This window comes from Pseudomonas simiae (assembly GCF_900111895.1).
In the GTDB taxonomy this organism is placed as follows: domain Bacteria; phylum Pseudomonadota; class Gammaproteobacteria; order Pseudomonadales; family Pseudomonadaceae; genus Aquipseudomonas; species Aquipseudomonas simiae.
In genome coordinates this window covers 1-56,322 of record NZ_FOKB01000010.1, presented here as the reverse complement: position 1 = coordinate 56,322, position 56,322 = coordinate 1, and the positions used below count along the sequence as shown (strand labels likewise).

Annotated in this window: 50 protein-coding genes (1 of these 50 only partly in view); 23 read left to right on the top strand and 27 right to left on the bottom strand. The window is 60.5% G+C overall.

Going from position 1 to position 56,322, the window contains the following annotated elements; all coding sequences use genetic code 11:
• Together BMZ57_RS24900 and BMZ57_RS24895 are read right to left on the bottom strand one after the other, a co-directional pair.
• Positions 1-725, bottom strand: partial view of an AAA family ATPase gene (locus BMZ57_RS24900; RefSeq protein ID WP_010210043.1) — the 5' portion only. It extends 235 nt beyond the left edge of the window; 725 of the gene's 960 nt are visible here — the first part of the coding sequence; it begins with the start codon at positions 723-725; its stop codon lies beyond the left edge, outside the window.
• Between the two features lie 146 nt (positions 726-871).
• On the bottom strand, positions 872-1,225 hold the full coding sequence (locus BMZ57_RS24895) for a hypothetical protein (protein ID WP_021491557.1): 354 nt from the start codon (positions 1,223-1,225) through the stop codon (positions 872-874).
• A 483-nt stretch (positions 1,226-1,708) separates the two neighbouring features.
• Between BMZ57_RS24895 and BMZ57_RS24890 the strand changes: the two genes are divergently transcribed.
• Positions 1,709-6,577 carry an NAD-glutamate dehydrogenase gene (locus BMZ57_RS24890; RefSeq protein WP_069673402.1) on the top strand — a complete coding sequence of 1,623 codons (4,869 nt, stop codon included), beginning with the start codon at positions 1,709-1,711 and terminating at the stop codon, positions 6,575-6,577.
• A 54-nt stretch (positions 6,578-6,631) separates the two neighbouring features.
• Here BMZ57_RS24890 and BMZ57_RS24885 read toward each other — a convergent pair whose 3' ends face one another.
• The 4 genes from BMZ57_RS24885 to BMZ57_RS24870 all read right to left on the bottom strand — a co-directional run bounded on the left by BMZ57_RS24885 (position 6,632) and on the right by BMZ57_RS24870 (position 10,282).
• Positions 6,632-7,252, bottom strand: a complete 621-nt coding sequence (locus tag BMZ57_RS24885; RefSeq protein WP_042572243.1) for a hypothetical protein — start codon at positions 7,250-7,252, stop codon at positions 6,632-6,634.
• 120 nt (positions 7,253-7,372) lie between these two features.
• Positions 7,373-8,065 carry a GntR family transcriptional regulator gene (locus BMZ57_RS24880; RefSeq protein ID WP_010210047.1) on the bottom strand — a complete coding sequence of 231 codons (693 nt, stop codon included), beginning with the start codon at positions 8,063-8,065 and terminating at the stop codon, positions 7,373-7,375.
• Between the two features lie 17 nt (positions 8,066-8,082).
• Positions 8,083-8,784, bottom strand: coding sequence for a FadR/GntR family transcriptional regulator (locus BMZ57_RS24875; RefSeq protein ID WP_010210048.1), 702 nt, complete (start codon positions 8,782-8,784; stop codon positions 8,083-8,085).
• 172 nt (positions 8,785-8,956) lie between these two features.
• The gene (locus BMZ57_RS24870; protein ID WP_175439684.1) at positions 8,957-10,282 is read right to left on the bottom strand and encodes a C4-dicarboxylate transporter DctA; all 1,326 of its coding nucleotides are present in this window, start codon (positions 10,280-10,282) and stop codon (positions 8,957-8,959) included.
• A gap of 217 nt (positions 10,283-10,499) precedes the next feature.
• On the opposite strand from BMZ57_RS24870, the gene BMZ57_RS24865 reads away from it, so the two are divergent.
• Positions 10,500-11,129: a DNA-3-methyladenine glycosylase I gene (locus BMZ57_RS24865; protein ID WP_010210050.1), complete on the top strand. Its 630-nt coding sequence runs from the start codon at positions 10,500-10,502 to the stop codon at positions 11,127-11,129.
• A 3-nt stretch (positions 11,130-11,132) separates the two neighbouring features.
• On the opposite strand, the gene BMZ57_RS24860 is transcribed toward BMZ57_RS24865, so the two are convergent.
• Both BMZ57_RS24860 and pdxR read right to left on the bottom strand, forming a co-directional pair.
• Positions 11,133-11,534: a cupin domain-containing protein gene (locus BMZ57_RS24860; protein WP_042572245.1), complete on the bottom strand. Its 402-nt coding sequence runs from the start codon at positions 11,532-11,534 to the stop codon at positions 11,133-11,135.
• Between the two features lie 84 nt (positions 11,535-11,618).
• Positions 11,619-13,052 carry a MocR-like pyridoxine biosynthesis transcription factor PdxR gene (gene pdxR, locus BMZ57_RS24855; protein WP_010210053.1) on the bottom strand — a complete coding sequence of 478 codons (1,434 nt, stop codon included), beginning with the start codon at positions 13,050-13,052 and terminating at the stop codon, positions 11,619-11,621.
• 154 nt (positions 13,053-13,206) lie between these two features.
• Between pdxR and BMZ57_RS24850 the strand changes: the two genes are divergently transcribed.
• Positions 13,207-13,650 (top strand): carboxymuconolactone decarboxylase family protein, encoded by a 444-nt coding sequence (locus tag BMZ57_RS24850; protein ID WP_010210054.1) that lies wholly within the window; start codon positions 13,207-13,209, stop codon positions 13,648-13,650.
• On the opposite strand, the gene BMZ57_RS24845 is transcribed toward BMZ57_RS24850, so the two are convergent.
• The 7 genes from BMZ57_RS24845 to BMZ57_RS24815 all read right to left on the bottom strand — a co-directional run bounded on the left by BMZ57_RS24845 (position 13,651) and on the right by BMZ57_RS24815 (position 19,029).
• Positions 13,651-14,418 (bottom strand): SDR family oxidoreductase, encoded by a 768-nt coding sequence (locus BMZ57_RS24845; protein ID WP_010210056.1) that lies wholly within the window; start codon positions 14,416-14,418, stop codon positions 13,651-13,653.
• A gap of 9 nt (positions 14,419-14,427) precedes the next feature.
• Entirely contained in the window at positions 14,428-15,495 is a 1,068-nt protein-coding gene (locus tag BMZ57_RS24840) for a phosphotransferase family protein (RefSeq protein ID WP_021491554.1), read from the bottom strand.
• Positions 15,496-15,624: 129 nt separating this feature from the next.
• Positions 15,625-16,578: a 2-hydroxyacid dehydrogenase gene (locus BMZ57_RS24835; RefSeq protein ID WP_010210060.1), complete on the bottom strand. Its 954-nt coding sequence runs from the start codon at positions 16,576-16,578 to the stop codon at positions 15,625-15,627.
• A gap of 53 nt (positions 16,579-16,631) precedes the next feature.
• On the bottom strand, positions 16,632-17,156 hold the full coding sequence (locus BMZ57_RS24830) for a cysteine hydrolase family protein (RefSeq protein ID WP_010210061.1): 525 nt from the start codon (positions 17,154-17,156) through the stop codon (positions 16,632-16,634).
• A 184-nt stretch (positions 17,157-17,340) separates the two neighbouring features.
• Positions 17,341-17,934, bottom strand: a complete 594-nt coding sequence (locus tag BMZ57_RS24825) for a TetR/AcrR family transcriptional regulator (RefSeq protein ID WP_042572249.1) — start codon at positions 17,932-17,934, stop codon at positions 17,341-17,343.
• Between the two features lie 151 nt (positions 17,935-18,085).
• The gene (locus tag BMZ57_RS24820) at positions 18,086-18,529 is read right to left on the bottom strand and encodes a hypothetical protein (protein ID WP_047541697.1); all 444 of its coding nucleotides are present in this window, start codon (positions 18,527-18,529) and stop codon (positions 18,086-18,088) included.
• 44 nt (positions 18,530-18,573) lie between these two features.
• Complete coding sequence (locus tag BMZ57_RS24815) at positions 18,574-19,029, bottom strand: DUF4822 domain-containing protein (protein ID WP_021491551.1); 456 nt, start codon at positions 19,027-19,029, stop codon at positions 18,574-18,576.
• A gap of 492 nt (positions 19,030-19,521) precedes the next feature.
• On the opposite strand from BMZ57_RS24815, the gene BMZ57_RS24810 reads away from it, so the two are divergent.
• Positions 19,522-20,799 carry an HAAAP family serine/threonine permease gene (locus tag BMZ57_RS24810; protein ID WP_069673403.1) on the top strand — a complete coding sequence of 426 codons (1,278 nt, stop codon included), beginning with the start codon at positions 19,522-19,524 and terminating at the stop codon, positions 20,797-20,799.
• Positions 20,800-21,009: 210 nt separating this feature from the next.
• Here the strand turns inward: BMZ57_RS24810 and acnB are convergent, their stop codons facing one another.
• Positions 21,010-23,619 (bottom strand): bifunctional aconitate hydratase 2/2-methylisocitrate dehydratase, encoded by a 2,610-nt coding sequence (acnB, locus tag BMZ57_RS24805; protein ID WP_010210070.1) that lies wholly within the window; start codon positions 23,617-23,619, stop codon positions 21,010-21,012.
• A 397-nt stretch (positions 23,620-24,016) separates the two neighbouring features.
• Here acnB and BMZ57_RS24800 point away from each other — a divergent pair, with 397 nt between their 5' ends.
• Positions 24,017-24,490: a DUF1289 domain-containing protein gene (locus tag BMZ57_RS24800; protein WP_010210072.1), complete on the top strand. Its 474-nt coding sequence runs from the start codon at positions 24,017-24,019 to the stop codon at positions 24,488-24,490.
• 131 nt (positions 24,491-24,621) lie between these two features.
• Here BMZ57_RS24800 and BMZ57_RS24795 read toward each other — a convergent pair whose 3' ends face one another.
• On the bottom strand, positions 24,622-25,485 hold the full coding sequence (locus tag BMZ57_RS24795; protein WP_010210073.1) for a universal stress protein: 864 nt from the start codon (positions 25,483-25,485) through the stop codon (positions 24,622-24,624).
• A 151-nt stretch (positions 25,486-25,636) separates the two neighbouring features.
• On the opposite strand from BMZ57_RS24795, the gene BMZ57_RS24790 reads away from it, so the two are divergent.
• On the top strand, positions 25,637-26,239 hold the full coding sequence (locus tag BMZ57_RS24790; protein WP_010210074.1) for a MiaE family protein: 603 nt from the start codon (positions 25,637-25,639) through the stop codon (positions 26,237-26,239).
• Here the strand turns inward: BMZ57_RS24790 and BMZ57_RS24785 are convergent.
• Complete coding sequence (locus BMZ57_RS24785; RefSeq protein ID WP_069673404.1) at positions 26,195-27,394, bottom strand: MFS transporter; 1,200 nt, start codon at positions 27,392-27,394, stop codon at positions 26,195-26,197. The two genes, BMZ57_RS24790 and BMZ57_RS24785, sit on opposite strands and share 45 nt — an antisense overlap.
• Positions 27,395-27,550: 156 nt before the next feature.
• On the opposite strand from BMZ57_RS24785, the gene BMZ57_RS24780 reads away from it, so the two are divergent.
• Both BMZ57_RS24780 and BMZ57_RS24775 read left to right on the top strand, forming a co-directional pair.
• Positions 27,551-28,258, top strand: a complete 708-nt coding sequence (locus tag BMZ57_RS24780; RefSeq protein ID WP_010210077.1) for a winged helix-turn-helix domain-containing protein — start codon at positions 27,551-27,553, stop codon at positions 28,256-28,258.
• The gene (locus BMZ57_RS24775; RefSeq protein WP_010210078.1) at positions 28,259-29,539 is read left to right on the top strand and encodes an ATP-binding protein; all 1,281 of its coding nucleotides are present in this window, start codon (positions 28,259-28,261) and stop codon (positions 29,537-29,539) included.
• Positions 29,540-29,541: 2 nt separating this feature from the next.
• Here the strand turns inward: BMZ57_RS24775 and BMZ57_RS24770 are convergent, their stop codons facing one another.
• From BMZ57_RS24770 to BMZ57_RS24755, 4 genes are all read right to left on the bottom strand, one after another.
• Positions 29,542-33,093 carry a hypothetical protein gene (locus BMZ57_RS24770; protein WP_139136489.1) on the bottom strand — a complete coding sequence of 1,184 codons (3,552 nt, stop codon included), beginning with the start codon at positions 33,091-33,093 and terminating at the stop codon, positions 29,542-29,544.
• Between the two features lie 659 nt (positions 33,094-33,752).
• Positions 33,753-34,544 (bottom strand): MipA/OmpV family protein, encoded by a 792-nt coding sequence (locus BMZ57_RS24765; protein ID WP_082054469.1) that lies wholly within the window; start codon positions 34,542-34,544, stop codon positions 33,753-33,755.
• A 17-nt stretch (positions 34,545-34,561) separates the two neighbouring features.
• On the bottom strand, positions 34,562-36,376 hold the full coding sequence (locus BMZ57_RS24760) for a serine hydrolase domain-containing protein (RefSeq protein WP_069673406.1): 1,815 nt from the start codon (positions 36,374-36,376) through the stop codon (positions 34,562-34,564).
• Positions 36,377-36,492: 116 nt separating this feature from the next.
• Complete coding sequence (locus tag BMZ57_RS24755) at positions 36,493-37,383, bottom strand: LysR family transcriptional regulator (protein ID WP_069673407.1); 891 nt, start codon at positions 37,381-37,383, stop codon at positions 36,493-36,495.
• Between the two features lie 131 nt (positions 37,384-37,514).
• Here BMZ57_RS24755 and BMZ57_RS24750 point away from each other — a divergent pair, with 131 nt between their 5' ends.
• From BMZ57_RS24750 to dctM, 8 genes are all read left to right on the top strand, one after another.
• Positions 37,515-38,333 carry an HTD2 family dehydratase gene (locus BMZ57_RS24750; protein WP_069673408.1) on the top strand — a complete coding sequence of 273 codons (819 nt, stop codon included), beginning with the start codon at positions 37,515-37,517 and terminating at the stop codon, positions 38,331-38,333.
• Between the two features lie 28 nt (positions 38,334-38,361).
• Positions 38,362-39,525 (top strand): acyl-CoA dehydrogenase family protein, encoded by a 1,164-nt coding sequence (locus BMZ57_RS24745; RefSeq protein ID WP_069673409.1) that lies wholly within the window; start codon positions 38,362-38,364, stop codon positions 39,523-39,525.
• Positions 39,526-39,535: 10 nt separating this feature from the next.
• Positions 39,536-40,885: an MmgE/PrpD family protein gene (locus BMZ57_RS24740; protein ID WP_021491544.1), complete on the top strand. Its 1,350-nt coding sequence runs from the start codon at positions 39,536-39,538 to the stop codon at positions 40,883-40,885.
• 9 nt (positions 40,886-40,894) lie between these two features.
• Positions 40,895-42,088 carry a CaiB/BaiF CoA transferase family protein gene (locus tag BMZ57_RS24735; RefSeq protein WP_047541723.1) on the top strand — a complete coding sequence of 398 codons (1,194 nt, stop codon included), beginning with the start codon at positions 40,895-40,897 and terminating at the stop codon, positions 42,086-42,088.
• 18 nt (positions 42,089-42,106) lie between these two features.
• Positions 42,107-42,922 (top strand): HpcH/HpaI aldolase/citrate lyase family protein, encoded by an 816-nt coding sequence (locus tag BMZ57_RS24730; protein WP_042572257.1) that lies wholly within the window; start codon positions 42,107-42,109, stop codon positions 42,920-42,922.
• Positions 42,923-43,024: 102 nt separating this feature from the next.
• A complete protein-coding gene (locus BMZ57_RS24725) occupies positions 43,025-44,008 on the top strand; it encodes a TRAP transporter substrate-binding protein (RefSeq protein WP_010210096.1) in 984 nt (327 codons plus the stop codon).
• 148 nt (positions 44,009-44,156) lie between these two features.
• Positions 44,157-44,789 carry a TRAP transporter small permease gene (locus tag BMZ57_RS24720; protein WP_021491541.1) on the top strand — a complete coding sequence of 211 codons (633 nt, stop codon included), beginning with the start codon at positions 44,157-44,159 and terminating at the stop codon, positions 44,787-44,789.
• A complete protein-coding gene (dctM, locus tag BMZ57_RS24715) occupies positions 44,789-46,069 on the top strand; it encodes a C4-dicarboxylate TRAP transporter large permease protein DctM (RefSeq protein ID WP_010210099.1) in 1,281 nt (426 codons plus the stop codon). Before BMZ57_RS24720 ends, dctM begins: the two co-directional genes overlap by 1 nt.
• A 132-nt stretch (positions 46,070-46,201) precedes the next feature.
• Here the strand turns inward: dctM and ampC are convergent, their stop codons facing one another.
• Positions 46,202-47,356 (bottom strand): class C beta-lactamase, encoded by a 1,155-nt coding sequence (ampC, locus tag BMZ57_RS24710; RefSeq protein ID WP_069673410.1) that lies wholly within the window; start codon positions 47,354-47,356, stop codon positions 46,202-46,204.
• Positions 47,357-47,484: 128 nt separating this feature from the next.
• Here ampC and BMZ57_RS24705 point away from each other — a divergent pair, with 128 nt between their 5' ends.
• Positions 47,485-48,360: a LysR family transcriptional regulator gene (locus tag BMZ57_RS24705; RefSeq protein ID WP_010210101.1), complete on the top strand. Its 876-nt coding sequence runs from the start codon at positions 47,485-47,487 to the stop codon at positions 48,358-48,360.
• Here BMZ57_RS24705 and yghX read toward each other — a convergent pair.
• Together yghX and BMZ57_RS24695 are read right to left on the bottom strand one after the other, a co-directional pair.
• Positions 48,357-49,244, bottom strand: coding sequence for a YghX family hydrolase (gene yghX, locus BMZ57_RS24700; protein ID WP_069673411.1), 888 nt, complete (start codon positions 49,242-49,244; stop codon positions 48,357-48,359). The genes BMZ57_RS24705 and yghX overlap by 4 nt on opposite strands.
• Positions 49,245-49,287: 43 nt before the next feature.
• Positions 49,288-49,782, bottom strand: a complete 495-nt coding sequence (locus BMZ57_RS24695) for a PaaI family thioesterase (RefSeq protein WP_010210103.1) — start codon at positions 49,780-49,782, stop codon at positions 49,288-49,290.
• Positions 49,783-49,915: 133 nt separating this feature from the next.
• Here BMZ57_RS24695 and BMZ57_RS24690 point away from each other — a divergent pair, with 133 nt between their 5' ends.
• A complete protein-coding gene (locus tag BMZ57_RS24690; protein WP_069673412.1) occupies positions 49,916-50,470 on the top strand; it encodes a YceI family protein in 555 nt (184 codons plus the stop codon).
• On the opposite strand, the gene BMZ57_RS24685 is transcribed toward BMZ57_RS24690, so the two are convergent.
• The gene (locus BMZ57_RS24685; protein WP_010210107.1) at positions 50,467-51,357 is read right to left on the bottom strand and encodes a DMT family transporter; all 891 of its coding nucleotides are present in this window, start codon (positions 51,355-51,357) and stop codon (positions 50,467-50,469) included. The two genes, BMZ57_RS24690 and BMZ57_RS24685, sit on opposite strands and share 4 nt — an antisense overlap.
• A gap of 90 nt (positions 51,358-51,447) precedes the next feature.
• On the opposite strand from BMZ57_RS24685, the gene BMZ57_RS24680 reads away from it, so the two are divergent.
• A complete protein-coding gene (locus BMZ57_RS24680) occupies positions 51,448-52,773 on the top strand; it encodes an aminotransferase-like domain-containing protein (RefSeq protein ID WP_044287273.1) in 1,326 nt (441 codons plus the stop codon).
• A gap of 28 nt (positions 52,774-52,801) precedes the next feature.
• On the opposite strand, the gene BMZ57_RS24675 is transcribed toward BMZ57_RS24680, so the two are convergent.
• A complete protein-coding gene (locus BMZ57_RS24675; RefSeq protein ID WP_010210109.1) occupies positions 52,802-53,233 on the bottom strand; it encodes a nuclear transport factor 2 family protein in 432 nt (143 codons plus the stop codon).
• A 218-nt stretch (positions 53,234-53,451) separates the two neighbouring features.
• Here BMZ57_RS24675 and BMZ57_RS24670 point away from each other — a divergent pair, with 218 nt between their 5' ends.
• From BMZ57_RS24670 to BMZ57_RS24655, 4 genes are all read left to right on the top strand, one after another.
• Positions 53,452-54,549: an SMP-30/gluconolactonase/LRE family protein gene (locus BMZ57_RS24670; RefSeq protein ID WP_045792038.1), complete on the top strand. Its 1,098-nt coding sequence runs from the start codon at positions 53,452-53,454 to the stop codon at positions 54,547-54,549.
• A 95-nt stretch (positions 54,550-54,644) separates the two neighbouring features.
• On the top strand, positions 54,645-54,863 hold the full coding sequence (locus BMZ57_RS24665) for a DUF6434 domain-containing protein (protein ID WP_021491535.1): 219 nt from the start codon (positions 54,645-54,647) through the stop codon (positions 54,861-54,863).
• Positions 54,860-55,330: a RidA family protein gene (locus BMZ57_RS24660; protein ID WP_010210112.1), complete on the top strand. Its 471-nt coding sequence runs from the start codon at positions 54,860-54,862 to the stop codon at positions 55,328-55,330. The genes BMZ57_RS24665 and BMZ57_RS24660 overlap by 4 nt, the downstream gene beginning before the upstream one ends.
• Before the next feature lie 7 nt (positions 55,331-55,337).
• Entirely contained in the window at positions 55,338-56,075 is a 738-nt protein-coding gene (locus BMZ57_RS24655) for a CPBP family intramembrane glutamic endopeptidase (RefSeq protein ID WP_069673413.1), read from the top strand.
• Positions 56,076-56,322 lie beyond the last annotated feature (247 nt).

Below are 56,322 nucleotides of genomic sequence, written 5' to 3'. Positions count from 1 at the left end.
TCCAGGTCGAACTTGGCGGGGGTGCGGGTGGCCATCACCAGTTGCACCAGGTATTCCTCTACGGCATCAGCCATGTACAGGCCGAGGATTTCCTTGCGCGCGGCGAAGATCGCCTGCTGGCTGACACGGCGCTCAGGCTTGGTTTCGCCGTTGAGGGCTTCGCCGCGGGCCTGTTGCAGGATACGTCGCTCGACGGCGGCGTCCGGGAAGCCGATTTTCACATGCATCAAGAAGCGGTCGAGTTGGGCCTCGGGCAACGGGTAGGTGCCTTCCTGCTCGATGGGGTTTTGCGTGGCCATCACCAGGAACAGCGGCGACAAGTCATACGTGCTGCGCCCGACGCTGACCTGGCGCTCGGCCATGGCCTCCAGCAGGGCCGACTGCACCTTGGCCGGCGCGCGGTTGATTTCGTCCGCCAGCACCAGGTTGTGGAAGATCGGCCCTTGCTGGAACACGAAGCTGCCGGTTTCCGGACGATAGATCTCGGTGCCGGTGATGTCGGCGGGCAACAGGTCGGGGGTGAACTGGATTCGATGGAACTGCGCTTCGATGCCTTCCGCCAACTCTTTGATGGCCTTGGTCTTGGCCAGGCCCGGCGCGCCTTCCACCAGCATATGGCCGTCGGCGAGCAACGCGATCAACAGGCGATCGATGAGTTTTTCCTGGCCGAGAATCTGCGTAGAAAGAAAGGTTCGCAGCGCAAGCAGCGCTTCACGATGTTCCATCGATGACGGTTCCTGGAGAGATGAGCCCGGCGGTCGAGCAAAAACGCCGGGCTTGGGAGGCTTACTTTAATGCATCGAGGGGGGTGGCGACTAACGGCGTAACGGGTATTTTTGGCAAAACTTGTAGGATTTTTGTGTGGGAGGCATCACGCGCGGGCGTAGGTGCCAGTGCCTTTGAGGATGTTTTGCAGGGTTTCTTCGACTTCGGCCAGATCCGACGCGGCTGTGGCGTGGGTGATCTCAAGGTGATCCTTGCCGCCCAGTGCATCGGCGTCACCCGCCGCCAGCTCGACCCGTAGCGTGGTGTCACTCAGCGTGATCTTCAGCCCATCCAGGGTCGATGGCTCGTAGTCCCAGGTCAGCTCCACTTCGTCTTCATCCGGGTAGCGGGTCAGCATGAACATTTCGCCGTTCTTGCCGTGACAGCAGAGCATCGCCATGTTGTCCTCTTCGTCATCGCACGGGGTGACCATCAGGGCGTCGGTTTTCAGCTGCAGCATGGGGAATCCTGGTAGGGGGTAGGGCGTAATAGGGGCAATTGTGCCATTGCGGCGAATTTTGTGCTGCATCCTGTGTCAGACCCAGTGCATGACCTGACGGGCAATATCAGTCATTTCTGGTACTCGCACGCCTTGAAATAGCCGGTTTTTTTGCCGGATGTTGCGGGTTGCCCAAGTCGCAACCCTACGCCTGCTTACCGATGACCGAATATGTCGCAGCGTCGCAAGCAGCTGGCTTCCCACACTCGTTAAGCTGCGCAACGGATGTGCCCTGTGCCGGGAGTCTGACCTGCCCGTCGTACCGTCGCCTGGCAAGGCGCATGTCCAATGGAAGTTGTATGTGACCTGACTGTCTTGTCCAGCTTCACTCACCTGTCACGCTGAATTCGCTATGGTTAACCTGCGAACAGCGCTGACGGTCTCCCCGCAAGGGGATAACACGCGACGCTTCCATCAATAACAAGCCCAAGCGGAGTACCACAGATGGCGTTCTTCACCGCAGCCAGCAAGGCCGACTTCCAGCATCAACTGCAAGCGGCACTGGCGCAGCACATCAGTGAACAGGCACTGCCACAAGTGGCGCTGTTTGCTGAACAATTCTTCGGCATCATTTCCCTGGACGAACTGACCCAGCGTCGCCTTTCCGACCTGGCCGGTTGCACCCTCTCTGCGTGGCGCCTGCTTGAGCGCTTTGACCATACCCAACCGCAAGTGCGGGTCTACAACCCCGATTACGAACGTCATGGCTGGCAGTCGACCCATACCGCGGTTGAAGTGCTGCACCATGACCTGCCATTCCTGGTGGACTCGGTCCGTACCGAGCTGAACCGCCGCGGCTACAGCATCCACACCTTGCAGACCACCGTGCTCAGCGTACGCCGTGGCGCCAAGGGCGAGTTGCTGGAAATCCTGCCTAAAGGCACCCAGGGCGAAGGCATCCAGCAAGAATCGCTGATGTACCTGGAAATCGACCGCTGCGCCAACGCCGCCGAACTGAACGTGCTGAGCAAAGAGCTTGAGCAGGTGCTGGGCGAAGTGCGCGTGGCCGTGGCCGATTTCGAGCCGATGAAAGCCAAGGTCCAGGACCTGCTGGCCGGTATCGACGCCAGCCAGTTCAGCATCGACGGCGAAGAAAAAGCCGAGATCAAGAACTTCCTGGAATGGCTGGTGGGCAACCACTTTACCTTCCTCGGCTATGAAGAATTCGTGGTACGTGACGAGGCGGATGGCGGTCATATCGAATATGACGCCGATTCCTTCCTCGGCCTGACCAAGCTGCTGCGCGCCGGCCTCACCGCCGACGACCTGCGCATCGAAGACTACGCCGTGGCCTACCTGCGTGAGCCGACCGTGCTGTCGTTCGCCAAGGCCGCGCACCCGAGCCGTGTACACCGTCCGGCGTACCCGGACTACGTGTCGATCCGTGAGATCAGCGCCGACGGCAAAGTGATCAAGGAACACCGCTTCATGGGCCTGTACACCTCCTCGGTGTATGGCGAAAGCGTGCGGGTTATTCCGTACATCCGTCGCAAGGTCGCGGAAATCGAACGCCGCTCCGGCTTCCAGCCCAAGGCTCACCTGGGCAAGGAGCTGGCTCAAGTCGTTGAAGTGCTGCCACGCGACGACCTGTTCCAGACCCCGGTCGACGAATTGTTCAGCACTGTGATGTCCATCGTGCAGATCCAGGAACGCAACAAGATCCGCGTGTTCCTGCGCAAGGACCCGTACGGTCGTTTCTGCTACTGCCTGGCCTACGTGCCGCGCGACATCTATTCCACCGAAGTGCGCCAGAAGATCCAGCAAGTGCTGATGGATCGCCTGAAGGCCTCGGACTGCGAATTCTGGACCTTCTTCTCCGAATCCGTGCTGGCCCGTGTGCAGCTGATTCTGCGGGTTGACCCGAAGAACCGTCTGGACATCGACCCGCTGCAACTGGAAAAAGAAGTGGTGCAGGCCTGCCGCAGCTGGCAGGACGACTACTCCAGCCTTGTCGTCGAAAGCTTCGGCGAAGCCCACGGCACCAACGTGCTGGCTGACTTCCCGAAAGGCTTCCCGGCCGGCTACCGCGAGCGTTTCGCCGCGCATTCCGCCGTGGTCGACATGCAGCACCTGCTGAGCCTGACCGAAGCCAACCCGCTGGTGATGAGCTTCTACCAGCCGCTGGGCCAGGTTTCCGGCCAGCGCGAGCTGCATTGCAAGCTCTACCACGCCGACACCCCGCTGGCGCTGTCCGACGTGTTGCCGATCCTGGAAAACCTCGGCCTGCGCGTGCTGGGCGAGTTCCCGTACCGTCTACGCCATGCCAATGGCCGTGAGTTCTGGATCCATGACTTCGCGTTCATCGCCGCCGAAGGCGTGAACCTGGACATCCAGCAACTGAACGACACCCTGCAGGATGCGTTCGTGCACATCGTGCATGGCGACGCCGAGAACGATGCGTTCAACCGCCTGGTACTGACCGCGGGCCTGCCTTGGCGCGATGTGGCGCTGCTGCGTGCCTATGCCCGTTACCTGAAGCAGATCCGCCTGGGCTTCGACCTGGGTTACATCGCCAGCACCCTGAACAACCACACCGACATCGCCCGCGAGTTGACCCGGTTGTTCAAGACCCGCTTCTACCTGGCGCGCAAGCTGACCGCCGACGACCTGGAAGATAAGCAGCAACGCCTGGAACAAGCGATTCTCAGCGCCCTGGACGATGTTCAGGTGCTCAACGAAGACCGCATCCTGCGTCGCTACCTGGACCTGATCAAGGCCACGCTGCGCACCAACTTCTACCAGACTGACGCCAACGGCCAGAACAAGTCGTACTTCAGCTTCAAGTTCGACCCACGCGCCATTCCTGAACTGCCGAAGCCCGTGCCGAAGTTTGAAATCTTCGTGTACTCGCCACGCGTGGAAGGCGTGCATCTGCGTTTCGGCAACGTCGCTCGCGGCGGCCTGCGCTGGTCCGACCGTGAAGAAGACTTCCGGACCGAAGTGCTCGGCCTGGTAAAAGCCCAGCAAGTGAAGAACTCGGTCATCGTGCCAGTGGGTGCGAAGGGCGGCTTCCTGCCGCGTCGCCTGCCATTGGGCGGCAGCCGCGACGAGATCGCGGGCGAGGGCATCGCCTGCTACCGCATCTTCATTTCGGGCCTGTTGGACATCACCGACAACCTGAAGGATGGCGCCCTGGTGCCGCCGGCCAACGTCGTGCGCCATGACGACGATGACCCGTACCTGGTCGTCGCAGCGGACAAGGGCACCGCGACCTTCTCCGACATCGCCAACGGTATCGCCATCGACTACGGCTTCTGGCTGGGTGACGCGTTCGCGTCCGGTGGTTCCGCCGGTTACGACCACAAGAAAATGGGCATCACCGCCAAAGGCGCGTGGGTTGGCGTGCAGCGTCACTTCCGTGAGCGCGGCATCAATGTGCAGGAAGACAGCATCACCGTGGTCGGCGTCGGTGACATGGCCGGTGACGTATTCGGTAACGGCCTGTTGATGTCCGACAAGCTGCAACTGGTCGCGGCGTTCAACCACCTGCATATCTTCATCGATCCAAACCCGAACCCGGCCACCAGCTTCGTCGAGCGTCAGCGCATGTTCGAGCTGCCGCGTTCGGCCTGGACCGACTACGACACCAGCATCATGTCCGAAGGCGGCGGTATCTTCTCGCGCAGCGCGAAGAGCATTGCCATCTCGCCACAGATGAAAGAACGCTTCGACATTTCCGCCGACAAGCTGACCCCGACCGAACTGCTGAACGCCTTGCTCAAGGCGCCGGTGGACCTGTTGTGGAACGGCGGTATCGGGACCTACGTCAAGGCCAGCACCGAAAGCCATGCCGATGTAGGCGACAAGGCCAACGACGCGCTGCGCGTCAACGGCAACGAGTTGCGCTGCAAGGTCGTGGGCGAGGGCGGTAACCTCGGCATGACCCAACTGGGTCGTGTGGAATTCGGCCTCAATGGCGGCGGTTCCAACACCGACTTCATTGACAACGCCGGTGGCGTGGACTGCTCCGACCACGAAGTGAACATCAAGATCCTGCTCAACGAAGTGGTGCAGGCAGGTGACATGACCGACAAGCAACGCAACCAGTTGCTGGCGAGCATGACGGACGAAGTCGGCAACCTGGTGTTGGGCAACAACTACAAGCAGACCCAGGCCCTGTCCCTGGCTGCGCGCCGTGCCTATGAGCGTGCCGCCGAGTACAAACGCCTGATGAGCGACTTGGAAGGCCGTGGCAAGCTGGACCGTGCCATCGAGTACCTGCCGACCGAGGAGCAGCTCACCGAGCGCGCCGCGACTGGCAAGGGCCTGACCCGTCCGGAACTGTCGGTGCTGATCTCGTACAGCAAGATCGACCTCAAGGAAGCGCTGCTCAAGTCCCTGGTGCCGGATGACGAGTACCTGACCCGTGACATGGAAACCGCGTTCCCTCCGAGCCTGGTCGCCAAGTTCTCCGAGGCCATGCGTCGCCACCGTCTGAAGCGTGAGATCGTCAGCACCCAGATCGCCAACGACCTGGTCAACCACATGGGCATCACCTTCGTTCAGCGGCTCAAAGAGTCCACCGGCATGAGCCCGGCGAACGTGGCCGGCGCCTATGTGATCGTGCGTGACATCTTCCACCTCCCGCACTGGTTCCGCCAGATCGAAGCCCTGGACCACCAGGTTTCCGCTGATGTGCAACTGGAGCTGATGGATGAGCTGATGCGCCTGGGCCGCCGCGCTACGCGCTGGTTCCTGCGCAGTCGTCGCAACGAGCAGGACGCTGGCCGCGACACCGCGCATTTCGGTCCGCACCTGGCGGCGTTGGGCCTCAAGCTCGACGAACTGCTGGAAGGCCCGACCCGTGAAGGCTGGCAGAACCGCTACGGCAAATACACCGAAGCCGGTGTGCCGGAGTTGTTGGCGCGTATGGTTGCCGGTACAACGCACCTGTACACCTTGCTGCCAATCATCGAAGCGGCTGACGTGACCGGGCATGATGCCGCCGAAGTGGCCAAGGCCTACTTCGCCGTCGGCAGCGCCCTGGACCTGCCATGGTACCTGCAGCAGATCAGTGATCTGCCGGTGGCCAACAACTGGCAAGCCCAGGCCCGCGAGGCCTTCCGCGACGACGTGGACTGGCAGCAGCGCGCGATCACTATCTCCGTCCTGCAAATGGCCGATGCGCCGCAAGACATGGAAGCCCGCGTGGCCCTGTGGCTTGAGCAGCACAAGGACATGGCCGATCGTTGGGTGGCGATGATGGTTGAGATTCGTGCCGCTGTGGGTACGGACTACGCCATGTACGCGGTGGCCAACCGTGAGTTGCTGGACCTGGCGTTGAGCGGCCAGTCGGCGTTGCAAGCGGTTTGATTTAACTGCAAGACAGAAAGCCCCGTATCTTGAGATACGGGGCTTTTTTTTGACTTAAAAACTGGCATGACCCAGGCAAGGCTGGATGACTCTTTTCAAGCCGTTGTTATTGGCTGGTAATAAGAAGGTCGCGGTCAGCGGCTTGTCGCCTTCGTTGGCAGGCGCTATTGAGAGTTTTAGTGTTTGACCGCGTGAGGCATCGCTGGCCCAGTAGGCTAATTCGTCAGGCGCAACGGCAGTACTGAGCGCAAATACCGTTCCGATCTGGAACGCCCCGCCGTAGGTCCAGACACCGTTTACCGGGTGATCGATGGCGGTGCGTGTTGCCGTGGTGATGCGCAATGGCCCATTTGCGCTGGCGTCTGGACCTTCGAATGGCGCCGCGTCAAAGCCCAGCGAGGCCGGTGTGATCTGCAGTGCAACGCTGGCCGTCGGGCTTTGCGGGGAGCAACTGATCTCAAGGCTGGCCTTGACGTGATAGTCGCCGTAAGCGCTGCCACCGAAAGTGCGGGCGGTTAGCATCGGGCTATTGGCGTAGGGTTGTTCAAGCAGCCAGACGGGGGCTGCCGGGGTGATGATGTAAGTCCCGGCCGTTAACGCGTCGCCCGCCCATACATAGGCATTGAACTGCGGAATGAAGAGGGCGGTGACCAGTGCGAAAGTGAGGGCTTGCATAACGCTATTCATCCGAGTTCAAGGCTGTAGGGATGAATACAATTGTGCAGTGCCATGACCCTCCGGGCTGTCGGCGATTTCGGAGATCACCGCTGTATTCGTAGTCAGTCAGGGTGGGCTTTATGGCACAGCCTGGCTCAGCAATTTGGCTTCCAGGTGATCCAGGTGTTGGGTCATCAGCGTCACCGCGGTGGTTGAGTCGCGCCGCTCCACCGCATCCACAATCGCCGCATGCTCCTGCCACGCGCAATACGTGCAGGCTTTGGCTTCAAATTGCGCAATGATCAACGAGGTCAGTGGCACCAGGCTGTTGAGAAACTGTGCCAGCGGTGCATTGCCCGCCACGGCCGCCAGTTGCAGATGGAATTCCCCGGATAACCGAATCGCCGGTCCACGCTGATCACGCTCAATGTACTCGCGTTCCCGTGCGATCAGCTCGCGCAACTGGCGGATCTGTAGGGGTGTTGCTTGCGCACAGGCCAATTGCACCACGGTGATTTCTGTCAGTCGCCGCGCTTCCAGAATCTGCCGCGCCTGCTGCGTGTCCGGCGCTGCCACCTGGGCGCGCTGGTTGGGGCGCAGGAGGATCACTTGCTGATGGGAAAGCTTTGCCAGGACGCGGCGAATCACACTGCGGCTCACGCCAAAGATCTCGCCCAGGCCTTCTTCGGTAAAGCGGCTGGCCGGGGCGATACGCTGTTCCAGGATGGCGTCGAACAATCGCGGATAGATGTCGTCCACCGAAGGCTTTTTACCGGCGACCAGACGCAGGGTTGGGAGGATAGGGTCGTAGTGCAAGGCGCGAGCGGTCATGGCCTGTCTCCAAAAAGTCAGCTGCCCAGATGGTCGTCCGGGATGTTCAAGCGAATGCCCATGCGCAGGCCTTCCTGAAGGATGTGGCGACGCATTTCGGCGCTGGCCAGGGCGCTGTTCTTGTTGCGGATGGCGCGCACAACGGCTTCATTTTCCTGCAGGCGTTCGGCCAGGTGCTCTGGCGAGTTGCGCAGCACCTGGGCGCTTTGCTTGAGTGCGTTGCTGGTCTGTTGCACCACGTTCTGGAAGATCGGGTTGGAAGTGAGGGCAAACAGCTCTTCGTGAAAACCGATGTAGGCGTTCATTCCGGCCTCTGCGTCGCCGGCGTCGAGGGCCTCGCGCATGTCCATCAAGGTCAGGCGCAGTTGGCCCACCTCTTTGCTGCTGATGGACTGGGCCACCAGGCCGACAATGAAGGGCTCGAGGGTGTAGCGCAGTTGCAGGATGTCTTCCAGGCTGGCGTCGGCCACCGCGTCGCTGGCGTGCGGTTCGCTGATATTGGTCTCCAATACCACCACGCCCTTGCCGGGCATGGAGCGCACCAGGCCGAGCGTTTCCAGCACGATCACCGCCTCACGCAGGCTGGGGCGGCTGATACCCATTTGTTCGGCCAGTTCGCGTTGGCCGGGCAGCATTTCGCCGCGACGCCACTGCCCGCGGGCCAGCGCGGCGCGGAGTTTTTCTACGACTGAATTGACGACGGTTGAGGTGCTGATCACGCCGTTACCTCCTTGATGTTGCGAACAGGGTTGTCAAATTGACGACGGTTAAAATGTGGGAGCGGGCTTGCTCGCGAAAGCAGTGTGTCAGTCACCCCATTTGCAGGCTGAACTACCGCATTCGCGAGCAAGCCCGCTCCCACATCTTGGCCTGTGTCGCTCATGAAATGGATCAAAACTCCTGATGCGCCGGCACGACCGGCTTCTTGGCCTGGAAGGCATAGCCTTGCTGGCCGTCCAGCACCTTGTTGGCGCGCTGGATATCGATGTCTTTTTCCCAGCGGGCGATGGCGACGGTGGCGACGCAGTTGCCGATCAAGTTAGTCAACGCGCGACCGATGCCCATGAACCAATCCACCGCCAGCACCAGCACCAGGCCCACCACCGGGATCGCAGGGATCGCCGTGAGGGTCGCCGCCAGGATCACCAGCGCCGAGCCGGGAATCCCGTGGGCGCCTTTGGAGGTGATCAACGACACCAGCAGAATGGTCAGCAGATCCGTCATCGATAGCGGTGTGCCGGTGGCATTGGCGATAAACACGATGGCCAGGGTCAGGTAGATGGAAAAGCCGTCGAGGTTGAACGAGTACCCCGTCGGAATCACCAGGCCCACGGTAGAACTGCCGATGCCCAGGTGTTCGAGTTTACGCATGATCTGTGGCAGCACGGCGTCGGAGGAGGCGGTGCCCATCACAATCAGCAGTTCTTCACGCAGGTACTTGAGCAGCGGCAACATGCGCAGCCCCGACAGGCGCATCACCAGACCGAGGATCAGCCCGACGAAGGCAAAGCACGTCAAGTAGAACAGGCCCACCAAACTGCCCAGGTGTTGCAGGGAGTCCAGCCCGTAGGTGCTGGTGGTGAAGGCGATTGCGCCGAACACACCGATTGGCGCCAGGCGCACAATCATGCCCATGATGCGAAAGATGATGTGGCTCAGTTCGTTGATCAGTCGCGAGATGCCCGAGGCTGCTTCGCCGACCAGGTTCAACGCACTGCCGAACAGCACCGAGAACAGCAGCACTTGCAGCACGTTGTTGTCGGCAAAGGCGCCGATCACCGAGTTGGGGATCAGGTCCATGAGGAACTGGCTGGTGCCACGGATGTGCTGACCCTTGTCTGCCAGTTCATTCAAGCCGGCCGACGACAGTTGTTCCAGATGGATATTGGCGCCGGTGCCGATACCGGTGCTGAAGGCCATCACCAGGCCGATCACCAGAGCGACGGTGGTGAGGATTTCAAAGTAGATCACGGACTTGAGGCCGATGCGCCCGACTTTCTTCAGGTCGCCGGCGCCGGAAATGCCGCTGACCACCACGCAGAACACGATCAGGCCGATCAGCATCTTGATCAGCTTGATAAAACCGTCACCCAGGGGTTTGAGTTGCGAGGAGAATTCGGGAAGGGTCAGGCCGCAGATTATGCCGAGCATCAGGCCAATCACGACTTGCAGGAAAATCGAACGCGAGCACCATCTGAGCATGGGAGGGATCTCTATTCGGTGCCCTGGTGGTTCCAGGGCTTAATTGTTGTGGTCTTACCGGTAAGTCCAGTGCGGGGCCAGTCTACGCCCGGTATTTTTGAAATCACAAGCAATTATTTGGCGGTTGACAGGTCCCGGTCTGACCAGTTGGTCGGTAAGGTCGAGGCTTGAGCGGTTGGCGCGGTGGAAATTTTTTCGCTTATCATCCACCGCTCGGCACGTGAGGTGATGGATGGACACACCAGGACTGACCACTGACGACACCGGGCAGACCCACTGCACCTGGCGCATGGCCGCGCCGGAATACCCGCGTTATCACGACCAGGAGTGGGGCGTGCCGGTGGCGGATGATATTCAGCTGTACGAGAAGATCTGCCTGGAGGGCTTTCAGGCTGGCATGGCGTGGATCACCATCCTGCGTAAGCGTGAGCAGTTCCGCGTGGCGTTCGAGGGTTTTGATTTTCGCCGTGTGGCGCACTATGGAGAGGCGGATATTGCGCGGCTTATGCAGGACCCGGGCATTGTGCGCAATCGGGCCAAAATCGTTTCCACCATCAACAACGCACGCAGGGCCTGTGAGCTGGTGGATGAGACCGGTTCCCTGGCGCGCTGGTTGTGGGCGTTTGAGCCCGGTGAAGATGAGCGCCCGACCGTGGTGGACATGGCTTATTGGACGGGCAACCCCACTTCACCGGCTTCGGTGCGTTTGTCGAAGGCCTTGAAGAAGCGCGGTTGGACGTATGTGGGCCCGACCACGATGTATGCGTTGATGCAGGCGATGGGCATGGTCAATGATCACCTGGAAGGCTGTGTGTGCCGGCCACGGATCGAAGACCTGCGCCGGCAGTTCCAGCGACCTTGAGGCTTACTGCTGGAGCGGCGTCAGCACTTCAGCGTTGTCATCCAGCACCATCACCACCAGCAATCTGGCCGGTTTTGTCTGGCTGGCATTGCTCGACTCAAAGTGTCGCGAACCCGCAGGTTCGTAGAACGATTCGCCGACCTGGTAGGTTCTCGCTTTCTCATCATTCACCCGCGAAGTGATCGCGCCTTCCAGCACATAAGCCACGGCAGTGCCGGTGTGGCTGTGGGGCATGGTGGCCTGGCCTGGGGCGTAATCGACGGTGAGCATAATGGTTTTCTTGCCGGGCACATTGGTCAAGGCATGGGTTTGAAGCACCTTGATCGACTCCTGGTTGTAAACCGGTTCGTGGGCAAAGGCGCAAAGCGAGGCGAGCATCAGCGAGGCAGCGAGCAATCGTTTCATGGTGAGGTTTCCGAGTCATTCGAGACCTCTTCACCCTACGCCGCCGTGCCTGGGGGACCAATGACCAATCCGGAGGAAAATCCACTAGCCAATCTGCAGCAGTATGTCGCGTACCTTATCCAGCGCCGGGTCGATGTCCAGGGTCTCGATGGCGCCGAAACCGATGATCAGGCCAGGACGTATGGGCGCATCGTGGAAGAACACGTCCAGGGGGTACACGCCCACTTCTACCCGGCGTGCCAGTTCCATCAGCAACGGGATGTTCACCGGCACCTTGCACAACGCCGCCATGTGGAACCCGGCCACAGTAGGCACCGCCTCGAACCAGGGCGACAAGTCGCCCGCCAGGCGTTGCAGGATGCGTTCACGGCGCCCGGCGTAAACCGTGTGGCAGCGGCGGATATGCTTGAGCAAGTAGCCTTCACTGATGAATTTGGCCAAGGCCCATTGCGGCAGCGTCGAGCTGTGCTGATCGGTCAATTGCTTGGCCTTGAGGACCGCGCCGTAAATGGCCGGCGGCAGCACCGCGTAACCCAGGCGCAACTCCGGCAGCAAGGTTTTCGAGAAGGTGCCGACGTAGGCCACCACGCCACGGGTGTCCAGGCTTTGCAGGGAGTCGGTGGGCCGCCCCTCGTAGCGAAATTCGCTGTCGTAGTCGTCTTCGATAATGATCGCACCCAGCTCGAACGCTCGCGCCAGCAAGGCTTCACGGCGCGCTGGGCTCATCGGCATGCCGAGGGGAAATTGGTGGGAGGGCGTCACGTAGATCAGTCGTGTGCCGTCGGGAATTCGGTCGACGCGAATGCCCTGTTCATCCACCGGCACGCTGACGACGCTGGCGCCCATCGCCATGAACATCTGGCGTGCGGGGCTGTAGCCGGGGTCTTCCATGGCAACGAGGCTGCCCGGTTCCAGCACCACGCGGGCGATCAGGTCCAGCGCCTGCTGTGCACCGTTCGTGACCACGATGTCGCTGTCACGGCAGTTGACCCCGCGGGAGAACGCGATGTGTCCGGCGATGGCGCTGCGCAGCGCCGGCAAGCCTTCGGGCTGGCTGTAGAAACCGCTGTTCTGGGCGATGCGCCGTAAGGCGTCCTGGGTACAGCGACGCCACTCATCCTGGGGGAACTGGTTGCGGCTGGTGGCACCGCCGATAAATTCGTAACGCAGCGTGCTGTCACGGGTGGGGTGACGCATCGGGGAGGGCAGTGACTGCCACTTCGCGAGGTTGGCGGCGCAGGCCAGGTCGGTGGCGCCTTGCTGGCGTTCAGTCTGTGGCGCTCGGGCATTGACGAAGGTGCCACGGCCGGTCTTGCCGATCAGTAATCCTTCGTAGGTCAGGGTGGCGTAGGTGTCCGACACGGTCTTGCGCGACACCCCCAGCTGTTGGGCGAGCAAGCGGCTGGGCGGCAACTGCGCACCGGCGGCCAGGCGCCCGGAGCCGATGGCTTCACGCAACTGTTGATACAACTGTTCGGCCAGATCCTTGCGGCCGTTAATGACAACGTGCAATTCCATGTCTTACCCCGTGCATTCACTCGGGCCAAGAGTACGCGCGCATGCCGCAGGTGCAAAATGGTCTCTGCATAAACCGGCTGATTGGCTATAGGGCTTATGTCGTGTGGGCTCTAGGCTGGACTGTGATTGCACCCACTGACAGAGAACCATCGCCATGGAACCCCGCCTGGATTACTACACCGCCTCGCCGCAAGCGCTCAAAGGCATGCTTATGCTGGAGGCGACGACCTTCGGCTTGTCCATCGAAAAGCACTTGCTGGAGCTGATCAAGATCCGGGTCTCGCAGCTTAACCACTGTGGTTTCTGTACAGATATGCACTCGATGGCGGCACGTCAGCGCGGCGAGACCGAGCGGCGCTTGTTCGCGGTGTGCGTATGGCGTGATTCGCCGTTCTTCACGGCACGGGAAAAGGCCGCGTTGGCTTGGAGTGAAACAGTCGCGACGTTGCCGACCTCGACGGTATCGGATGAACTGTTCGCCGCCGTGCGGTTGGAGTTCAGCGAGCAGGAACTGGTGGACCTGACCATGGCGGTGTCCAGCATCAGTGGCTGGAACCGCCTGGCAGTGAGTTTTCGGCAGCCGCCGCCAAATGCTTGATCAGGACAGGAAGCCACCGTCCACATTCAGTGACACGCCGGTGGTGTAGCTCGATGCATCGCTGGCCAGGAACAGCACCGCGCCGGCCATCTCGCTCGGGTCGGCCACGCGCTTGAGCGGGATCTGCGCCAGGGCCATTTTCAGGATCGCATCGTTCTTCACCAGCGCCGAGGCGAACTTGGTGTCAGTCAAGCCCGGCAGCAGGGCGTTGCAGCGAATGCCGAATGCCGCGCATTCCTTGGCGAACACCTTCGTCATGTTGATCACGGCAGCCTTGGTCACCGAGTAGATGCCCTGGAACACGCCCGGGGAGATTCCGTTGATCGACGCGACGTTGATGATGCTGCCGCCACCGTTCTCGCGCATCAGCTTGCCGGCTTCCACGGACATGAAAAAGTAGCCACGGATATTCACGTCAACGGTCTTCTGGAATGCACCGAGGTCGGTGTCCAGCACGTTGCAGAACTGCGGGTTGGTCGCTGCGTTGTTGACCAGGATATCCAGGCGGCCGAACTGCTCGCGGATGCCGGCAAATACCTGGGTAATCTGCTCCATTTCACCGATATGGCAGGCCACCGCAGTGGCCTTGCCACCGTCGGCGATGATCGCATCAGCCACGTGCTGGCAGCCTTCCAGCTTGCGACTGGACACGATCACGTGGGCGCCTTGCTGGGCCAGCAACTTGGCGATGGCCTCGCCGATGCCACGGCTGGCACCGGAAACAAAAGCGATTTTGCCGTCGAGGTCGAACAGGTGGGTCTTGGACATAGCGGTTCCTTAAAGGGACGATTTGCTGATGACGTTCAGGCTCATCTGCTCCAGCAGCTTGTTCATGTGAATGAACTGCGCAAAGCGTTTGTCCTGGGTCTGGCCATGGAAGAAGCGGTAGTAGATCTGCTGCACGATGCCGGCCAGGCGGAACAGGCCGTAGGTGTAATAGAAATCGAAGTTGTCGATCTGGATGCCCGCGCGCTCGGCGTAATAGTCGACGAATTGACGGCGGGTGAGCATGCCGGGCGCGTTGCTCGGCTGGCGACGCATAAGTTGCACCGGCGCTGGGTCGGCCGCTTCGATCCAGTAGGCGAGGGTGTTGCCCAGGTCCATGAGCGGGTCGCCGAGGGTGGTCAGCTCCCAGTCCAGCACGCCGATGATCTGCATCGGGTTGTGCGGGTCAAGAATCACGTTATCGAAGCGGTAGTCGTTGTGCACGATGCTTGAGGTCGGGTGGTCGGCCGGCATCTTGTCATTGAGCCAGGTGCGTACGGTTTCCCAGCTTGGCGCGTCGGGGGTCAGGGCTTTTTCGTAGCGGTCGCTCCAGCCACGGATCTGGCGCGCCACATAGCCTTCGGGTTTACCCAGGTCGCCCAGCCCACAGGCGCTGTAGTCGACCTGGTGCAGCTCGACGAACTTGTCGATAAAACTCTTGCAGAGTGCCTCGGTCTTGGTTGCGTCCAGGCCCAGTTCGGCTGGGAGGTCGGAGCGCAGGATGATGCCGTTGACGCGCTCCATCACGTAGAACTCGGCGCCGATCACCGACTCATCGGTGCAATGCACGTAGGCTTTGGGGCAATACGGGAAGCCGTCTTTGAGCTGGTTGAGAATGCGGTATTCACGGCCCATGTCATGGGCGGACTTGGCTTTGTGGCCAAAGGGTGGGCGTCGCAGCACGAATTCCTGACCGGGGTATTCCAGCAGGTAGGTCAGGTTCGACGCACCGCCCGGAAACTGGCTGATCGTGGGCGTGCCGCTCAGGCCCGGGATATAGGCCTTGAGGTAGGGATCGATCAGGCTGGCATCAAGTTCTTCGCCTGGGCGAATCTGGGTCGATTGGTCGTTCAGCGCCATGCTTATCCCTTCTGCTTATTCTAAAGGCCTCGGACTATTTCCTAATCTAATGCGCACCACCGCCCAGCGACAAGGTCGGGGCGGCTTAATAGGTTAGCGTGTTGGACGATGATCAGCGTGCCTGATCGGTCATTTAGTGGGCGGGGGCAGGGCGACCGGCGTGAGCACCGGGCGGCCGGCGAAGTATTCCACCAGGTTGTCGGCCACGCGCTGCACAGTGTCGTGGGCGGCCTCTGGCGACAAGCCGGCCACATGCGAAGTGAGCACGGTATTGCTGAGCTTCTTGAGAGCATCGGGCACTTGGGGTTCGTCGTCGAACACATCCAGTGCTGCGCCACCGATGCGGCGTTGTTCAAGGGCGGCGACCAGGTCGGCGGTCACCACTACGCTGCCACGGCCGATGTTGACCAGGTAGCCGTTCGGGCCAAGCGCATCCAAGGCGTGGCGATCGATCAGGTGGCGCGTGCTGGCGCCACCGGGCGTGGCCAGGATCAGGAAATCCGAGGTGCGCGCCAGTTCCACCGCCGTGGCGCAGTAGGTGTAGTCGACGTCGTCGCGTGGCTGGCGGTTGTGATAACTCACCTCCATGCCGAAGCCCTGGGACGCACGCTTGGCGATTTCCAGGCCCACCGCACCCAGGCCGAGGATGCCCAGTTGCTTGCCGCCCAGGGACGGGCGCATCACCTTGGGCCATTCACCGCGGCGTACGGCGACGTCGGTCTGCGGGATGCCGCGCACCAGCGAGAGCAGTAATGCCATGGCGTGATCGGCCACCGATGGCGCATTCACCCCTGCGCCATTGGTCACGACGATCCCGCGATTGCTGGCGGCTTGCAGGTCTACGTGTTCGTAGCCGGCACCGATCACGCAGATGATTTCCAGCTGGGGCAGGGCGGCGATTTCCTCGGCGTACAAGCCCAGCGGGCCACGGGTCAGCACGGCCTTGATCTGGCTGCCGTGGGCCTTGATGGCTTCGGCGCGTTCGGCGGGTGTCGGTGCCAGAATCACATGAAAGTCGTTGCCCTCGATGATGGGCAGGTATTCATTGATGGTTTCAACCAGGACCAGAACAGTGGCGGTCATCGGAAGGCTCTTCCTGAAGGGTTTGAGGGGCTGAGTATGCCGTATTTGAGCGCTCAGAAGCTGATCTCGACGGCGCTTGCACGCGTCACAAACGCGCCGGCCAGGGTGGCATTGTGGTGTTCGATAATCGCCTCGGCCTTCAGCGCCGGCGTGTCCATGCAGGTATGGCCGTCTTCTGGCAGTACCACCGAAAACCCCAGTTCCACGGCGACCCGGCAGGTGGTGTCGATGCAGAACTGGGTTTTCATGCCTGCAATCACCAGCTCATTGACCCGCGCAGCTCTCAATTGCTGTTCCAGGTCCGTGCCCAGGAAGCAACTGGGGCGGGTCTTGTTGAACAGGTGATCGCGGGATTCGTCTACCTCCAGTTCATGCCACAGCTGCCAGAGCGGGCTGCCGGCTTCAATCGGTGAGCCGGCCGGGCCGGTGTGGCGAGCCACGAAGATCGGGGCGCCGGCATCGCGCGCGCGTGCTATCAATTGGTTGAGGGTGGCGAGTACGCGTTCGCGCTCGAAGGGTTTTTCCGGACCGTCGTATAAACCGGTTTGCATGTCGATGATCAGCAGGGCGTCAGCCATGGTGTTGCTCCTTGTGATTGCCACATGGACGGAGCAATAAAAAGGCCCCGTCCATTGCTGGCGGGGCCTTGGGTTGAATCTGTGAAGTGTCTAGCTCAAGCACTCACAGCCACCGCGCGACCCGCCGGAAGCGGTTGTGGTGGTGGTACGGGTGAGGGCGAGCTGGATAAGGTTCATGGGCCGATCATGCTGGGACGGGTGAAGGGCTGTCAACGGGTAACAGGGCCTTTCGTGCAGCAATCAGGAATTCATCCGACAGGTCATTGCCACGTGTCGCACGTGCCAGTGTCACTGCTCCGATCATCATTGCGTACTTTGCGAGCAGGCCCTGGCGGTCTTCATCGTGCAACTGCGCGAATATATCCAGCGACTTTTCGACGCCTTCGATAAACGTATGTTGCAAGGCCGTGTCGGCCGGCTCATGGCACATGTCCGGGGCGAATGCCGACACTGGGCAGCCGTCTCCGGGGTTATCGCGATGGGTGGCGGTCAAATAAGGCCCCATCACGGCCTCACGGGCCGCCTGCTGATCTACGCTGCGATCGATTTTTGCCTGCCAGCCCAAGTTCGCTTGCTCGAATGCCTGCTGGCAAGCTTCGGTGGCGAGGGCTTCCTTGGAGGCGAAGTGCCCGTAGAAACCGCCGTGGGTCAGGCCGGCTGCAGCCATGACGTCCGACAGGCTGATACCGTGCAAGCCGCGTTCGCGAAACAGGTGCGTGGCGGCCTCGACGATGATTTCGCGGTTGAGTTCGGCTTGTTTGCGTGAAACGCGAGGCATGGCAGGGCTCACAGGAAGAAGGGCGGGTGCTGTATGAAAACTACAGGAATGGGTGCCATTCTTAAATAGATTTATGCGGGCATGTATTATTCCCGAGAGGCCGCTCCGTTGCGCCCCTTTTGCGCATTGGGGCGCAACCGCTGTCAGGCGATCACTGTTGGGCGCTGCGTCGCGCCTTGTCTTGCTCTGCCTGTGCAATAGGCATGAAATTGTAGGTAGGAAAAAATTCCGTGGTGTACACCCCCCACGCGCTGTTTTCGATTGCCAGGTTGACCTCTGCCAGGCGCGAGGCCGGGAGACGGAGCACGACGACCTGTCCAATGCCCATGGTGATGTTCCAACTCAGTACTTCCACCCCGGGCGGTGGAAATACCGCGTGGAACGCTTGCCTGGCCAGTTGCGTTTTTAACTCGCCCAAGGGGCGGGATTGATCATGTTTAAGAAATACGGTCAACATGACGGCGTTATCGGCAGTGATGGGCGTAGTCTTTTCATTCAGCGCAACAGCGGTTTGTGCAGTTGCTGAAACTGGCAATAGCGCGGCGGCCAGTAGTGCAGGTAATAACAATAAATGGAGAGGGTTACTTTTATTCATGATTGGGCACCTTGCTCATTGTTGTTTGTATTGGCGATGTTTGATTAATTCGACATGGCGGTCTTGATTGGGCCTTTATAGGGGGCGTGCACGACATAGATGCGTACGGGCGGTTGCGTGGGGATCATGTTGCGCGGTACTTCGCGAGAGTAAGTGAATTCACGGTTATCAAGTTTCTCCAGGCGCCTGACGATTGTTCTATTCGGGCCGAGATCAGGGAACAGGATATGGGTCTTGCGGTCTCCCGTGACCATGAAATACCCGCCGCCGCCATCGGCATGCTTTGAACGGCCGGTGTCGGTGTAGAAGAATTCATAGCGATTGCGCAGTGGATCCCACATTGATATGCCAACGACGCCGGGGTAGTTGGCCTTGACGTCTTTGTCCGGTTCCCCCTCAACATAGACTTTGGTGGTCAACCATTGCGCAGAAGAGGCCAGCGCTTGAATGTCCGCTTCAGGTTCCAGCTGTTCTGCACTATTGGCGTGCGCGCTGAACATGCATGAGAGTAACAGACTGATGAGCACACATTTAAATCTTCGCATTGTCGAATTCCTGTTGTTTTCAATAAGCGACGTTGTTTTTTGTGGGGTCTGCTGCGGGTGATATTAGTTTCAACGTGGGTGGTTGCTCAATGACTATGTAGGGTTGTGTAACAATTAACGCCGCACTTTGCTTATTATTTTAGTTGGATAGCTATTTGCGTCTGATTGGGTTGTAGGCCGATTCTCTAAATAGGCCAAGTTCAGTTTAAACGCGACGACTTGGGTGCAGCCGTGAAGAGCACTTTCCGCTCGCGCCAAATGATGTTGGCATGCCCGCAACCTTCGCTTATGGCGGCCCTCGAGCGCCTGCACCGGTACACCGTTCCTCAGCTAAGTCTTTGCTTATTCAAGAGAATCCCGGACAATCACGGCCCTTCTATGGTCGGGGCGCTGCCTGTCAGGTTTTTCTGACTCGTCCCGGCTATGTAAATGCGGAGATCCGACCGGATGAATGATCAGGCCAATAGCGTCGACGAACGCTATGCAACGACACCTGCAACCCTCACGAGCTGGAGCCGCCAGGACACCACCTGGATGCTTGGCCTGTTCGGCACCGCTATTGGCGCCGGTACCTTGTTCCTGCCGATCAACGCCGGCCTGGGCGGCTTCTGGCCCCTGGTAATCCTTGCGTTGCTGGCGTTCCCGATGACCTTCTTCGCCCACCGTGGCCTGACCCGTTTCGTGCTGTCTGGCCGTGAAGGCTCGGACATCACTGACGTTGTCGAAGAACATTTCGGCATCAAGGCCGGCGCGCTGATTACGTTGCTGTACTTCTTCGCGATCTTCCCAATCCTGCTGATCTACAGCGTCGCGTTGACCAACACGGTCGCCAGCTTCATGGAGCATCAACTGCACATCATGCCGCCGCCACGGGCGATCCTGTCGTTCGTGCTGATCCTCGGCCTGCTGGCCGTGGTGCGTTGCGGCGAGCAAGTGATCGTCAAGGCCATGAGCTTGATGGTGTACCCGTTTATCGTCGCCTTGCTGTTCCTGGCGGTTTACCTGATCCCGCACTGGAATGGCGGCATCCTCAGCACCGCCAGTCAGGTCCCGACGCCGTCCGCCCTGCTTAACACCTTGTGGCTGGCGATCCCGGTGATGGTGTTCTCATTCAACCACTCGCCGATCATCTCGGCCTTCGCGGTGGACCAGAAGCGCCAGTACGGCATCCATGCCGATGAGCGCAGCTCGCAGATCCTGTCCCGCGCGCATCTGTTGATGGTGGTGATGGTGCTGTTCTTCGTGTTCAGCTGCGTGCTGACCCTGTCGCCGGCGCAACTGGCCGAGGCGAAGGCACAGAACCTGTCGATCCTGTCGTACCTGGCCAACCACTTCAATAACCCGACCATCGAGTTCGCAGCCCCCTTGATCGCGTTTGTGGCGATTACCAAGTCGTTCCTGGGGCATTACATCGGTGCCAGTGAAGGCCTCAAGGGCCTGGTGTTGAAGACGGGTCGTCGTCCGGGTGCGAAGCGCCTGGATCGCATGACCGCCGCCTTCATGCTGGTGGTGTGCTGGATTGTGGCGACATTGAACCCAAGCATTCTCGGCATGATTGAGGCGCTGGGCGGTCCGATCATTGCTTCGATCCTGTTCCTGATGCCGATGTATGCCATCCGCAAGGTGCCGGCCATGGCCAAGTACCGTGGGCAGGCGTCCAATGTGTTTGTCACGGCGGTTGGTCTGGTGGCGATCACTGCAGTGGTTTATTCGCTTTTTGCTTGAGCCTGATGCGGTCTATCCGACTGCGCAGGGTTAAAAATGTGGGAGCGGGCTTGCTCGCGAATGCGGTGTATCAGCCACATCACTGATACACCGCATTCGCGGGCAAGCCCGCTCCCACAGTTGGTTTAGGGTGTTGCCGATGCTGTTTTGCAGGCATAAAAAAACGCCGCGTACCTTGCGATACGCGGCGTTTTTTATGTCAACACACCCTTAGGCTTGAATCACCGGGATGTTGGCGCTTGCTGCGATCTTGCGGAACTCAGCGATCTGATCGAAGTTCAGGTAGCGGTAGACGTCACTGGCCATGGTGTCCAGTTTCGCTGCGTAGCCCATGTACTCTTCGACGGTCGGCAGGCGACCCAGGGTAGAAGCTACTGCCGCCAGCTCGGCCGAAGCCAGGTAGACGTTAGCGCCGTCACCCAGACGGTTCGGGAAGTTACGGGTCGACGTCGACACAACGGTCGAGTTCGGTTCTACACGTGCCTGGTTACCCATGCACAGCGAGCAGCCCGGCATTTCCATGCGCGCGCCAGCCTTGCCGTAGATGCCGTAGTAGCCTTCTTCGGTCAGTTGGTGAGCGTCCATCTTGGTCGGAGGCGACAGCCACAGACGGGTAGGCAGCTGGCCCTTGACTTGCTCCAGCAGCTTACCGGCCGCGCGGAAGTGACCGATGTTGGTCATGCACGAACCGATGAACACTTCGTCGATCTTCTCGCCGGCAACGCTCGACAGCAGACGGGCATCGTCCGGATCGTTCGGTGCGCAGAGGATCGGCTCGTTGATCTCGGCCAAGTCGATTTCGATGATTTCAGCGTATTCCGCGTCGGCATCGGCTTCCATCAGCTCAGGGTTCTTGACCCAGGCTTCCATCGCTTGGGCGCGACGTTCCAGGGTACGTGGGTCACCGTAGCCTTCACCGATCATCCAGCGCAGCAGGGTGATGTTGGAGTTCAGGTACTCGGTGATCGACTCTTTCGACAGCTTGATGGTGCAACCGGCAGCCGAACGTTCAGCCGAGGCGTCGGACAGCTCGAAAGCCTGCTCCAGTGTCAGGTCGTTCAGGCCTTCGATTTCCAGGATGCGGCCGGAGAAGGCGTTCTTCTTGCCTTTCTTCTCTACGGTCAGCAGACCCGACTGGATCGCGTAGTAAGGAATGGCATGAACCAGGTCACGCAGGGTGATGCCAGGTTTCATTTTGCCTTTGAAACGCACCAGGATCGATTCCGGCATGTCCAGTGGCATGACGCCAGTGGCTGCGGCGAACGCGACCAGACCGGAACCGGCCGGGAACGAGATGCCCATCGGGAAACGGGTGTGGGAGTCACCACCGGTGCCGACGGTATCCGGCAGCAGCATGCGGTTCAGCCAGCTGTGGATGATGCCGTCGCCTGGACGCAGGGATACACCGCCACGGGTCATGATGAAGTCAGGCAGGGTGTGGTGGGTGGTCACGTCGATCGGCTTTGGATAGGCCGCGGTGTGGCAGAACGACTGCATCACCAGATCGGTCGAGAAGCCCAGGCACGCCAGGTCTTTCAGTTCGTCACGGGTCATCGGACCGGTGGTGTCCTGGGAACCCACGGTGGTCATCTTCGGTTCGCAGTAGGTGCCAGGACGAACGCCTTTGCCTTCTGGCAGACCGCAGGCCTTGCCGACCATTTTCTGTGCCAGGGTGAAGCCTTTGCCGGTGTCGACAGGCGCTTCCGGCAGCTTGAACAGATCGGTTGGGCCCAGGCCCAGCTCGGCACGGGCCTTGTCGGTCAGGCCGCGACCGATGATCAGCGGGATACGACCGCCGGCGCGGACTTCGTCCAACAGCACCGGGGTCTTCATTTCGAAGGTGGTGATGACTTCATCGGTACCGTGCTTGCAGACTTTGCCAGCATGCGGGTACAGGTCGATCACGTCGCCCATGTTCATGTTGGTAACGTCGAACTCGATTGGCAGTGCGCCAGCATCTTCCATGGTGTTGTAGAAGATTGGAGCGATCTTGCTGCCGAAGCAGAAGCCGCCGGCGCGCTTGTTCGGCACGTAAGGCACGTCGTCGCCGAAGAACCACAGTACGGAGTTGGTCGCGGATTTACGCGAGGAACCGGTACCGACCACGTCACCGACGTAGGCGATCGGGAAGCCTTGGCCGCGCATCTCTTCGATCTGCTTCATCGGGCCGGTCTTGCCTTGCTCATCCGGCACGATGCCTTCACGGGCCATTTTCAGCATGGCCAGGGCGTGCAGCGGGATGTCAGGACGGGACCAGGCATCAGGAGCCGGGGACAGGTCGTCGGTGTTGGTTTCGCCGGTGACCTTGAAGACGCGCAGGCTGATCTTGTCGGCCAGGGTAGGGCGGTTGCGGAACCACTCGCCGTCGGCCCAGGACTGGATCACGGCTTTGGCGTGTTCGTTGCCGTTCCTGGCTTTTTCAGCCACGTCGTGGAACGCATCGAACATCAGCAGGGTGTGCTTGAGTTGGGCGGCGGCGACCGGAGCCAGTGCGGCGTCGTCCAGCAGCTCAACCAGGGTCACGATGTTGTAGCCGCCTTGCATGGTGCCAAGCAGTTCAACGGCGCGTTTCTTGTCGATCAGGGGGGAAGTGGCTTCGCCCTTGGCCAGGGCAGACAGGAAACCGGCCTTGACGTAGGCAGCTTCGTCAACGCCTGGTGGAATGCGGTTGGTGATCAGGTCAACGAGGAATTCTTCTTCGCCAGCCGGAGGATTTTTCAGCAGCTCGACCAGGCCTGCGGTTTGTTCGGCGTTAAGCGGCTGGGGAACAATACCCAGGGCTGCACGCTCTTCGATATGTTTGCGGTAGGCTTCAAGCACAGTTATTACCCTCATCAGTGGTCCCACGGGACGCTCATCCAGAAATGAACGGCACGCATGCGCTCAGGGGCTTTTTGGGCCGCAAAGCCAGCGCTGCCGGCATTCCTCACAGAAGCTGCTTTCAAAGTTTTACGCCTGCAGAACGGAGCTGATGAGGGTTGGCGAGGGCTCTGACCTACCGAGTCATGGACCATCGCCAACACCGTTCTGAAGGAACGACTGTGCTCGTGACGCTTTGAAAACAGCTTCCAGCGGATTATTGGCGCCTTACAAGGCCGGATGATTCTACGGCAAAAAATTTCTAAAGGTAAGTTGCCTCACCAAGTTTGAAGGGTGATCACGCTTAGACAAAGGGCTAACATGGCGCATTGTTTCGCTGATTTGCGTGTCGTTGCCCATGTCCAACCAAACCATCAAGACCCCCTGCGTCGGCCTGTGCTCCACGGTCTACGGCGATCTCGTGTGCCGTGGCTGCAAGCGCTTCCACCACGAAGTGATCCAGTGGAATGGCTATAACGAAGAGGAAAAACGCGCGGTCTGGCTACGCTTGGAGCAGCTGTTGGTGCAGGTGATGGCCGGCAAGCTGGAGGTGTTCGACCCCAAGACCCTGCGCGGCCAGCTGGAGCAGCGCAAGATTCGCTTCGTGCCGCACCAGTCCGAGTATTGCTGGGCATACCAGTTGATCGCCCGTGGTGCGCGGGTGATTTCCAACTTGGAGGCTTACGGCATGGTGCTGTTGCCGGAATTTCGCGACTGGCCCTTGCCGGACCTGCGTGACGCCATTGATCGGGAGTTTTTTATCCTGTCGGAGGCGCACTACCAGCGCTATATCGCGCCAAACTTTCTCAAAGATGTATTTTCCAACGGATAACGCGCAACCCAATGTGGGAGCGGGCTTGTTCGCGAATGCGGTGGATCAGTCAATTATTCATTCACTGACACACCGCATTCGCGAGCAAGCCCGCTCCCACAAAGTTGATCGCAGTTGTTCGGAAGACCCCGTCAGGCCTTGGTAGCCAGTTCTCCCAGCTGATCCATCAGCGTGTCGGGCTTGAGCACCAGCACATCGCTTTCCACGGCATCCAGTATCACCTCCGCCGTATTGCCGATCAGCGCCCCGGTAATCCCGGTGCGCGCCACCGTGCCGATGATTGTCACGGCTGCCTGCCACTTATGGGCAGCGAACGGGATCAGCACATCCGCCGGGCCTTCCTCAATGTGCAAGTGTGAGTCGTCCACATCAAACTCTGCCTGGAACGCCTTGCATTGCTCGCGATAACGCGCCTCGATGGTTTCCTTGAGCTGAAACGTCGGGTCCGCCGCCGACAACATCGGCGACGGATGGGCGCTGATCACATGCAATTGCGCCTTGGCCAAGCTGGCGATATCAAAACCATGGTCAATGATCGCGTTGTGCAGGGAGCGGTGCTCGCCATCGGTATTGCCGACATCGATGGCCGCCAAAATCACCCCGCCGGTCCATGGCTTGGCGGTCTTGACCAGCAGCACCGCTGTAGGGCAATAGCGCAGCAACTTCCAGTCGGCAGGCGTCAGCAGCGCCTTTTTCAATGGACTGTCGGGGAAGTGTTGCTTGATCACCAGCCCGCAACCCTCCGCCTGCTGCACGTCGATAATGGTTTCATGCAGGCTGGCATTCCAGGCCTGCTCGGTGCTGACGCTGTATCCGTCTTCGTGCAAACCCGACTTGAGCAGGGCCAGCAGCGCCGAGTGCTCGTGCTTCTTGTCGCAGACCAGCAAATGCAGGTGCGCGCCGGTGACCCCGGCGATCAGCTTGGCACGCTTGAGGGCCAGGCTTTCCGAATGCTCGGGCTCGATGACCACCAGGATGCTGCGGATGGCTTGCATGGTCGGGATCTCCAAAAAGGGTGGGCCTGGAACAACTATAGTTGCTGCACGGCAGACGTCATGTTGATGCACATCAAGGCCGGTGGCTGGTGGTCTGCGGCGGGGTCGGTATAATCGCCGGCCTTTTGTGATCCTTTTGCCCGTGAGCCCGATGAACCTGCCAGACATCCACGAATTCCTCGGTTGCCGCACCCCTGACGCCTGGGTCCAGGCCGCGCTGGCCGATCAGGACACCCTGCTGATCGACCACAAGAACTGCGAATTCAAAGCCGCCAGCACCGCCCTGAGCCTGATCGCCAAGTACTACAGCCATGTGGACCTGATCAACATGATGTCGCGCCTGGCCCGTGAAGAGCTGGTGCACCACGAACAAGTCATGCGCCTGATGAAAAAGCGCAAAGTCGAGTTGCGCCAGTTGAATGCTGGCCGGTATGCCTCGGGTTTGCGCAAAGTGGTGCGCACCCATGAACCTGTCAAGCTGGTGGACACCCTGGTGGTGGGCGCTTTTATCGAAGCGCGCAGTTGTGAGCGTTTCGAAGCCTTGGTGCCGCATTTGGACGAAGAACTCGGCAAGTTTTACTTCGGCCTGCTGAAAAGCGAGGCGCGGCACTTCCAGGGTTACCTCAAGCTGGCCTACCAATACGGCGACGCCAAGGACGTCGCCCAGGTGATCGAGCGGGTGAGGGCGGCCGAGCAGGAACTGATCGAGTCACCCGACATCGAGTTCCGCTTTCACAGTGGCGTGCCAGCCTGAGGCCACGGCCGCGCCGATCAGCGCGGTGATTCCGGCGAGCAGCAGGATCACCGGCTGTGTACCCAGCGGTGCTGCCAACACTGCTATCGCCAAGCCTGCCAAAGGTTGCGGCAGGTTGTTGAGCAAGGTGATCACGCCCACGGTCTTGCCGAAGTCCTGCACGGGAATCACCCGCTGACGGGTGCTGCGCAGGTAGACGTTGAACATCTTGTCGAAACCGGTGACCAGCAGGAAGCCCACGGCGTATAGCCAGATGCCGGGGCTGATCGCCATGATCACTGCACCTACCGCAATCATCGAATACGACAACCCGCCCAGCACCCTCAGCGGGAGCCCGGCCCGCGCCAGGTAAAACAGAATCCCGATGGTCACCAAGGCGCCGGCTGCCTGCAGCAGGGCATAGGTGTCCTTGTCTTGCGCAAATTGGCCGGTCACCATCGCCGCAGATGTGGCCAGCGTGACACCAATGATCAAGTTGACGCCCACGGCCAGCGTAATGATCCGCTTCAGTTCCGGCAGGCTGCGGATATGCCCGAAGGCAATCTTCAGTGGCTGCAGCCAGATATCCCGATGCTGCTCGAACGTTTCCAGCTGTGTCGTGTTGGAGCGTTGCCACGCCCGCATTGCCAGGTCGGCCAATAAAAACAGCCCGGCCACCCCGAGTACGACCCAGTGCCAGGCCCACACTTCCAGCATCAGCGCGGCCACCAAAGGCCCGAGCACCAGCCCGCTCTGGTCAGCAATCTGCGAATAGGAAAGCGTCTTGGCATAGCTGTAGTGGGGAAAGACATGAGGCATCAACACTTCCCGCGCCATGATGCCCTGGGTGGTCAACACGCCGCAGAGCGCCGAGAGCAGCACGATCCAGAGGATACCGTCGAAGACCCCGTACAAAACCACGGCCACCCCGCAAGCCAGCGCCCGGCAAACCTGGCTGATATGCAGGATGCGCACCGGCGCGAACTTGTCGCACAATGCGCCACACACCGGGAACGCGAGATAACGCGGCAGCGACTCGACAAAGAATGCAAGTCCAGCCCAAGCCACGCTCTGGGTAGTCTGGAACACGATCAAGGGCACGATAAACAGCAGAATCTGGTCGGCCAGCCGCGACAAGAACAGCGAAACAAAGAACGCCAGGTAATCCTTGCGCATACAACTCCCTGTGGTTGGCGTTAAAGATTGCAGGTTATTTGTTAAAAACTCTTAAAAACATGAACCTTCGTGGCCAATCCTGGCCAGCGGCTTCAGTTGTCCAGCTTGCCACCTATAATGCCCGCTCTTCAATCCGTGTCTGCAGACTGAGAACTTATGGAAAACCTGGGGCTGGGCAAGGTCTTGCTCGTTGAGGACGACGAAAAACTGGCAGGGCTGATCGCGCACTTTCTCGCGCAGCATGGCTTTGAGGTACGCGTGGAGCATCGGGGCGATGAGGCCTTGGCGGCGTTTCTCGCGTTCAAGCCGAAGATCGTCGTACTTGACCTGATGTTGCCGGGCCAGAGTGGCCTGCATGTGTGTCGCGCAATTCGCGCGGTGTCCGACACGCCGATCGTGATCCTCACGGCCAAGGAAGACGACCTGGACCATATCCTTGGCCTGGAGTCCGGTGCCGACGATTATGTGATCAAGCCGATCAAGCCCCCTGTGTTGCTGGCGCGCCTGCGTGCCCTGCAACGACGTCAGGCGCCGGAGCCGACGGTGCGCGGGGCGCTGGCCTTCGGGCGGCTGGCCATCGATCGCAGTTGCCGCGTGGTCAGCCTTGGCGATGACAAGATCGACCTCACCACCATGGAGTTTGAATTGCTGTGGCTGCTGGCCAGTAACTCGGGGACGATCCTGTCCCGCGATGACATCCTCAACCGCATGCGCGGCATTGCGTTCGACGGGCTCAACCGCAGTGTCGATGTCTACATCAGCAAACTGCGCAGCAAACTCAACGACAACCCGCGCGAACCAGTGTGCATCAAGACCATCTGGGGCAAGGGCTACCTGTTCAACCCGTTTGCGTGGGAGGCCTAGATGCTGCGGCTCTATATCCGCCTGTACATCATCCTTGCGCTAGGCCTGGCGGGCGCTATCTGGCTGGTCAACTACACGTTCGACGAGCTTCTTCCCGAGGCCAACGAAACCTATAACCGCGAGGCCATGCGCGGCCCGGCCTATGCTTTGGTCGAGCAGTTGCGACCCTTGCTCGGTGATGCCCGCCAAGCGCGTCTGGGCGAGTTGCAACCCCATTACGGTCTGCACCTGAAACTGGTCCAGCGCGATGACCTGGCGCTGAACCCGCGTGAGCAACAGTTGCTGGCGGCTGGGCAGTTGGTGGTGCGTGGCGATTTCATGGAGTTCATCGCCAATCTCGACGGCGGCCCGCAATTGCTCAATATCAAGCTGCCCGACGAGCCTAAATGGCTGTACTTGTGGGCCTACAGCCTGTTGGGGCTGAGCCTGGCGATCGTGCTGTATTTCTGGGTTCGGCCGCACTGGCGCGATCTGGAGCATATCCGTCTGGCGGCGCAACGTTTCGGTGACAACGAGCTCAGCTCGCGCATCCTGCTGCCGCGCCGTTCCACCGTGCGTGAGCTGGCGGGGCACTTCAACCAGATGGCCGAGCGTATCGAAAGCCTGATCGCCAACCAGCGCGAACTCACCAACGCCGTGTCCCACGAACTGCGCACGCCCATTGCACGCCTCTCGTTCGAACTCGACCAACTCAAGCAGCAGGCCGACCCGCGCCAGCGTGGCGAATTGATTGCTGACATGTATGCAGACCTGGGCGAACTGGAAGAAATGGTCTCCGAACTGCTTACCTATGCCAGCCTGGAACGTGGCGCCACCCAGGTCACACGCGAAAGCATCGAGGCCCTCAGCTGGCTCGACAGCGTGATCGGCAGTGTGGCCCTGGAGGCCGAGGCGGCGGGTATTCAATTGTCGTTGCGCACGTGCGAGGTGGACTTTATCCAGATCGAGCCACGCTTTATGGCACGTGCGGTGATCAACCTGTTGCGCAACGCCATCCGCTACGCCGAGCGTCGGGTGGAAGTCTCGCTGGTCAAGTTCGGCAGCGGCTACGAAGTGCGGGTGTGTGACGACGGGCCCGGCGTCCCGGAGGACGGCCGGGCGAAGATTTTCCAACCCTTCATGCGCCTGGACGCGAGTCGCGATCGCCGTACCGGCGGCTTCGGCCTGGGCCTGGCGCTGGTGCAGCGGGTGTCGCAGTGGCATGGCGGCCAGGTGCAGGTGCTGGACTCGGAATGGGGCGGCGCCTCATTCCGAATGACGTGGGCGTACGTTGAGTCATAGGGTTATCGAGTGAATTGGCGCGGCCTATAAGTGATTCTCAGGTCGTCATGTATAGGAGGCAGGCCGGGCGGAGCGATATTGATCCTGATGGTTTGACCATGGTTTTTTTGGATGTGCGGAATGGCTTTTCCATTAAATAAACCTTCCGTCAATAGATCGGTGGCTTGCTCAATAACTGCCGACGTCCCATTGGGATAGTTTCGCAACACCTCATTTCGTACTCCGTTTCGTATGGCGGTTACGGATGTCGAGCCATGCGTCAATGAGACGGTCCCTTCAAACGCCTTGACCGGTTTGTTTATTTCTTGTTGAAAGAGGCGCCCAAATGCTTTGCCTCTGCCTTCAGCGGAGTAGCACACCAGAAGGCGTACGTTATCGGCAGAAGTAAGGTCCACACCCTTTGCTCTCAGCAGCCTCGCTAACCCAGGCGCATCATAAAGCGTGTTGTCCATGATTATCTTCGTACCGTCACCTGTGATCCGCTCAACCCAATTTCGTTTGATACCGTGTGCGACGACATTGAGGCGGTTCGTGCCTTTATAGGTATCGGTGAAGGTATGAACTTCATTGCCAATCAGTTTCAGATCCCTCATCGGCCCGCCCATTTGAATGACATTGTCGCGGCTCAATCCTATGTCCAGTGCGCGCTGCTGAGGTGTCATGGCAGGTGTGCTTGTGCCAGGCGCTGCAGACACCTGTGGCTTGAAGTCCTCCAAGGGCTTTCCATACGTTTTGTTGGTCTTTGGATCTACCGCATACCATTTGCGGGTTGTTCTATCGAACCTTGCTGGTGTGGAGAATTCGGTAAGGCCTCTTTTGTAAGTGCCTTGCGCGATGTCAGGTTTTCGGGCGAGGTCGGAAAAGTCATATTGCCCGGTTTTTCCTGGCGAGAACTTATGGAAATTAGCGTTGAGCCCACCGGAAGGCTGAGCCGGTGTTTGTGTAAACAGCCGTCGTCCGAAAGGTTTACCGCTTTGTTTCAACGCGCTATTCACCGGCTTGGCCGCTGCGCCAGCAACCTTGCCCAGACCCGCGGTGGTCAAGTACATGACACCATCGAATACGATGTCGGACGCCACCGCAAGCCAATCGCCGTTGAGCACGTTTCTGATGGGGTTCACGACAACCATCGAGGCGAACAGCACCTCTCTGTTCCTTTCGAACTCTTCATCTTCTTCGTCAAATCGCGTTGTGTGGCCGCTGGCATTCACCAGTTGTTCAAGCTCGACATCACCGAGGGTGTGCTTGGAGAGCAACTCCCCCAGAAACTGACTGCGTGCACTGTTATACGATGCCGGGACACTGGCGTCTGCCGGCGGCGTGATGGCTTGTAACTTATGGCTGTCGGTCTGCGAGACGCTAAATGGCGTGATGGCTGTATTGGAGAATTTTTCTCCTGCCAGATGAGGTGTGGGCGCCTTGATCCATGGCCCTTGAGGGCCTGGAACGAATGCGCTGCCCAGGTCATCGCGGGCTTTCAGATAGTTGTGTTGCGGGCAAAATTCATAGAATTTTACTTTGTTCTCATGCGTTGACTTGATGATCAACGCGCGCTTGCTCGGATCTTGACTCGGCGTTGATTGGTCGAGATTGACGGCGCCGGACTTGGTGATGACTCGATGTTTGATGACGGTGCCTTCAATGAAAATCTCGAGTTTTCCATATTCCAGCTGCTTTCTATCGCTGATCGGTTGTTGCGCAATGAGATGTTTGCTGAGGGTGACCAGCCCGCTTTCCCTGCGTTGCTGATAATTGGCCACAGCAAGGCGGTGTACGGACTTGATATCCGGGAGGTGGTGAAGTAATCCGGTGGTTGTTCCTGGAAGCGCCTGTTCTCTCAATGAATACCATGTGTTGTCCTCCTGCGGGGCTGGCGCTCGGCCTGAGAGATAAAGGTCCAATAGGGAATAAGGGCCCGTGTTGGTATGTAATATATCGTTGTTGAGGACGTTATTCGCCCGCGCCTGGGGCGTTGTGAGCACGGCCAGTTCAAAGGGCACATTCTTATAGCGCTTCCCCAGTTCTTCCAGTGCCTGGTCTTTGAGCAGTGGAACCTTCGCGGTGATATCCCCGGGGGTTGTTTGCAGCTCGCTCATGACCTCGGAGAACGCTTTCTGCGCTGTGTCCAACTGCTCGTCTGAATAGCGCCCTGTAGGTGATGGCGAGAGGACGCCATGCACTAACGCCCAATCGATGACCATGTCTAATTTGGCCGCATTCAATAGCGCTTGGTCTTCTGTAGCAACCGGATCGATTGCCGCGAATTTTACGACTTCAGCAAAGCTCATGAGGGAACTGCTGCCAGGGCTCTTTGCTTCTATGTAGGCCACTGTGGCTTTCAGGGTGGCCCACGCCGGTGAACCGTAAGTCACGTCAGCGGGGATGTCCTTGACCAGCAGTTCCGGCGCGGCACTTGATAGCAGCATAAACGCCGCCACGGGGGCCATCCTGGTCGTGCAACGGCCACTCTCGGCCAAATGGGGGATCAACGCTTGCTTGATGTGACTCAGCGGCTGCCCATAGAAACATGGGGCCGCGAGGTCGAAACCGGCACATTCATTTCTCTTCGCCACATCATGGGCCGTGGGTGCATCCAGCCCCAACAGGATCGCCGCGAGGGTCATGTCAGAGCCGTCGGTATCGCCAGCGACGCCCATTTTCCGCTGTAGGGCAGCTTCCAGCGTCCGGGCTTTTGGCGAGCGAAGGAGGTCATCTACGATTTCTCGTGGGGCGTTCAGCTCGGCGTCTGTCCAATGGCGATTTTTCGTCAGGTAGGTAAAAGCCCCTCCTTCATTGTTCACGGCGTGCGAAGCACCCAAGTCCGGTAGCTTGAGGTTGTTAAAGCGTATGTGGCTGTAGAGCTGCTTTTTTTCATCCAGCGTCAGTGCCGCCGCCCAGCTCAAGGCGCCGGTGAGATTGCCATGGGGGATGGAAGGCAAGGGCCCGCGTTGAATGGACTTGATCAAGTTGTTGATGTCGTCTTTGGTCTGCGGAACGATCCACCCCTTGTCGGTGATGAATCGTCTGAGGCTGACGCTGGCCTCCGGTGCCAACTGCTCATCCTGAACGTACCAGGAAGTGGGGTCCACGTTTAACTTGAACGCGTCACTGTCGAGCATTTGCGCAATCAAGGTTTTTTCGTGTTGCGCAGCCTGTTCTGAGATGTGTGGCGAATCAATGAAAGAGGGAGGGCTGTCGGTCGCGTTGGCAGAGGCGGGGGGTGGCGTGATTGCCGTGGACAACAGTTGGCACAGGCGCGTGTTGTTACGAACATCGCCCCATTCCCTCTGCTGCTGTTCCAGCGCGGTCTCTGAGCGCAGTTCAAATTGTGCGGGTGAGAGCACCGCACCAGGCAGGGGAAAGGTGTTAGCGTGTTTGACGTCATTCGCGCGTTCTGTGAGCGCTTCACGGCTATGGGGCACCTGCTCGCCATAGAAGGCCGCAATGTCTTTGAGGTCAGCGGGGCGCGTGGCATGCGTAACGGGGTCGGACCGACCAGGCGAAGGGACAGAGACGCAGATGTTGCCCGCCGCTAACGTTTTGGACGTCTGCATGATCAATGGCCACGAGGCAGGCAACGCTTGGCCGTCGCTGAACTGTGCCCCCAGCGCGAGGATGCTGGCGCGCGCACCCGCTTCACCGGATGCCGAGGGCTTGGCGTAGGCCTGTATCCAACCGGGCGTGGTGTCGCTCGGGGGGAAAATGCGAAGGGGGCGGGATAGGTCAACGCGATTGGCGTGGGCCCACTGCTTGAAATCGTCACCCGCCACTAGGCTGTCGAGGTGGTTTCGCCATTGCCCGAACGTAGAGTCGACAGGCACAGGGTAAACGGCCTCACTTCCGGTCACCGGTAAGGGCAAGTCTTGGGCTGCGCGGGTTAGCGCGGCGGCATAGGTTCCCGCCAATTCTGCGTCGGCTATATACCGCGGGGTACTTTTTATGAGTTCCAACCAGTCAGGTGCTTGTGGGGCCGACTGAGGTGAAGGGGGTTGCTGTGCATCCGGTGGTGGGGACTGGTACGTGGCGGCCGAAACAGTAGCGGATTGAGTCGATGAGACCATCAGTAAACTCCAGAAGAACGACGATAGCGACTGCGTGTTTTCCCACATGCAGCAGTGACTATTCGTCGCAAGTGCCAGGCCTCCGGTTCCCCTCTGCTCAGTGAGGGGATATTTCACTCCTCAGGGGTTGAGCGTTGATGCCGACTTCCCCCTCAAAAGCTGTATTCCAGCACACCCATCACCGACGTCTGCAACCGACGCTCTACGATCGGGCTCTTGCCGGCTTCATCCGCCAGGTACTGCACATCCAGCAAGGTCGAGAACTGGGTGTCCTCGCTGATCGGCAGGCTCCACACCAGGTTCATGCCATTACTGATATTGCCCGCGCCCGCCTTGTAGGTTTTGAAGCGGCTGCGTGCGGCTTGGCCGGTGGTCACGCCGTACCAGGTCTGCAAGTAGTCACGGTCCCCGAAATGGCTGTTGAGGCTGGCGTCGAGGGAGCCGAAACGGCCTTCATACAGGTTGGTGCCCAGGCTCAGTTCTACATGGGTGAACGCCTTGCCGCTGTCCTTGTGGTCATCTTCCTTGAGCGCATGTTCCAGGGTGGCGCCAACAATCACGCCGCCCAGGTTGTAGCTGGCACTCACGCCCAGTTGCGGGCGTGACTTGATCTCGCCCATGCCTTTGAGACGCTTGGCGCCGAGGTGCATGGACGTGTTTTTGTCCTTGCGCGAAGCACTGGCACCGACGTAGGCCTTGAAGCTCAAGGCATTGCCTTCGTAACCCCAGCCCAGGCCTTTGTCGGTGTCGAGAAAAAGCCCCCAAGGGCTGACGATGGCACCACCGAACACGGGAGCAGTCATGCGTTCATCGCTGCCGCTGTAGCGGGGCAGGTTGGCCACCCCGGCGTTGAGGCTGTAGGTCCAGTCCTCGGCCAGTGCGCTGTTGGCTCCGGCGAGTAAACACAGGGAAGTCATGGACAGGCAGAGGTTTTTGGGGCTCATCAGGGTTTTCATGTCAGTCAGAAACTCAAGGGTGGATGGGTACGTTTGAAGGCGTAGCCCGAAGCGCTCAGGCCATTGATCTGGCGGCTCACGGTGTCGCCCAGGCCATAGCCGGTCCCGGCCAGTACGGCGTGGGCGTTGTCGACGGGCAGCAGGATGTAGTCGGTCAGCGGTTCGTCATGCAGTTGGCCGCGAATCACCAGGAAGCCTTCTTCGAGGCGCACGCTGATGCCGCTTAATGGCGCGTCGGGCTCAAAGCTGTTGAGCACCTGATAGGTGCCGACCGTGTCGGCCCAGGCCATGGGCAGCGGCGGCGGGTCGATGCGCTCACCGATGGGGATGCGTTGGCCGTGGCTGCGCGCGGTGAGCATCTGCCGGCCTTGCACGGTGATCACGTCGAGTTGTACGTGGCCCAGTTCACCGAGGTCCTTGAGCCAGAAGCCGAAGAGTTTCTTCTGCGCGCGCAGCCAGCCCTGATCGTCACGCAGCAGTTCGAAGTTGAAACCGGCCAGTTCGCCGCGCAGCCGCTGCTCATCATCCTTGATCCTGAAGACGCCCCAGGCGGTTGCGTAAAACCCGGCCAGGCGCTGACGGTCGATGGCTGTCGGCACTTGGCGCAGCTTGAGCCCATGGCGGGGTGCCTGGCAGTCGTCGCCGCACACAGGCGTGCCGGTTTGCGCTTCAAGCATCAGGCGCAGGGAGTCAGTGGCCAATCTGGCGACCAGGTCTTCGGCATTGCTGTCGTTGGCCATGATGATCACTGCCAATTGATGGTCCGGCAGCAGGCTCAGCTGTGCGGCGAAATCATCGCCACCGCCGCTGTGCTGGTAGGTACGCACCCCAGGACCGACCGGCGCGTCACCACAGGGCGCCAAAAACCACGCCAGGCCGATCTGGCAGTCGAAGTCCAGGGCATTGCCGGTGTTTTGCTGGGTGAACATTTCATCGATGGAGCGGCTTGCCATTACCCGCTTGCCCTTGTAGAGGCCCTTGGCAAATAGCATCTGCACGTAATGGCTGAGGTCCTTGGGGCTGGCCCACAAGCCGCCGGCGGCGATGTCGCGCAGTTGCGCATCGGTGCTGGCGACGCCTTCCTGATAGCCCAGGGCGCGAAAGCCTACTTGGGCAGCGGTCCCGACAAAGCTCGCGCGATCCATCTCCAGCGGCTTGAGCAGGCTGTGTTGCATTTGGGCTTCAAACTCCTTGCCGCTGCTGCGCTCGATCGCCGCGCCCACCAGCGCATAACCCAGGTTGGAATAGGCCACTTGCGTGCCGGGCGGTGTGCTCAGCCAGACACCGGACAGGCGCATCGGCATCTGCCCCATGGCGTAGCTGTTGCGCAGGTCTCGCAGGTGTTCACTGGGCAAGCCGGACTGATGGCTCAGCAGGCGACGCAAAGTGATGTCGCGGTCGGCGGCCTGCTGGTCGGCGTGGAAGCGCGAGCGCACATAGAACTCGCGCAGGGTCTGCTGCAGGGGGGCATCCAGCGTCAGTCGCTGTTCTTCAACCAGTTGCAGGGCCGCGCTGGCCGTGAGCAATTTGGAGATCGCGCCGGCCCGGAATGCAGTGTTTGGCGTGACAGGCAGGCCCTTGGCTTTGTCGGCCATGCCGAACCCGCGGGCCCAGATCAATTCCTGGCCGTTGACCAGTGCTATCGACAGGCCCGGGATGTTGTCCTGGGCCATGTCCCGTGGGATCCGGGTTTGCAGGTAACGGATGATCGCGCTGTAGTCACCCTTCGCAATTGACGGAGGGGCAGGTGACTGCCCGTGGCAGCCAATACTGCCCAACAGGCAACCGAGCAACGGAAGACCGCGCAATGTGCGAAGCATGACGAGCACCCGACAGGTGATTTGGATGCTCGCATGCTAGGGGCGCAGCGCTCGCCGGTCTTTTGCAGCTTTGTCGAGAAACTGTCAAAGACTGTTAACGGCCCTTGCGGTTAGGCTTAGGCGCTGTGCGGCATCAACGTGGCGATCAACGCACGAATGGTGCCGGGCAACGCCTCCAGCTCCCGCACCAGGATGCTGCGCTCGCGAATCGCCCAGGGCTCATCCAATTGCACTGCGATCAATTGCATGGTGCGGCTGTGACGCACGGCGGCCGACTCTGGAATGATGCCGATGCCCACACCGGCTTCGACCATTCGACAGATCGCCTCGAAACTCGACACTTGGATACGCAGCGACAAATGCTTGCCCAGCCGCTCGACATGCTCGCGCAAGAAGCTCAGCAAGGTGCTGCCTTCGTGCAGGCCGATGTGCTGGTAAGCGAGGGTCTGTTCCAGCGTCACTGACGCTTGCCCCGCCAATGGGTGCCCGACCGGCACCATCAACACCAGTTTATCCGTGCTGAAATGCAGCACCTGCAACCCCGAGGCTTCCACCGGCCCGGCGATGATGCCCATGTCGCTGGTGCCATCGAGTACGCCGCGCACGATGTCTCGGGACAGGCGTTCCTGGAGGTCGACGGTCACGCCGGGGCGTTCTGATAGGAAGCCCGCCAGTACTTCGGGCAAGAATTCGGTGACCGCGGTGGTGTTGGCGAAGATGCGGATATGCCCGGCTGAATCCACGCCGTACTGGGTGAATTCGCTTTTGAGGTAATCCACCTGACGCATGATCAGCCGCGCATGGTGCAGCAGGCGTTCACCGGCCGGGGTGATCTCCACGCCACGGCTGTCGCGGTACAACAGGCGGGTGTCGAGCTGGCCTTCGAGGGCTTTGATCCTTGCGCTGGCGGCGGCCGGCGAGAGGAACGCGCGCTTGGCGCCTTGGGTCAGGCTGGGGGATTCGGCGATATGGATGAACATGCGCAGGTCGGCCAGATCGAAGTGCATGCGTGACTCCTGGGACAGGACGGCGGCGTTCAGCATAACCGAACGCCGGTTTATTGAAATGCAAATTCTCAGAACGGCTGCAGGCTTGCATGATCCGGGGCAGACACTCACCGCCCGAGGACCTGCACCCGATGAGCGCCACCGATTGGATCGGCCGAAGCGAAACCGCCCACGACCACCTCAGCCATAACCTGCTCAAGCGCATCGCCGCCACCTTCGGCGAGGCCGTTCCCGAGGATGGGACGGACATTCCGCCGCTGTGGCAGTGGTGCTTCTTCCAGGACCCGCTACCGGAAACTGCCCTGGGCACTGACGGCCACCCGGCCCGTGGCGGCTTTCTGCCGCCGGCCGATAACCGTCATCGCATGTGGGCCGGTGGGCGCATCGAGTTCCTGCATGCGCTGCGTGCAGGCGAGGCGGCGACGCGCGTGTCGACCATCGTCCAGGTGGAAGAAAAGACCGGTCGCACCGGCTCGCTGCTGTTTGTCACTGTGCGCCACGACTATTCCCAGGACGGCCGCCTGGCGATCCGCGAGGAACAGGACATCGTCTATCGCGAGCCCACGCCGCCCAAATCCGGCAGTGGTGACGCGCTGGAGCAGGGCGGATGGTCTGAAACCGTCGACCCCACGCCAACCCTGCTGTTTCGCTACAGCGCCGTGACCTTCAACGGTCACCGCATTCACTACGACTACCCCTACGTCACCGGCACCGAAGGCTACTCAGGCCTGGTGGTGCATGGTCCGTTGATTGCCACCCTGAGCCTGCGCGCGTTCTGCCGCGCCAACCCTGGTGCAACCTTGCGTTGTTTTACCTATCGCGGCGTGCGCCCTTTGATAGCGCCGCAGCCGTTTGAAGTGGGCGGCCGCGTGATCGAAGCCGGTGTGGCACAGCTGTGGGCCGGCAACGTCGAGGGCCTGGCGCAGCAAGCAAGCGTGCATTTCGAATAATCCAAGAACAAGAGGCGGAGCGCCGTTAATGAACCCCAATGACAATGAAGAACTCAATGCGATCCGCGAAGGCGTGCGCGCCTTGTGCGCGGAATTCGATGCAGCGTACTGGCGCAGGATTGACGAGGAAAAGGGCTTCCCCGAAGCCTTCGTCAAGGCGCTGACCGACGCCGGCTGGCTGTCGGCGATGATTCCTGAAGCATACGGCGGCTCCGGCCTGGGCCTGGCTGAAGCGTCCGTGATCCTTGAAGAGGTGAACCGCTGTGGCGGCAACTCCGGCACCGTGCACGGCCAGATGTACAACATGTTCACCCTGTTGCGGCACGGCAGTGAAGCGCAGAAACGTTTGTACCTGCCCAAGCTCGCCAGCGGCGAATTGCGCCTGCAATCCATGGGGGTGACCGAGCCCACCACCGGTACCGACACCACCAAGATCAAGACCACGGCGATCAAACGTGGCGACAAATACGTGATCAACGGCCAGAAGGTGTGGATCTCGCGGGTGCAGCATTCCGACCTGATGATCCTGCTGGCGCGCACCACGCCACTGGCCGAGGTGAAGAAAAAATCCGAAGGCATGTCGATCTTCCTGGTGGACCTGCGCGAAGCCATCGGCAACGGCCTGACCGTGCAGCCCATCGCCAATATGGTCAACCATGAAACCAACGAGCTGTTTTTCGACAACCTGGAATTGCCCCTGGACAGCCTGATCGGCGAAGAGGGCAAGGGCTTCAAATACATCCTCGACGGCCTCAACGCCGAGCGCACCTTGATCGCCGCTGAATGCATCGGTGATGGCCGCTGGTTTATCGAAAAGGCCAGCGCCTATGCCCGCGACCGCGTGGTGTTTGGCCGGCCCATCGGGCAAAACCAGGGCGTGCAGTTTCCGATTGCCGAAGCGCATATCGAGATCGAAGCCGCGGACCTGATGCGCTGGCGTGCCTGCGAGGAATACGACAGCGGCAAGCAGGCTGGCGCGAGCGCGAACATGGCCAAGTACCTGGCGGCCAAGGCGTCTTGGGAAGCAGCCAACGCCTGCCTGCAGACCCACGGCGGTTTCGGCTTTGCCTGCGAATACGACGTGGAGCGCAAGTTCCGCGAGACGCGCCTGTACCAGGTGGCACCGATCTCCACCAACCTGATCCTGTCCTACGTGGCCGAGCATCTGCTCGAACTGCCACGCAGTTTCTGAGGGCCTGATCATGAGCCATACCCAAGCCTTGTGTCGGTTCCTGGCCGAACTGAACGCCGCGCAACTGCCTGAAGAGGTGCTGGCGCGCACCGAAGACCTGTACCTGGACTGGCTGGCCTCGGCGCTGGCGAGCAAGGGTGCGCACCCGATTCCGTTGTTCGAACGTTATGCGCAGAAGATGGGCCCCGGCAGCGGCCCGGCGCAGGTGATCGTCAATGGCGGCAGCAGCAGCGCGTATTTCGCTGCGCTGGTCAACGCTGCTTCATCCCATCTGGTGGAGCAGGACGACCTGCACAACAGTTCCGTCCTGCACCCGGCGACTGTGGTGTTCCCGGCGGCACTGGCGGCCGCCCAGGACCTTGGCAAATCCGGCAGCGACTTGCTGCTGGCGTCGGTGGCCGGTTATGAAGCCGGTATCCGCATCGGCGAATTCATGGGCCGGTCCCATTACCGCATCTTCCACACCACTGCCACCGTCGGCACGCTGGCCGCCGCCGTTGCCGTCGGCAAATTGCTGGATTTCAATGAAGAACAATTCATCAACCTGTTGGGCAGCGCGGGCACCCAGGCTGCCGGGTTATGGGAGTTCCTGCGTGATGCCGCCGATTCCAAGCAGCTGCACACCGCGAAAGCGGCGGCGGACGGCTTGCTCGCCGCGTACCTGACGGCGGACGGGTTGACCGGTGCACGCAATATTCTTGAGGGCGACCAGGGGCTGGCGGCGGGCATGTCCACTGATGCCGAGCCTGCCAGACTGTCCGCCGACCTCGGCAGCCGCTGGGCGTTGCTGGAAACCTCGTTCAAGTTTCATGCGTCGTGCCGCCATACCCATCCTGCCGCCGATGCGCTGCTGGACCTGATGCAGCGCGAAGGTCTGCACGCCGAACAGATCGCCCGCGTGGAAACCCGCGTGCACCAAGGCGCCATCGATGTGTTGGGCCGCGTGACCGTGCCTGCTTCTGTGCACCAGGCCAAGTTCTCCATGGGCACCGTGCTGGGCCTGATCGCCGTGCATGGCAAGGCCGGGCTTACGGAGTTCCATGAGCTGGCGTTGACTGACCCAGCCGTCGCGGCGTTGCGCGACAAAGTCAGCATGACCCTCGACCCTGAAGTCGACGGCGCCTACCCCCAGCGCTGGCTCGGCCGTGTCACCGTCACCACGCTGGAGGGTCGCACGTTGCACGGCGCTATCGACGAACCCAAGGGCGATCCGGGCAACACCCTGAGCCGTGCGGAACTGGCGGATAAATTCCAGCGCCTCACCCAGTTCAGCAACGCCCGCACACCGGCCCAGGCCAATGCCCTGATCGACAAAGTCTGGGACCTGCGCAACGCCGTATCCATGGCCGATTGGCTTTGAGGAACCGTCATGACTAACCCAAGACCGCTGGACGGCATCACCGTTGTCAGCCTGGAACACGCGATTGCCGCGCCATTCTGCACCCGTCAATTGGCTGACCTGGGCGCGCGCGTGATCAAGGTCGAGCGCCCCGGCGCCGGCGACTTTGCCCGTGGCTACGATGAACGTGTGCGTGGCCTGGCCTCGCATTTCGTGTGGACCAACCGTTCCAAGGAAAGCCTGACCCTGGACCTCAAGCAGGAGGAGGCCGGTACGATTCTCGACACACTACTGGCCGACGCCGATGTACTGGTGCAGAACCTGGCACCCGGCGCAGCCGCGCGCATGGGCCTGTCGTTCGAGGCGCTGCACGAGCGCTTCCCGCGCCTGATCGTCTGCGATATTTCCGGCTACGGCGAAGGCGGCCCGTACGAAAAGAAGAAGGCCTACGACCTGCTGATCCAGAGCGAGGGCGGCTTTCTTTCCGTCACCGGCGGCCCTGGCGAAGACGAGATGGCCAAGGCCGGTTGTTCCATCGCCGACATCTCGGCGGGCATGTATGCCTACAGCGGCATCCTCTCGGCGCTGCTGCTGCGCGGCAAGACGGGGAAGGGCAGCCGCATCGACGTCAGCATGCTGGAAAGCCTGGTGGAATGGATGGGCTACCCGATGTACTACGCGTTCGACGGCGCACCCCAACCCCCGCGTGCCGGGGCGGCGCATTCGACGATCTATCCCTACGGACCGTTTCCCACCGGTGACGGCGGGACCGTGATGCTCGGCCTGCAAAATGAGCGCGAATGGGCGGCGTTCTGCGACAAGGTGCTGCTCACCCCGGCATTGGCGACCGACGAGCGTTTCTCCGCCAACTTCAAGCGCTCGGCGAACCGCGAAGTGCTGCGTCAGATCATTGTCGATAGCTTCGCGCAGTTGGATGCCGAGGCGGTGATCCAGCGCCTGGAAAGCGCGCAGATCGCCAGCGCCCGCGTCAACGATATGCAAGGCGTGTGGGATCACCCGCAACTCAAGGCGCGTGACAGTTGGCGAGCAGTCGACAGCCCGGCCGGTCCGTTGCCGGCGCTGCTACCGCCGGCCCGCAATGCCGCCTTCACTCCGCGCATGGACGGTGTTCCAGGCTTGGGCCAGCACAGCCAGGGCATTCTCGACGGGCTCGGTTACTCGACAGATGCCATCGACGGCCTGCGCGCGCGCGGCGTTATCTAACCATAAGGAATTCAACAGATGCCCAAGCCACTGGTACGTTCGGCGTTGTTTGTGCCCGGTAGCCGACCGGAGCGATTCTCCAAAGCCTTGGCCAGCGGTGCCGACGCAGTGATCGTGGATTTTGAGGATGCGGTGGAAGAGCCGCTCAAGCGTCAGGCGCGGGATAACCTGGGGGCGTTTCTGACGGCCAACCCCGCCGCTCAGGTGTGGGTGCGTATCAACGCGCCGGAACATGCCGAGCATTTTGAGGATGTGGCTTTCTGCAAGGCTCATCCGACTGTGGCGGGCGTCCTGTTGCCAAAGGTCGAGAGCGCATCCCAGGTCGCCGTAGTGGCGGCAACCGGCAAAGTCATTTGGCCGATCATCGAGAGTGCGCGTGGTTTGTTGGCAGTGGCCGAGATCGCCCATGCACCGCAGGTGGAACGCCTGTCATTCGGCGGGCTGGATCTGGCGCTGGACCTGAACCTGAGCAGTAATTCGCCTGCCGCCCAGTTCGCCCTGGACCAGGCGCGGCTGGTGCTGATTGTGCATTCCCGCGCTGCGGGCCTGGTTGCACCGCTGGATGGCGTGCACCCGGCCATCGACGATCCTGAAGGCCTGCGCCGCTCGATCCGGCATGCTTATGAGATGGGGTTTGCCGGCGCACTGTGTATCCATCCCAAACAGGTGGCGGTGATTCACCAGGCATTGGCGCCAAGCGCCGAAGATTTGGCCTGGGCCCGGCGTGTGGTGGATGCCGGAGCCCATGGGGCAGGCGCCTATCAGATCGATGGGCAGATGGTGGATGCGCCGGTGTTGTTGCGGGCGCAACGGCTGTTGGCGGCTCTGCTTTAGCGTTCGTCCAGGCCGAACGCAGGTATCAAAAAATCGAAATTCACTACACGCGTGACATCAGGCACCTTGCCCTACAACACAACAATAAGAAGGTGATTTCCCATGCTCAAGCTTTCTCGGGCGCTGCTGTGCGCCGCCACCTTGTTCGCCGCGGGCCTGGCCCAGGCGGCGGACCCGATTGTCATCAAGTTCGCCCACGTGGTCGCCGAAAACACCCCCAAGGGGCAGGGCGCGCTGCTGTTCAAGAAGCTCGCGCAAGAGCGCCTGCCCGGCAGGGTAAAGGTCGAGGTGTACCCGAACTCGTCGTTGTTCGGCGATGGCAAGGAAATGGAAGCGCTGTTGTTGGGCGATGTGCAGATGCTGGCACCGTCCCTGGCCAAGTTCGAGCAATACACCCAGCAAGTGCAGATCTACGACCTGCCATTCCTGTTCAACGACCTGGCCGCTGTCGACCGTTTCCAGGCGGCCCAGGGCAAGGCACTGCTGACAGCGATGCAGGACAAGAACATCCTCGGCCTGGCCTATTGGCACAACGGCCTCAAGCAGCTCTCGTCGAACAAGGCGCTGCATGAACCCAAGGACGCCCGAGGCCTGAAGTTCCGCGTACAGGCCTCCAGCGTGCTTGAAGAACAGTTCAAGGCCATCCGCGCCAACCCGCGCAAGATGAGCTTTGCCGAGGTCTATCAAGGCCTGCAGACCGGCACAGTGAATGGCACCGAGAACACTTGGTCGAACTATGAAAGCCAGAAGGTCAACGAGGTGCAGAAATACTTCACCGAGTCCAACCATGGTCTGATCGACTACATGGTGATCACCAACGCCACGTTCTGGAACGGCCTGCCACCGGATATCCGCAGCACTCTGGAGCAGATCATGGTCGAGGTCACCGTCGAGGTGAACAAGCAGGCTGAAGCGCTGAACCAGTCGGCCAAGCAGAAGATCATCGATGCCAAGACCAGCGAAATCATCGAACTGACCCCGGAGCAACGCCAGCTATGGCGCGAAGCCATGCGCCCGGTGTGGCAGAAGTTCGAAGGGGAAATTGGGGCTGATCTGATCAAGGCGGCGGACGCGTCCAACCAGTAGCGCAGATTCAGTGGGGGCGCGGGCTGCGATTGCGGTCTGTCTGTTGATACAACGGGCGATTGATCCACTGCTGTCGCAGGCAAGCCAGTTCCCACCGTTTGATCCGATTTCCAACCCGATACCTATTCCCGCTTCGCGAGGTTTTGCCATGCAAACGCTAAGGCGCGTCTGGGAGCACCTGGAGGAGGGCTTTATTGCCTTCCTGCTGGCCGCCATGACCCTGGTGACATTCGTCTACGTCATGCTCAACAACATCTACACGCTGTTCTTTGCCCTGGCCGACAAATGGGCGTGGAGCAGTGACTTCTTCGGCGCCCTGGGCGACCACACCATGACCTGGGCCCAGGACATGACCTGGAGCGTGGCGCTGACCAAGGCCATGTTCGGCTGGCTGATTTTCTTCGGTATTTCCTATGGCGTACGCACCGCCGGTCACCTTGGCGTGGATGCGCTGGTCAAGCTGACCAAGCGCCCGGTGCAACGCGTGCTCGGCATGCTCGCCTGCCTGTGCTGCCTGGCCTACGCCGGGTTGTTCATGATCGCCAGCTACAAGTGGGTGAGTGCGGTGATGGGCGCGCATATCGGTGCTGAAGACCTCGACCAGTACGGTATCGACGTCGGTGACATCGTGGTGATCGTGCCCATCGGATTCGCCATGGTGTTCATCCGCTACCTGGAAATTTTCTACCGCATCTTTACCCACCGTCAGGTCGGGTTGGGGCTGGCCGACGAGGCCGGTGAGGCCAGCAAGTTGGCCGGCAGCCATGAGGAGCGTCACTGATGGCCGTGCTCTGTCTGTTTCTGCTGTTATTCGTGTTCATGTTTCTCGGCGTGCCGATTGCGATTTCCCTGGGACTGTCCGGCGCAGTGTCGATCCTGATGTTCAGCCAGGATTCGGTGAGTTCCCTGGCGATCAAGCTGTTCGAAACCTCCGACGCCTATACCTTCCTGGCGATTCCGTTCTTCCTGCTGTCCGGTGCGTTCATGACCACCGGCGGCGTAGCGCAGCGTTTGATTGATTTTGCCAACGCCTGTGTCGGCCATATCCGAGGTGGTCTGGCCATTGCGGCGGTGCTGGCGTGCATGCTGTTTGCGGCATTGTCAGGTTCGTCCCCGGCGACGGTGGCGGCGGTGGGCTCGATCGCCGTCGCGGGCATGGTCCGTTCCGGTTACCCGAAGGCGTTCGGCGCGGGCATCATCTGCAACGCGGGCACCTTGGGCATCCTGATTCCACCGTCGATCGTGATGGTGGTGTATTCGGCGGCGACTGAAACCTCGGTCGGCAAGCTGTTCATGGCAGGGGTGATTCCCGGGTTATTGCTGGGCCTGATGCTGATGATCGCGATCTACATTGTCGCGCGCATCAAGAAGCTGCCGGCGCAGCCACGGGCGACCTTTCGTGAGTGGCTGACCTCTGCACGCCGGGCATTCTGGGGCCTGTTGCTGCTGGTGATTATCCTCGGCGGCATCTACAGCGGGATGTTCACCCCGACCGAAGCGGCGGCGGTGGCGGCGGTTTACTCGGCGTTTGTCGCGCTGTTCATCTACAAGGACATGCAGCTGCGCGACTGTCCCAAGGTGCTGCTGGAGTCCGGGCGCCTGGCGATCATGCTGATGTTCATCATCGCCAACGCCATGCTGTTTGCCCATGTGCTGACCACCGAGCAGATCCCCCAGGAAATCACCGCGTGGGTGCTCTCCGAAGGCCTGACGCCGATTGGCTTTTTGATCATGGTCAACGTGGTGTTGTTGATTGCCGGCAGCTTTATGGAACCGTCTGCCATCGTGCTGATCCTGGCGCCGATCTTCTTCCCGATTGCCATGAAACTGGGGATTGACCCGATTCACCTGGGGATCGTGATGGTGGTCAACATGGAAATCGGCCTGGTGCATCCACCGGTGGGGCTGAACCTGTTCGTGACGTCGGCGGTGACCGGATTGACGCTGGGGCAGACCATCCGCGCGGCGTTGCCGTGGCTGATGATTCTGTTGGTGTTCCTGATTATGGTCACGTACTTGCCGTTCATTTCGCTGGCGCTGCCGCACTGGCTCGGTATGTAGATTCCGGAACCCTGCAGCACCCTGTGAGAGCCGGGCTTGCCCGCGATAGCTGTGTGTCATTTGCCCAATTTACCGGCTGACACGCCCTCATCGCGGGCAAGCCCGTTTCCCACATTTGATGTGTGCCAGTGCTTAGTGGTCCATCGCACTCAAGATCGCATGAGCCACCTTCACCCGCTCGGCAATCGGGTAGTTCTTGTTCGCCAGGATCACCACGCCCATGGCCTTGCTCGGCACATAGGCCACGTACGTGCCAAACCCACTGGTGGAGCCGGTTTTGTTCAACAGTGTGTCGGCGTGAGGCGCCTGCGGTGGGGTCAGCCAATTGACCGGATTCGGCTCCATGGCCATTTTTGTCGAATTGCCGTCCAACAAGGCGTCCAGCTTGATCGGGTAGGGATACATTTCCCAACCCAGGCCCTGGGTCATTCCATTTACGTTGTAGTAACCCGTGTGAGTCGTGGCGATCGCTTGCTGCAAGGGTTTTTCCAGGCTCGCGGGGTTTATGTTCACACTCACGTAATGCAGCAGATCGGCGGCGCTGGTTTTGATGCCATAGGCTTCGCTGTCCATGGCGCCGGGGCCGACGCGCACGGGTTTTCCATCCTTGCCATAGCCCTGGGCGTACAGGTTCATCTGGCTATCAGGCACTTTGACGAAGGTGTGCTTGAGGCCCAGTTTTGGCAGCAGGGTTTTCTCCATCACCTGATCAAAGGGCTGCTTCAGACTTTGCGCTGCCAGGTAGCCGAACAGGCCCAGGCTTGGGTTGGAGTACAGGCGCTGGGTGCCAGGGGCAAAGTCGGGTTTCCATTGCTGGAAGTAGCTGATCATGTGCTGGTTGTTGTCTGCCTCGCGGGGGAATTGCAGGGGCAGGCCGCCAGGCGTGTAGGTGCCCAGGTTGAGCACGCTGATGTGGTCGAACTTGCTGTTGCGCAACGCCGGAAGGTACTGGCTGGCCGGATCGCTGAGGGTCAGTTTGCCGCTTGCCACGGCATAGCCGGCGAGGGTGGCGGTGAAGGTTTTGCTCACCGAGCCGATTTCAAACAGGGTGTTTTCACTGACGGGCTGTCTCGCGTCTTTGCTGGCGACGCCGTAGTTAAAGTATTGCGCCTTGCCATCCTTCACGATACCGACGACAAGGCCGGGAATAGACTGTTGCTGCATCAGCGGCTTGATGCTGGCGTCCACCACGGCGCGCAGGTCGTCGGCGGCCAGGCAGTGGCCGGCGGCGAGAAACAACGCCGCGGCGCCTAAATTACGCACGCCTGACAGGGGGAGTTGAGGCATGATATCGCTTCCATGAGAGTGGTCGATTGATTGAGGAGCCTGCGCAGGCGTGGCCAATGTAGGCAGTTCGCAGGCTTTGGGCAAACGATCATATCTCGCACCTGCCATTAGAATAATTAGGGTCACACATGTTGCGCTCCCATCTTCCCCTCAATGCCTTGCGTGCCTTCGAAGCCTCGGCCCGGCATTTGAGTTTTACCCGCGCCGCGATTGAATTATGTGTGACCCAGGCGGCGGTCAGCCATCAAGTCAAAAGCCTGGAAGCGCAACTGAATGTTACTTTGTTCAAGCGCTTGCCCCGTGGCCTGATGCTCACCAGCGAAGGCGAAACCCTATTGCCGGTGGTGCGAGACTCGTTTGACCGCATCGCCCAGACCCTGAGCCAATTTGAAGGCGGACATTACCGCGAAGTGCTCACGGTCGGCGCGGTCGGTACCTTTGCCGTGGGTTGGTTGCTGCCACGGCTGCCCGCGTTCCAGACGCGTTACCCTTTTATCGACCTGCGCCTGTCCACCCACAACAACCGTGTTGACGTGGCTGCCGAAGGCCTGGATTACGCGATCCGCTTCGGCGCGGGGGCGTGGCACGGCACCGAAGCCTGCGAGCTGCTGGAAGCGCCCCTCACCGTACTCTGCGTGCCGCAATTGGCCGAGCAACTGCATGCCCCCGAAGACGTGTTGAAACACACCTTGCTGCGCTCCTACCGCGCCGATGAATGGAGCCTGTGGTTCCAGGCCGCCGGGTTGCCCGCCGATACCCTGGTGCCGCGCAGCATCATCTTTGATTCTTCACTGGCGATGATGGAAGCCGCCTTGCAAGGCATCGGTGTGGCACTGGCGCCGGCGATGATGTTTTCGCGGCAACTGGAGAACGATGTGATTCGCCAGCCGTTCGACGTCGGCATCAGCACTGGCAGCTATTGGTTGACGCGTTTGCAGTCGCGGGCTGAAACGCCAGCGATGCTGGCGTTCAAGGGGTGGATGCGTGAAAGCGTAAACGCTTAGACCAGGTATTTATTGAACCAACCGAGTGTTCTTTCCCACGCCAGCTTGGCCGCCGCCTCGTCGTAGCGTGGCGTCGAATCATTATGGAAGCCGTGGTTGGCGCCCTTGTAGATATACGCCTCATAGGGCGTACCGGCCTCCTTGAGCGCCTGTTCATAGGCTGGCCAACCTTCGTTGATCCGCGTATCCAGCTCACCGTAATGCAGCATGATCGGCGCCTTGATCCGTGGCACGTCCTTGGCTTCCGGCTGGCGTCCATAAAACGACACCGCCGCACCCAATTCCGGGTAGGCCACCGCCGCTGCGTTGGTCACGCCACCGCCATAACAGAAGCCGGTAATCCCGACCTTGCCAGTGCTGCTGTCGTGGTGCATCAGCCATTCGATGGCGGCGAAGAAGTCGTTCATCAGCTTGGTCGGGTCGACAGTCTGTTGCAGGGCCACGCCTTTTTCGTCGTTGCCGGGGTAGCCGCCGACCGAGGTCAAGCCATCCGGGGCCAGGGCGATGAAGCCGGCTTTAGCCAGGCGCCGGGCGACGTCTTCGATGTAAGGGTTGAGGCCGCGGTTTTCGTGGACCACCACCACCGCCGGCAGCTTGCCCATGGCTTTGGCCGGGCGCACGAGGTAGCCGCGCACGCTGCCGTTGCCTTTGGGCGAGGGGTAGGTGATGTAGTCGGCGACGATGTTCGGGTCGGTGAATTTCACTTGCTCGGCCAGCGCATAGTTGGGGCTCAGGGCCGCGAGCAGAGCCGAGGCGGTCAGGCCGCCAAAGGTGAACAGCGCGGCGCGGTCGAGAAATTCGCGGCGATTGATCTTGCCGTGGGCGTAGCCGTCATAAAGCTCCAGCAGTTCGGGGGCAAAGTCTTTCGCGGTGAGACGAGTCATCGGTGCATCCTCGATTAGCGGTGGCGGTCAATGTAGCCCAGGATCAGTCCTCGCGACCATGGGCGGCAGCGGCCAATTGACCGGTGTCGACACGCACAAAGATTGAATCGCCGAGGGCGGTCAGCACGTCGCCGGCGTACACCTCACAGATCACGCGGGTCTTGCGTCCGACCTCACCGTCGGCCCGCGCGCGCAGGGTCAGGGTGACCCCCATGGGCGTTGGCTTGATGAACTTGATCCCCAGGTTGCCGGTGACGCAGTCGATGCGCGGCAGGCTGCCGGGTTCGCGCCCTTCGGCGCGGTAGTGGTAGGCCATCGCAGTCCAGTTGGAGTGGCAGTCCACCAGCATGGCGATCAGGCCGCCGTAGACCAGGTCCGGCCAGCCGCTGTAGCGGGCCTCGGGCAGGTGTTCGGCGACCAGGTGTATTCCGTCCGCGTCCCAGCGGCTCTTGATGTGCAGGCCATGGGGGTTACTGCCGCCGCAGCCGTAGCAGATGCCTTCCGGCGCGGTGATATCCTGGAGTGAAGGGGCGTGCATGCAGCGTCCTTATTAGTGTGGGCCGACTACTCTGTTTAGCAGGACAAACGCCTGAATGGAATAAATCCCTGGTAGGGCGTGTCAGCTCAGTACCGGTGTCCCTTCCTCTGCGGAGCGTTGCATGAAACGTCTAATGTCCCCGGTCGCCGTACTGGCCCTGATCCTTGCTTATGTTTCCAGCGCCCAGGCGGTGGAGTACAAGGACGTCAACCGCACCGCCAGCCAGATCAGCTTCACCTACACGCAATTGGGGCAGCGGGTATACGGCACCTTCAGCGAATTTGAAGGCACCTTGACCTTCGACACGCAACAGCCGGAGGTCGGGCAAGCGGTGCTCAAGATCCAGCTCGCCAGCATCGACGCCGGCAGCCCGGATGCGAACGACGAACTGCAACGTGCTTCCTGGTTTGATACCGCGACCTATCCGGTGGGCGTGTATGAGTCCACTGGCGTCACGGCCCTGGGGGACAACCGCTACACGATCAGCGGCAACCTGACCATCAAGGGCACCACACACCCCGTGAAGGTGGACGTGGTGCTCAAGGAGCACGGTGGCATCGGTGTGTTCGACGGTGAGTTCGTCCTCAAACGCGGCGATTTCAAGATCGGCGAGGGCGAGTGGGCCGGTAACAGCGTGGTGTCCAACGAGATCAACATCAAGTTCAAGATGGTCGCACCGCAGCGTTAATGGGCGAATTTCTTTGCGCCGGCCACGCAGCCGATCACCGCGACGGTCACCAACACCATGCCCAGGCTGACCTGCTCATGCAGCAGGCCCGCCGCGAGTGCCAGGCCGAAAAACGGTTGCAGCAATTGCAATTGGCCAACGGCGGCGATGCCACCCTGGGCCAGGCCGCGGTACCAGAACACAAAGCCGATCAGCATGCTGAACAGCGACACGTAACCCAGGCTCAGCCAAGCCGGCAAGCTGATGCCACTGAAATGGGTGGGGGCGAGGACCAGACTCAAGGGCACCACCACGGGGACCGACACTACCAGCGCCCAGCAAATCACCTGCCAGCCGCCCAGGCTGCGTGACAGCGTGGCGCCTTCGGCGTATCCCAGGCCGCAGGCCAGCACCGCCAGCAGCATCAGCAGGTCGCCGGCCGGTGCGGCGCTCAAGCCTTGGGCGAACGCATACCCCATCACACAGACACTACCTAGGATCGAGAACATCCAGAACACCGGACGTGGGCGCTCGCCGCCGCGCAACACGCCAAACACCGCGGTGGCCAGGGGCAGCAGGCCAATGAATACGATGGAGTGGGCTGACGTCACGTATTGCAGCGCCAGGGCGGTGAGCAAGGGAAAGCCGATCACCACCCCAAGAGCAACGACCACCAGCGGCCCCCACTGATTGCGCGCAGGGCGTTTTTCCTTGAACAGCCACAGCAGGAGCACACCCAGGGCGGCGGCGATGGCCGCGCGGATCATGGTGAGAAATGCCGGGTCGAATTCCATCACGGCCAGGCGCGTGGCGGGTAGTGAACCGCTGAAAATCACCACGCCGATAAAGCCGTTGATCCAGCCTTGGGTGCGGGTGTCCAGGGTGTTGATAGGGGAGGTACGTTCCATGATGGCGTGCTCGAAGCCGGAGGGGTTGCGTTCAGGTCATCCTAGGGGCGAACATTAAGACAATCAAAAAATTGTCATGGATACATCCGAATGCCGCGCGCCCGCTACAAGTCCCTGGTCGATACTTTTGCCGCCGCCATCCGCCGCGGCGAAATGCCGCCTGGCATGCGCCTGCCGACGCACCGCCAGTTGGCCGCCGACCATGGCTTGGCCTTGGTTACCGCCAGTCGCGTGTACACCGAGCTTGAGGCCATGGGCTTGGTCAGCGGCGAAACCGGGCGTGGCACCTTCGTGCGCGAGATCTCGTTGCCGCCAGGGCAGGGCAGTGGACAGATGACGGTGACGGCGGGGATGCTCGATCTCAATTTCAACTACCCCGCGTTGCCGGGTCAGGCAGATTTGTTGCGTACGGCGCTGCGCCAACTCGCGCTGTCCGGCGACCTTGAAGCGTTGTTGCGCTATCAGCCCCATGCCGGGCGCCTGCATGAGCGCGCGGCGTTTGCGCGGCATTTGCTCAGTCGAGGGCTCACCGTTGACCCCGAACAAGTGCTGCTGACCAGCGGCGCCCAACATGGCCTGGCGGTGACGATGATGGCGTTGCTCAAGCCCGGCGATGTGATTGCGGTGGATGCATTGACTTATTCGGGGTTCAAGGTGCTGGCCGAGACCCTGCACCTGGAAATTGTCGCGATCCCGGTGACGCCGACCGGCCCGGACCTGGAGGCCTTGCAAAACCTGTGTCGCAAGCGGCCGGTGCGTGCCGTGTACAGCATGCCGACCTTGCACAACCCCCTCGGCTGGGTAATGGATCTGGCCCAGCGCGAGCGCTTGGTCTCCATCGCCCGTCAGCACAATCTGATGATCATTGAGGATGCGGCCTACGCGTTCTTGGCCGAAAACGCACCGCCACCCGTGGCGACCCTGGCGCCGGAACGCACGGTGTATGTGGGCGGGCTCTCAAAAAGTGTCGCGACCGGTTTGCGCGTGGGGTTTGTCGCGGCGCCGAGCGATTGGGTGAAAACGCTCGAGCGCGCCATCATGGCCACGACCTGGAACGTGCCCGGTGTGATGAGCGCCATTGCGGTGGCCTGGATCGAAGATGGCACCGTGGCACAACTGGAGGCGCAAAAGCGCGAGGACGCCCAGGCCCGCCAGGCCCTGGCTGCGCGGGTGTTGAAAGGGCTGGCCTACACCAGCCATCCCTCGTCGTATTTCTTATGGTTACCGTTGGCGGAAGACGCCCGGGCCGATCAGGTCGCCATGACGTTGCAGCGCGACAATATTTCCGTGTCCACCGCCGAGCCGTTTGCCGTCTCGGCCCATGTCCCGCATGCGCTACGCCTGGCCTTGGGCTCGGTAGCAATGCCAGCCCTGCATGAGGCATTGCTCAGCGTGCGCAAGGTGGTGGAGTGGTGAGCCGCGCTCAACGGCTCACCGATCGGCATCAGTACTTGTAGGCCTGGCGTCCGATCAACAGCCATTTGCCTTTTTGCTTCTGCCACACCTGGAAGTTATCGATATCAGTGGGCACTTCCACGCCACTGTTCACCGCCAGCGCATGGAAGTGGTTGCGTACCAGCGCGGTGTCGCCTTGCAGGGTGATGGTCTGGTTCTGCATTTCCAGGGTCTTGAACGCGCTGGTATGGGTTTCCAGGTCGGCAATGAATTGGTCTTTGTTCTGCACTTTGCCGCTGGAGTGGCCGTAGGTGAGCTTGTCGGACGTCAGCGCATGAAGCTGCTTGAGGTCCAGGTGCAGCATGGCTTGGGTCAGTTGGTCGACCGCTTGGGCCACCTCCTTTTCAGCAGGGGCAGGCGCTGCGGCGACATAACCCGTAAACAGGCACAGAAAGCCGATCAGTACTTTGACGTTTGGCATGGATGTTTCCTTATTGTTGTTGAAGTGGCGGACAACACGTAACTGTTTGTGTCGTCGTACAACATTGCAATATCCAAGCTGATTTTGGAAAGTAATTTTTTGATTATTTACGCAGGTCTTGCTGGGAATGGGTTTTGAGATCGTATTGTTATTGTACGATGTCTCATCACTGGTTAAGAATGGCGTCCCGTCTAACAATAAAATAACGGAGACACACGATGGATCTTCCTCCTCTGCCCACGCGGACCGACCACACTCGGCGCGTCTTCCTCAAGCGTTCCTTGGCTGTTTCCGCATCGGTGGCGGTGCTGGGTAACTTGCCTCGCCTGGCAGATGCTGCCGAGCCGTTGAGCCAGCGTTATCCGGACCCACTGATCAAAGTGCTCGATGACAGTTTCCTGGAGTTGCGCCTGTTCAACGCCAGTGTCGAACGGTTGGCAACCGGTTTGCGCTGGGCCGAGGGGCCCGTGTGGATCGGCGATGGCCGCTACCTGCTGGTCAGCGATATTCCCAATAACCGTATCGTGCGCTGGGACGAAGTGACCGACAGCCTGTCGGTGTACCGCGAAAATGCCAATTTCTCCAACGGCATGTGCCGCGATCGCCAGGGCCGCCTGCTGGTGTGCGAAGGTTCGACGACCACCCGCGAGGGCCGGCGAATCACCCGTACCGAACACAATGGCAGCCTTACAGTGCTGGCGGACAGCTTTGACGGCAAGCCTTTCAACTCACCCAACGATATCGTGTGCAAGCGGGATGGCTCGGTGTGGTTCACTGACCCGCCGTTCCAGACCAGCAACAACTACGAGGGGCACAAGATCGCACCCACCCAGCCCCATGGCGTTTATCGCATCGACGGCGAAAGCGGCACGGTCACGCGGGTGATCGACGACCTCAACGGACCCAATGGCCTGTGTTTTTCACCGGATGAAAAAGTCTTGTACGTCGTGGAAGGTCGGGCCAAACCCAACCGACTGATCTGGGCCATCGACGTTAAGGACGACGGCACGCTCGGTGCCCGTCGCAAGCACATCGAAGGTTTCGACTACGCAGCGCTGGACGGCATCAAGTGTGACGAGAACGGCAACCTGTGGTGCGGTTGGGGCGGCAATGGTGACCCCAAGGCTGACCTGGAAAAACTCGATGGTGTGCGCGTGTTCAATCCACAGGGCAAGGCCATCGGGCATATCTCGCTGCCCGAACGCTGCCCCAACCTGTGTTTTGGCGGCCGCGAAGGCAACCGCCTGTTCATGGCCGGCAGCCATTCGATCTATTCGTTGTTCGTCAATACGCGGGACGCCGGCTTCGGCAGCTAACGTGTAAAAAAACACGATGGGCGTCGGTTGGCAGGCGTTCATCGTGGCATTTGGCGCTATGCTGCTGGCTCCTGAGGCATCAGAGCGTCACGCAAATGGACTTCAATTGGCACAGCGACGCCATCACCCGCAGCACCCCCGTGACCCCACACTACAAAAACACGCAAAACGTACGCCGCTTCATGCTTGAGCACTGCGGTCCGGGGTTCAAATTCGATCGTCCCTTTATGGCCTGGATTCGCAACGACCAGCCCAAGACCCTGGGCGACGTGGTGGATGAGTGGCTGCGCCGAAACGAGGATTCACGCCCATGACACCCGATGAGAAATACCAGGCCGCCCAGCAACGCCTTGGCTATCAGTTGGACGAATTCAAAATCGGCGGTAACTACACGCCGTTGGTTCGCGACGGCAACCACCTCTACATCAGTGGCCAGATCCCCCGCGTCGGCGATGCGATCGTGCTGCCGGGCAAGGTTGGAGCAAGCCTGACCGTGGCCCAGGCGCAAATCGCCGCCGGTATCAGTGCCTTGCGTTGCTTGGGGTTGCTCAAACAGGCGTTGGGTTCGCTGGACCAGGTCAGGGCGATCCCGCGCATCACCGTGTACGTGCGCAGTGCCGAGGATTTTGATCAGCAGAGTGAGGTGGCCAACGGCGCGTCGGATTTGTTGCACGAAATTCTGGGTGCCGCCGGGGCGCACACGCGTACGTCGGTGGGGGTGATGCAGTTGCCGAAGTCGGCGGCGGTGGAGGTCGATATGATTGCGGTGGCACACGGTTGAGCGACCGATGATTACCCAGGGAATGGCGGTACTGATTAACTACGCCACGTATCTGGCGCCGGGCCTGCTGCTCTTTGGCCTGTGGTTCGCACTCACGCCCAAGTCGCTGACGGGCATGCGCATCCTGATTCTGTTGGTCGCTTTTGTGCTGATGCGCGATGTGATGACCCCTTTGGGCATGTGGTCGCTTGGCAGCGCGGTGCAACTGGCATTCACGGCAAACACCTTTGTATTGGCAGCGCTGGGTGGCTTGTCGGTGCTGTTGATCGCCTTGCTCGTGCGCGTGGCGCCAGACTTGTCGCCACTTATCCTCTGGTCCAAGGGGCATCGCGCGTCAGGCCTTACGGTCGGGATCGCCGTCGGGTGCCTGATCGGTGTGCCGCTCCGGTTTTACCAGGGTATCGAGGCGTCAGCGATCCCGGGTTATTGGGTATGGCTACCGGGGATGGTCGTCCTGGCCTACGGCGCCAATGCATTGGAAGAAGTGTTGTTTCGCGGTTATTTGCAGGGTTATCTGGAACAGCATGTCGCGCCCTTACGCGCCGCACTGGCCAGCGGCGTGGCGTTTGCGGCTTGCCATGCGTTCCTGGCACTGAGCGTCACCCAGTTGGGCTGGCCGGTGTTGTTGTTCACGGTGATCGAAGGGTTGGCCTGTGCGCTGGTGCGCATGCGCTACGGGGTGTTGGCGGCGACGCTGACCCATGGCACGGCAATCCTGCTGGTTGCGGTGCCTCAGATGGCTTGATGTGAAATGCAGGTGAAAATGTGGGAGCTGGCTTGCCTGCGAAAGCGGTGGGTCAGTCGGTATATCTGTCACTGAAAGATCGCATTCGCGAGCAAGCCCGCTCCCACATTTAAACTGCGTTCCAGGTTGGGATCTGGCGTGTACTGCCGGTGGCTTTATGGTCGAAGCACCGCCCAATCGATTTGAAATGCCCTCAAAAATGTGGGAGCTGGCTTGCCTGCGAAAGCGGTGGATCAGTCGGCATATC

What these genes read in the sequence shown, in the direction of transcription:
- BMZ57_RS24830 (WP_010210061.1), bottom strand. Translation starts at nt 17,156, where the DNA reads ATGGCTGACGCCCTGCTGATCATCGACATGCAAACCGGTTTATACGAC.
- BMZ57_RS24865 (WP_010210050.1), top strand. Translation starts at nt 10,500, where the DNA reads ATGGACACACCAGGACTGACCACTGACGACACCGGGCAGACCCACTGC.
- BMZ57_RS24675 (WP_010210109.1), bottom strand. Translation starts at nt 53,233, where the DNA reads ATGCCAAACGTCAAAGTACTGATCGGCTTTCTGTGCCTGTTTACGGGT.
- BMZ57_RS24690 (WP_069673412.1), top strand. Translation starts at nt 49,916, where the DNA reads ATGTCCCCGGTCGCCGTACTGGCCCTGATCCTTGCTTATGTTTCCAGC.
- BMZ57_RS24895 (WP_021491557.1), bottom strand. Translation starts at nt 1,225, where the DNA reads ATGCTGCAGCTGAAAACCGACGCCCTGATGGTCACCCCGTGCGATGAC.
- pdxR (WP_010210053.1), bottom strand. Translation starts at nt 13,052, where the DNA reads ATGGAATTGCACGTTGTCATTAACGGCCGCAAGGATCTGGCCGAACAG.
- BMZ57_RS24880 (WP_010210047.1), bottom strand. Translation starts at nt 8,065, where the DNA reads ATGACCGCTCGCGCCTTGCACTACGACCCTATCCTCCCAACCCTGCGT.
- BMZ57_RS24655 (WP_069673413.1), top strand. Translation starts at nt 55,338, where the DNA reads ATGATTACCCAGGGAATGGCGGTACTGATTAACTACGCCACGTATCTG.
- BMZ57_RS24755 (WP_069673407.1), bottom strand. Translation starts at nt 37,383, where the DNA reads ATGCACTTCGATCTGGCCGACCTGCGCATGTTCATCCATATCGCCGAA.
- BMZ57_RS24760 (WP_069673406.1), bottom strand. Translation starts at nt 36,376, where the DNA reads ATGCTTCGCACATTGCGCGGTCTTCCGTTGCTCGGTTGCCTGTTGGGC.
- BMZ57_RS24890 (WP_069673402.1), top strand. Translation starts at nt 1,709, where the DNA reads ATGGCGTTCTTCACCGCAGCCAGCAAGGCCGACTTCCAGCATCAACTG.
- BMZ57_RS24835 (WP_010210060.1), bottom strand. Translation starts at nt 16,578, where the DNA reads ATGACCGCCACTGTTCTGGTCCTGGTTGAAACCATCAATGAATACCTG.
- dctM (WP_010210099.1), top strand. Translation starts at nt 44,789, where the DNA reads ATGGCCGTGCTCTGTCTGTTTCTGCTGTTATTCGTGTTCATGTTTCTC.
- BMZ57_RS24775 (WP_010210078.1), top strand. Translation starts at nt 28,259, where the DNA reads ATGCTGCGGCTCTATATCCGCCTGTACATCATCCTTGCGCTAGGCCTG.
- BMZ57_RS24745 (WP_069673409.1), top strand. Translation starts at nt 38,362, where the DNA reads ATGAACCCCAATGACAATGAAGAACTCAATGCGATCCGCGAAGGCGTG.
- BMZ57_RS24740 (WP_021491544.1), top strand. Translation starts at nt 39,536, where the DNA reads ATGAGCCATACCCAAGCCTTGTGTCGGTTCCTGGCCGAACTGAACGCC.
- BMZ57_RS24730 (WP_042572257.1), top strand. Translation starts at nt 42,107, where the DNA reads ATGCCCAAGCCACTGGTACGTTCGGCGTTGTTTGTGCCCGGTAGCCGA.
- BMZ57_RS24825 (WP_042572249.1), bottom strand. Translation starts at nt 17,934, where the DNA reads ATGCCTCGCGTTTCACGCAAACAAGCCGAACTCAACCGCGAAATCATC.
- BMZ57_RS24750 (WP_069673408.1), top strand. Translation starts at nt 37,515, where the DNA reads ATGAGCGCCACCGATTGGATCGGCCGAAGCGAAACCGCCCACGACCAC.
- BMZ57_RS24720 (WP_021491541.1), top strand. Translation starts at nt 44,157, where the DNA reads ATGCAAACGCTAAGGCGCGTCTGGGAGCACCTGGAGGAGGGCTTTATT.
- BMZ57_RS24800 (WP_010210072.1), top strand. Translation starts at nt 24,017, where the DNA reads ATGTCCAACCAAACCATCAAGACCCCCTGCGTCGGCCTGTGCTCCACG.
- BMZ57_RS24810 (WP_069673403.1), top strand. Translation starts at nt 19,522, where the DNA reads ATGAATGATCAGGCCAATAGCGTCGACGAACGCTATGCAACGACACCT.
- BMZ57_RS24765 (WP_082054469.1), bottom strand. Translation starts at nt 34,544, where the DNA reads ATGAGCCCCAAAAACCTCTGCCTGTCCATGACTTCCCTGTGTTTACTC.
- BMZ57_RS24685 (WP_010210107.1), bottom strand. Translation starts at nt 51,357, where the DNA reads ATGGAACGTACCTCCCCTATCAACACCCTGGACACCCGCACCCAAGGC.
- BMZ57_RS24790 (WP_010210074.1), top strand. Translation starts at nt 25,637, where the DNA reads ATGAACCTGCCAGACATCCACGAATTCCTCGGTTGCCGCACCCCTGAC.
- BMZ57_RS24845 (WP_010210056.1), bottom strand. Translation starts at nt 14,418, where the DNA reads ATGTCCAAGACCCACCTGTTCGACCTCGACGGCAAAATCGCTTTTGTT.
- BMZ57_RS24850 (WP_010210054.1), top strand. Translation starts at nt 13,207, where the DNA reads ATGGAACCCCGCCTGGATTACTACACCGCCTCGCCGCAAGCGCTCAAA.
- BMZ57_RS24695 (WP_010210103.1), bottom strand. Translation starts at nt 49,782, where the DNA reads ATGCACGCCCCTTCACTCCAGGATATCACCGCGCCGGAAGGCATCTGC.
- BMZ57_RS24660 (WP_010210112.1), top strand. Translation starts at nt 54,860, where the DNA reads ATGACACCCGATGAGAAATACCAGGCCGCCCAGCAACGCCTTGGCTAT.
- BMZ57_RS24770 (WP_139136489.1), bottom strand. Translation starts at nt 33,093, where the DNA reads ATGCAGACGTCCAAAACGTTAGCGGCGGGCAACATCTGCGTCTCTGTC.
- BMZ57_RS24725 (WP_010210096.1), top strand. Translation starts at nt 43,025, where the DNA reads ATGCTCAAGCTTTCTCGGGCGCTGCTGTGCGCCGCCACCTTGTTCGCC.
- BMZ57_RS24885 (WP_042572243.1), bottom strand. Translation starts at nt 7,252, where the DNA reads ATGCAAGCCCTCACTTTCGCACTGGTCACCGCCCTCTTCATTCCGCAG.
- BMZ57_RS24840 (WP_021491554.1), bottom strand. Translation starts at nt 15,495, where the DNA reads ATGGCGCTGAACGACCAATCGACCCAGATTCGCCCAGGCGAAGAACTT.
- BMZ57_RS24665 (WP_021491535.1), top strand. Translation starts at nt 54,645, where the DNA reads ATGGACTTCAATTGGCACAGCGACGCCATCACCCGCAGCACCCCCGTG.
- BMZ57_RS24780 (WP_010210077.1), top strand. Translation starts at nt 27,551, where the DNA reads ATGGAAAACCTGGGGCTGGGCAAGGTCTTGCTCGTTGAGGACGACGAA.
- ampC (WP_069673410.1), bottom strand. Translation starts at nt 47,356, where the DNA reads ATGCCTCAACTCCCCCTGTCAGGCGTGCGTAATTTAGGCGCCGCGGCG.
- BMZ57_RS24785 (WP_069673404.1), bottom strand. Translation starts at nt 27,394, where the DNA reads ATGCGCAAGGATTACCTGGCGTTCTTTGTTTCGCTGTTCTTGTCGCGG.
- BMZ57_RS24860 (WP_042572245.1), bottom strand. Translation starts at nt 11,534, where the DNA reads ATGAAACGATTGCTCGCTGCCTCGCTGATGCTCGCCTCGCTTTGCGCC.
- BMZ57_RS24735 (WP_047541723.1), top strand. Translation starts at nt 40,895, where the DNA reads ATGACTAACCCAAGACCGCTGGACGGCATCACCGTTGTCAGCCTGGAA.
- BMZ57_RS24705 (WP_010210101.1), top strand. Translation starts at nt 47,485, where the DNA reads ATGTTGCGCTCCCATCTTCCCCTCAATGCCTTGCGTGCCTTCGAAGCC.
- BMZ57_RS24670 (WP_045792038.1), top strand. Translation starts at nt 53,452, where the DNA reads ATGGATCTTCCTCCTCTGCCCACGCGGACCGACCACACTCGGCGCGTC.
- BMZ57_RS24815 (WP_021491551.1), bottom strand. Translation starts at nt 19,029, where the DNA reads ATGTTCAGCGCGCACGCCAATAGTGCAGAACAGCTGGAACCTGAAGCG.
- BMZ57_RS24795 (WP_010210073.1), bottom strand. Translation starts at nt 25,485, where the DNA reads ATGCAAGCCATCCGCAGCATCCTGGTGGTCATCGAGCCCGAGCATTCG.
- BMZ57_RS24820 (WP_047541697.1), bottom strand. Translation starts at nt 18,529, where the DNA reads ATGAATAAAAGTAACCCTCTCCATTTATTGTTATTACCTGCACTACTG.
- BMZ57_RS24680 (WP_044287273.1), top strand. Translation starts at nt 51,448, where the DNA reads ATGCCGCGCGCCCGCTACAAGTCCCTGGTCGATACTTTTGCCGCCGCC.
- yghX (WP_069673411.1), bottom strand. Translation starts at nt 49,244, where the DNA reads ATGACTCGTCTCACCGCGAAAGACTTTGCCCCCGAACTGCTGGAGCTT.